The organism is Caulobacter sp. DWP3-1-3b2 (assembly GCF_049896325.1).
GTDB lineage: Bacteria > Pseudomonadota > Alphaproteobacteria > Caulobacterales > Caulobacteraceae > Caulobacter.
Genome location: NZ_JAFCUB010000030.1, coordinates 1 through 50,622 on the forward strand (window position 1 = coordinate 1; position 50,622 = coordinate 50,622).

Sequence of the window (50,622 nt, forward strand, 5' to 3'; positions counted from 1 at the left end):
ACGTCGACCTTCACCACCGCCGCGGCCGCCAAGACCATGATCGCTACGGTCACCAACGCCCTGGGCACCGCGGCCAACAAGCTGGCCTCCTTGGGCACCAGCTCCACCGGCCTCGACACTCACCTGACCTTCGTCGGCAAGCTGCAAGACAGCCTGGACGCCGGCGTCGGCAACTTGGTGGACGCCGACCTGGCCAAGGAAAGCGCCAAGCTGCAGTCGCTGCAAACCAAGCAGCAGTTGGGCGTGCAAGCTCTGTCTATCGCCAACCAGTCGTCCTCGTCGATCCTGAGCCTGTTCCGCTAAGTTCAGCGTACCGCGTAAGCGTAAGGAAAGGGCGGGTCTTCGGACCCGCCCTTTTTCTATGCGCGCCCGATAGGCGTCAGCGTCTTGCCCATCCGCACCAAGGGCACCTCGACCCCGCTGGAGGTTGGCGCGGCGAAGCGCTCGATCTCCTGGTACCCGCAGGCCCGGTATAGCGGCTCGCCGGCCAGGGTCGCCGCCAGTTCGCAGCGCGAGAACCCCTCCCCCGCCGCCGCGCCTTCGCAGGCTTCCAGAATCAATCGGCCGACGCCCTTCCGCACGTGATCGGGGTGGGTGTACATCGCCCTCACCCTGGCCGCGTCCCGGGCCGGATCCAGCAGCGCGGCGTCACGCCCCGCCGAATGATCGCCGCCGAACAGGGTGGCGCGCCGGCTCCAGCCACCGCAGCCGGCGAGCACCCCGTCATCCTCGACTACGAAATAGGTGCCATCGGCCACGAGTTGGCTGTCCAGCCCCATGACCTCGAACGAGGCGGCCACGCCATCTGGGGTCAAAAAAGGGGCCAGCAGTTCACCGATCGCCGCGTTCATCAGATCGCGCAAGGCGGGCAGGTCCTCGGGGACGGCGAGACGCAGGTTCAGACTCAAAGCGGATCGCTCCTTTGGCGCGGGCCAGCTTGGCCGCTCGAACGGTCGCCTCCAAGCTTGAAGCCGCGACAATGGCGCCCTTGGCGAAATTCTTTTATGACAACGTTGTCACAGCCAAAAGAATGCGCTACAGAAGTCCCAGCCCTTCTGGGCGTTTCCTCCTATGCCACTTTGGGCCGTCTTCCGCTCTCCTGCGAAGGCGGCCTTTTCTTTGGGCGCTAGAGCATTTTTCGAGCGAAGTGGTTGCGGTTCGCGTGAAGAAAATTGCGTCAAAACAGAAGATTAGAGCTCACGGCCTGACGCAGTCAGGTCGGGAAATGCTCTAGGCGCGGCGGCCGAGACGCGCCAAGGCGCCCACCGCCCCGGCCGCGAACAGACCGCTGCGCCAGGCGCTCTCGCGATCCGGCGCCAGGCCGCTGGCGGCGACCCCGGCGTCGAAATCCATCACCTGCCAGGTCCAGGCGTCATTGCCCGCATGGATCACCACCGCGTAGTCGCGCACCTGCATCTGGTCGTAGGCCATCTCATCGCTCCTTGATGACGCGTGTCACCAAACTGAAGCGGTCGTGTCGTCCCCCGATGCCGGGGGTTTCCAGGGCGGGCGGAGGGAGCGTGGGGGTTTGGTGCAGAACTTATAAATGTTGCCATCCCGGACAAGCGGGCAGCGCGCGGATCCGGGGCCGACGCGTGAACGCAGGGGCTTCCGGCGGTCCCGGATCAGCGGCCCTGCGGGCTTGTCCGGGATGACAGGCTTGGAAGCTACCCCGTCACGACCCGCCCGTCCTCGACCACCACCGGCCAAGGTGACAGCCGCGCCCCGACGCAGGGTCCGCCGACGCAGGCCCCGGTCTCGACCTCGAACAGCGCCCCGTGCCAGGAGCAGGCGATCAGGCCGCCGTCGTCGGTCAGATAGCGGTCCAGCACCTGGGCCAGGGGCAGGCCGGCGTGCGGGCAGCGGTCGACATAACCAAACGCCGCCCCGCCCCGGCGCACCACGAAGCCGTGGAAGCGCTTGTCGCCGATCTGCAGGACATAGTTCCGCGCGCCCGGGTCGGCGATCTGGTCGAGCGGGCCGAGCTTCACCCCGGCCGGCGTCGTCCACACCCGACCGCCAGCCCTGGCGTCCGGCGCGGTCTCTTGGCTCAAACGCGCTCGACCGTCTGTTCGATGGCGCCGAAGATCGAGTGGCCCTTGGCGTCACGCATCTCGATGCGGACCATGTCCTCGCCCAGAAGGAAGGACGTCTTGGCCGCGCCGCCCAGGATGGTCTCGACCGTGCGCAGCTCGGCCAGGCACGAATAGCCCAGCCCCCCCTCGGCGATCGGCTTGCCGGGGCCACCGTCTGCGCCGCGATTGCTGACCGTGCCCGAGCCGACGATAGTGCCCGCCGCCAGGCCGCGGGTCTTGGCGGCGTGGGTCACCAGGGTCGCGAAATCGAAGGTCATGTCGACGCCGGCGTCAGCCTTGCCGAAGTCCTTGCCGTTTAGGGTGACCAGCAAGGCGCCGTGCAGCTTGCCGTCCTTCCAGGCCTCGCCCAGGGCGTCAACCGAGACGGCGACTGGCGAGAAGGCGCTGGCGGGCTTGGACTGGACGAAGCCAAAGCCCTTGGCCAGTTCGCCAGGGATCAGGTTGCGCAGGGAGACGTCGTTGCAGAGCATGACCAGGGTGATGGCGGCCAGGGCCTCCTCGCGGGTCGCGCCCAGCGGCACGTCGCCGACGATCACCGCCACCTCGCCCTCCAGGTCGCAGCCCCAGGCGGCGTCGGCCAGCGGGATGGTGTCACGCGGACCGAGAAACCCGTCGGAGGCCCCCTGGTACATCAGCGGATCGGTCCAGAAGGTCTCGGGCATTTCGGCGCCCCGCGCCTGCCGCACCAGTTGGACGTGGTTCACATAGGCCGAGCCGTCCACCCACTGATAGGCGCGCGGCAAGGGGCTGGCGGCGTCATGCTCATGGAACCGCTCCAGCGGCACGCCGCCATCCTCGACGCTCAGGGCCAGGGCCTTGAGCATGGGCTCGCAGCGCTCCCAGTCATCGAGCGCGGCTTGCAGGGTCGGCGCGATCGTTCCGGCGTCGGTGAACCAGGCCAGGTCGTTGGAGACCACCACCAGCCGGCCGTCACGGCCGCCCTTCAGGGACGCGAGCTTCATGGGCGCTTCCTCTTCATTTTCTTGTTAGGGCAGGACGGCTTTGGGAAAGCCCATCCAGCAGGCGTCATAGTCGGCCTGAAGCGCGCAAGTCTCCAGCGCGAACTTCGTGGGGCGGATCACCCAGCGGCTTTCGAACATGAAGGCCATGGTCCCGTCGATCCTGTGCGGCTTCAAATCCGCCGCCGTCGCGCCCGCATGGCTGGCCACGTCGGGGCCGTGATCGCTCATCATGTTGTGCAGGGACGCCCCGCCGGGGCTGAAGCCGCCAGCCTTGGCGTCATAGGCGCCGGTGACCAGGCCCATGAACTCGCTCATCACGTTTCGGTGGAACCAGGGCGGGCGGAAGGTGTGCTCGGCCACCATCCAGCGCGGCGGGAAGATCACGAAGTCCACATTGGCCGTGCCGGGGATCTCGCTGGGCGCGGTCAGCACGGTGAAGATCGACGGGTCGGGGTGGTCGAAACTGACCGTGTTGATCGTGTTGAACCGCGCCAGGTCGTACTTGTAGGGCGCCAGATTGCCGTGCCAGGCCACCACGTCCAGCGGGCTGTGGTCCCAGGTTCCTGCCCACAGCCCGCCCTGGAACTTCTGGATCACATGGGTGGGACGATCGACGTCCTCGAAGGCGGCGACAGGCGTAAGGAAGTCGCGGCTGTTGGCCAGGCCATTGGAGCCGATCGCACCCAGCTCCGGCAGGCGGAACATCGGGCCGTAGTTCTCGCAGACATAACCGCGCACGGACCCATCGACCTCGACGCGGAAGCGGACGCCGCGCGGGATGACCACGATCTCGCCCGGCGCGGCGTCGATCAGGCCCAGCTCGGTAACCAGGCGCACCGCGCCCTGCTGGGGCACGATCAACAGCTCGCCGTCGGCGTTCTGGAACACCCGGTCGGTCATCGACGTGTTGGCGAGATACAGGTGCGCGGCCATGCCGGCTTGGGTCGCCACGTCGCCGTTGCCGGCCAGGGTTGTCAGGCCGTCCACGAAGTCCGTCGGCTCGGCGGGAATGTCGAGCGGGTCCCAGCGCAGGCGGTTGGGGGTCGGCTCGGCGACATCGAACGGGCCGCTCTTCAGGCGATCCTGGACGTAGGGCGCATAGGGACCATGGCCGGCGCTGGGCCGCAGGCGATAGAGCCAGCTGCGGCGGTTTTCATGACGCGGCGCGGTAAAGGCCGTGCCCGACAGCTGCTCGGCATAGAGGCCATAGGGCGGCCGTTGCGGCGAGTTCTGACCGATTGGCAGCGTGCCAGGCACGGCCTCGGTGGAGAAGTGGTTGCCGAAGCCGGATTGGTAATGGAGAGCGTCGGTCATGTGGATCGGGATCTCATGCGCATTCTCCCACCTCCGTCTTCCCGGCGAAGGCCGGGACCCAGATTCACCCTGGGCGGCTCGTGGGCTTCACCTGGGTCCCGGCTTTCGCCGGGATGAAGGGAAGAAGATAGAGCCCTTCCGCCCCGCTCGAAAAGCCCTCAAGCCTCGACGGTAATCACCCCACGCCGAATCTGGTCCAGCTCGATGCTCTCGAACAGGGCCTGGAAATTGCCGTTGCCGAAGCCCTGATTGCCCTTGCGCTGGATGATCTCGAAGAAGATCGGCCCAAACAGGTTCTCGGTGAAGATCTGCAGCAGCAGGCCTTCCTCGCCGACATTGCCGTCCAGCAGGATACGGTTCTTGCGCAGGCGTTCCAGATCCTCGCCATGGCCCGGCACGCGCTTGTCGACCAGCTCGTAATAGGTCTCGATGGTGTCCTGCAGCTTGACGCCCCGGGCCCGCAGCTTCTCGACAGTGTCGAAAATGTCGTCCGTGGTCAGGGCCAGGTGCTGGATGCCCTCGCCCTTGTACTGGCGCAGGAATTCCTCGATCTGGCTGTGGTCGTCCTGGCTCTCGTTGAGCGGGATGCGGATGGCCTTGTCGGGCGCGATCATCGCCTGGCTGAACAGGCCGGTGGCCTGGCCCTTGATGTCGAAATACTTCTGCTCCTCGAAGCCGAAGACCTCGCGATAGAAGGTCGACCAGGTGCGCATCTGGCCGCGCTTGACGTTGTGAGTCAGGTGGTCGAGCAGGTCGAGGCCGACATTGTTGGCCGCTTCCGCTTCCGCAGCGCCGGGCACGGCGTCCCAGCTCGCGAACACCGCGCCTGGGCCTTCGACCAGATAGAGCATCGAGCCGCCGATGCCTTCCAGCACCCGCGCGCCCTCGCCCAGCACGGTCGCCGAGGCGTCGGCCGCGACGGCCCCGCGCTTCAGGGCCTCGGCATAGGCGGCTTCCACGTCGGCGACGCCGAACGCCATGCCGTTGGCCGAAGGGCCGTGCGCCGCGCGGAACGCGGCGACCTGGCCGGCCGGCTCGTCATTGACCAGCAGGCTTATCCTGCCTTGCTTGTAGCGGGTCACGGCCTTGGTCGGATGGGTCGAGGCGGGCACGAAACCCAGTTGCTCGAACAGCGCCTTCATGGCGGCCGGCTCGGGGCTGGTGAACTCGACGAAGGCGAAGCCGTCGAGGCCCAATGGGTTTTGGGGCGGGTTTTCAGCGGTCATGGTCATGGCGTTGTCTCCGGAGTCAGAGCGCAAGGGCGGCCGGCAGGGCGGCGATCAGGCGGTCGTTGTCGGCGGGGCGGCCGATGGTCATCCGCACCCAGCCGCCGGGCACGGGCGTGGGCCGCACGATAAGCCCTTCCCGAAGCAAACGCATGGCGGTCGCTTCGGCGCCGGCCGGGCTGCGCAGGAACACGAAATTGGCCGCGCTCCGTGTGCGCTGCACGGCCATGGCGTCCAGCACGGCCTCCACGCGGCCACGCTCGGCGATCGTCAGGGCGACGGTGCGGCACAGGTGCTCCTGGTCGTCCCAGGCGGCCAGGGCGGCGGCCTGGCTGATGGCGGCGACGTTGAACGGCGGGCGGATGCGATCGAGGTATCCGACCAGCGCCACCGACGAGCAGATGCCGTAGCCGACGCGCAGGCCGGCCAGGCCATAGGCCTTGGAGAAGGTGCGGCCCGAGACCCAGGTCCCGCCCCAGGCCTTCAGCAGGGCCAGGGTGTCGAAGGCGGCGTGATACTCGCGATAGGCCTCGTCGACGAACACCACGGTCGAGCGCGGGGTGACGGCCAGGATCTCGGCCATGTCGACGCCGCTCATCGCGTTGCCGGTCGGGTTGTTGGGGGTGCACAGCACCATCAGCTTGGGACCCTTGGCGGCCTCGAGCTTGAAGGCCTCGACGTCGAGGTCGAAGCTTTCGAGGCGCGGCACGTCGATGAAGCTGGCCTCGGCGCAGGCCCCGAAGATTCCATAGGCCGGGAAGGTGGGCGCGCTCAGCAGGATGCTGTCGCCGGGGTGCAGCACGGCGCGGAACAGGTAGTCGATCAGGGCTTCAGAGCCCGGGGTGACGACGATCCGGCCGGCGTCGATCGCCAGGCGCTGGCCGATCGCGGCGCGCAGGGTCTCGCAATAGGGATCCGGATAGATCTCGGGGCTGGCCAGGGCGGCTTGCACGGCGTCGGCGACCTTGGGGCTGCAGCCCAGCAGGTTCTCATTGCTGGCCAGCTTGGACAGGTCGGTGCGGCCGGCGCGGCGGGCCGCTTCGGCCAGGGTCATGCCGGCCTTGTAGGCGACGACGCCTTCCAGGGCGGGACGCACGGGCGAGGAGACGGCGGGGGCCGGGGACTTTTGATCGACAACCAGCATAGCCGTGCTCCTTGATGCATTGGTCAGGATAGCGCGGCGGCGAAAGCAGAAGGTGGCGATTGTGACCCGTTTCCTGGTCTACTTGGTCACGCCATGCCAATTATTCTCTCCATTCCGGCGATCGAGCGGGCAACTTAGACGGGCACGTGGCTCACGCATTTGCCCCCTACGGATCCTTTCGCGATCGTCTTCCCCCATAGGAGGAAGAGCTCAAGAACCGGCGCTGGCGCCGTGGCGCGAGGCTCCGCGCCCTCACCGCGACAGACGGCGAAGCCGTCAGGCGGGGGCAAGTGGGTGTGATATCCCGTTGATCTCCGCACCCCCTCCCCATCCGCCCGCAACGGCGAGGCCGCGCCTTAAAGCGTAAGTCCCGGCAACGGCGCCAATCTGAGCCGTTGCGGCGAAGACGTGGCCCGTGCAATGTTGCAACAAGGGACAGCCTCGAACCGCTCGTCCATCAAACCCATCACAGACTTGGGATTTCCGATGCACGGAAAACTACTCGCTTCGGTGGCTTCGGCAGTAATTTTCGGTGTCGCGGGAATGGCGAATGCCGCCAACGTCACGTCAATCAATCCGCAGAGTATAGTTCTCGCGTTGCAGAATGGTGGCTATAAGGCAATTTCGAGTAAAACGGACGATGGAGACCCCCTCATAACAACATCTTCAGACGGCAATACAATAATGATTGTTATGACTGACTGCGATAATCACAACTCTTGCACAACTACGGAATTTGTAGGTCTTTGGGATTGTTCAGGCTCAGTGGAAGATTGCAAGAAAGTCACGGTTGCTACGAATGCTGAGGAAAGCCCCGTTCACATCATAATGTCGGCTGACGGAAAGACCGCCACTACTTATTCCTATTTGCTTTATGACGAAATTGGCATTTCCGAGTCACTCCTAGTCAAGAATCTCGTGACTTTTAGTCACTATAATACAAAATTTACGCTAGAGGTCGCTAAGAAATAGCCTGTATCCCTGCGGCCTTTCGGTCCCCCTACTCCACATAATCCAGCGGCAAGGCCGTTGCGTCCTTGATCGTCTCCAGCACAAAGCTGGACCGGATGTCCTTGACGGCCGGCATCTTCAGCAGGCGCTTCATGGTGAACTCGGCATAGGCGTCGAGGTTGGGCGCCACCACCCGCAGCAGGTAGTCGTAGCCGCCGGTCATGGCGTGGCAGCCGACCACCATCGGCTCTCGGCGCACGGCCTCGGCGAAGGCCTCGGCGGCGGTTTCGCTGTGGCGATCGACCTGGACCTCGACATAGGCCAGCAGGTCGAGCCGCGCCTTGCGGCGGTCTAGGAGGGCGACGTAGCCGGCAATCAAGCCCGAGGCCTCCAGTTGCTTGACCCGCCGCAGGCAGGGGCTGGGCGACAGGCCGACCCGTTCGGCCAACTCGACATTGGTGACCGAGCTGTCCTGCTGGAGGATCTCCAGGATCTTGCGATCGGCGCGGGTGAGCTTCATCGTGACCGGATCCGTCGGCGGTTTGGCAGATTGTGGCAGGCTAGCGTGCTTTGCCCGCCTTGCGCACCCCTCGCCCGTCGCGCTGGAGCTTAAAGCCAAGCCGTGCGTTTGGATCTGGAGGCCATCGCCTTGACCCCCCAAGCGCCAATCCGAGCCTTGGACACCGCGAGGATGGAAAAACACATCCCGCCGCCACGGAGAACACCCCCATGCGTCTTGCTCTCATCCTCACGACCTCGCTCGCCGCCCTGTCGTTGATGGCCTGCTCGCAGAAGACCGAGGACCACACCGCCGCCGCCGCCGACCAGGCCGGCAAGGCCACCGCCTCGGCCGCCCAGGACACCGCCAACAACGCCAGCACGGCCGCCGCCAACACCGCCGCCGCCACCCACAAGGCCGCCGACAGCACCGCCGCGGCCGCCGACCATGCCGCCGACAACGCTTCCGACGCCGTGGGCGCCGCGGAGCGCAAGACCAACGCCGCCGCCGACGCGGCCGCCAAGACCCACTAGAACGGCGAAGGGGGCCAGGCGCATGCGCCTGTCCCCATCAGCATCCGTGACCCAAAGCAAAACCCCCGGAGCTCGCGCCCCGGGGGTTTCGTTTTACGCTTACTGTTACGCTTACTTTCGTGGGCCTAGTTGGCCAAACGGCGCAGGAACGACGGGATCTCCAGATCCTCGCCCGCTTCCGCTTGCGGCTGGTCGAGAGGCTGCAGGGCGGGCCGGGCCGAGCCGGTCGCGCGCGGCGCCGGGGCGGCCGGGGGTTCGTAACGCTGCTGGCGACCGCCGCCAAACAGGCTCATCCAGCCGCTCGATTTTTGAGCCCGGCGGTCGTCATAGGTTTCGCTGTAGAGCGGCTCGTCGCCGGCCTCGGCGACCATCGGGTCGACGATGCGGGTGACGCGCGGGGCCGGGGCGGCGACGCGGGGCTCTTCCATCACCGGCTCTTCGAAGCGCAGGTCTTTCTGGGCCTCGACGATCGGCGCGGGCTCTTCATAGGCCGGTTCCGGCGCGTAGGACGCGGTCTGGGCGGCGGCCTGACGCTCCATCGGGCGCGGCTCGTAGCGCATGCCTGGGCGGGTGGGCTCGGCGGTCGCGGGGGCCGGAGCGGACTGACGCGCGGTCTCCACCACCAACGGCGGGGCCGTGATGTTGCGCGAGACCGGCTTGGGCTCGATCTGGGCGATGGAGGCGCCGTCCATGCCGGTGGCGACCACCGACACGCGGATCACGCCGTCCAGCGACGGGTCGAAGGCGGCGCCGAAGATGATGTTGGCTTCCGGGTCGACCTGATCCGAGATCGCGTTCGCCGCTTCGTCGACTTCCAGCAGGGTCATGTCCATGCCGCCGGTCACGTTGACCAGAACGGCCTTGGCGCCCTTCAGCGAAACCTCGTCCAGCAGCGGGTTGGCGATGGCGTTCTGGGCGGCCATCAGGGCGCGGTCTTCGCCTGTGCCCTCACCGGTGCCCATCATCGCCTTGCCCATCTCGGTCATCACCGTGCGGACGTCGGCGAAGTCGAGATTGATCAGGCCCGGCAGCACCATCAGGTCGGTGATCGAACGAACGCCCGAATGCAGCACCTGGTCGGCCATGCCGAAGGCTTCGGCGAAGGTGGTGCGCTCGTTGGCGACGCGGAACAGGTTCTGGTTCGGAATGACGATCAGGGTGTCGACATAGCGTTGCAGCTCACCGATGCCGGCGTCGGCCAGACGCATGCGGTGACGGCCTTCGAAGTGGAAGGGCTTGGTGACCACGCCCACCGTGAGGATGCCGCGTTCGCGGGCGCACTTGGCGATGATCGGCGCGGCGCCGGTGCCGGTGCCGCCGCCCATGCCGGCGGTGATGAACACCATGTGGGCGCCATCGAGATGCTCGCCGATTTCCGGGAAGCTCTCCTCGGCGGCGCTCATGCCGACCTCGGGGTGAGCGCCGGCGCCCAGGCCCTGGGTCACTTGCACGCCCAGCTGGATGCGACGGTCAGTCTTGGCGAACTGGAGTTGCTGCGCGTCGGTGTTGGCCACCACGAACTCAACACCCTCGAGGCCCGCCTCGATCATGTTGTTGACAGCATTGCCGCCTGCGCCACCCACGCCGAACACCACGATCCGTGGCTTCAGTTCAGTGGTGCGCGGCGCGGAAAGAGAAATTGCCATGGGAGCCTCGCGTCTTAAACGCCGAATTCGTCAACAGCCGAACAGATCAAACGCTGGGAGTGATCTCGACGATCGGGTTAACAGAACAACCAGCAACCTTAATCGCTGGTTAACTCCATAATGTGAGTCGGCCTTTGGTCGAGCCCAAACACGCGGGAAAAGGCCAGTTATCCCAAGGAATCACAAGGGATTCGCGGGGGCTCGGGGACGCTCCGAATGGCGATGCGACGGAACGACGCTGACCCGAAAAGCTTGCCAAACCCGGTTCCAGAAGGCGTTGAAACTACGCCATTAGGTGTTTCAGACGCCGAAACCGTAAACGCTTATGCTTAAGGTCCGGTAAGACTTGGTGGTTGTTCTTGGACGTTATCCACAAGACGAAATAATTTACGCCGTCACAAAAATTTACAGTCGCCCGCGCCGTGTTCGGGCGAACGGGGCTCGGTGAAGCTTGAAACCGCTCGACTCTCTATCTTTTTATCCCGACAAAAGTCGAGACCCAAGCCGGGCGGGCCATAAAGGTCACGGAAGTCCCGTGCGCATGCGCCGGTCCGGATCAGCCGCTTGGGTCCCGACCTTCGGCGGGATGAAGGGATTTAAGGGTTACAGATTATCCCGCAGCCAGGCGGCCGCCTTGGCGACGGCGCTGGCGTTGGGGTCCATCGGGCGCTTGCGGATCGCCGCGCCGGCCAGGGCCTTGGGCGAGACCACCTCGCGCGGACCGAAGGCCGAGCGGTGCAGCACGCCGGCGGCGGCGCAGAAGGCCGGACCCGACGCGGCGTCGGCCAGGTGCGGCACCCGGCGCGGACGGCCCAGCCGGACGGGACGATCGAACACCCGCACGGCCACTTCGCGCACGCCAGCCAGTTGGCTGGCGCCGCCCGTCAGCACGATGCCGGCGCCCGGCTCGACCGGCGCGCCCGAGGCCTTGAGGCGCTCGCGCAGCAGTTCCAGCGTCTCCTCGACGCGGGGTTGGATAATGCCCTTGAGCAGGGAGCGGGGCGCGATTACCGGACCAGCGCCGGGGTCATCGCCGCGCGGCGGGGCCTCGATCATCTCGCGGTCCTCGTTGGCCGAGGCGATGGCGCTGCCGTGCAGGGTCTTGATGCGCTCGGCGCCTGCGACCGAGGTCTGCAGGCCGCGCGCGATGTCCTGGGTGACGTGTCCGCCGCCGACCGCCAGGCTGTCGACGTGGCACAGGGCGCCCTGGTTGAACACGGCGACTGAGGTCGAGCCGCCGCCCATATCGATGCAGACGGCGCCGAGGTCCATCTCGTCCTCTTCCAGAGCCGCCAGGGCCGAGGCGAAGGGCGCGGCGACCACGCCCTCAAAGGACAGGTGGGCGCGCTCGACGCAGTGGGCCAGGGTGTGGAAGACGTTCTCGTTGATCGAGACGACCAGCAGCTCCAGGCCCAGCGCGCGGCCGAACATGGCGCGGGGATCGCGCACGCCCTTCTGGCCATCGACCGACCAGGCGATCGGCAGCAGGTGGATCGGCTTGCGGCCGGGAATGCGAACCTGCGCCAGGGCCGAAGCAATGGCGCGCGACAGGTCGCCGTCAGCGATTGGCCGGGCCCCCAGCGACACCTGGGTGGTGACGCGGTGGCTGGCCAGCTGGCCGCCGGCCGTGCAGACGCTGACGCCCTGGACATTGACGCCGGCCACGGTCTCGGCCCGCTCGACGGCCTGGGCGATGGCTTGGGCCGCCTCGTCCAGATTGACGATCGCCCCGCCCCGCACGCCGCGCGACTGCACATAGCCAACGCCGGCCGTGGTCAGGGTGCGGTTGTCGCGGTGAATACCGTCCGGCTTCATGATGAAGCAGGTGACCTTGGACGCGCCCAGGTCGACGGCAGCGACCGCCGGCTGGCGCACGAGCGTCGCCTTCAGGCCTTCGCGGGCCTGTTTCCGGTCATCCAGTCGGGACATCGTTAAAGCCACCTCACGCCCATCTTTTACTTTACGCCCCGCCGGCCACGGGCTGCCCAGGCAGCACCGAGTCGCGAGGTCTCACGGCCACCATCTCGGGGTCGCGCAAATCGATGCGCGCGAAGCCTAGATCGAGGATTCGTTGTCTTTGGTCGAGCTGATCCAATTGAATCAGCGCGGACTCTTCGTCAATGGCTGGAAGCTGGATCAGCGACCCATCTTTCAACCGCAGGTCCCAGCGACGGTCATCGACGCGCACCAGCGCCTCAAGACGGTCACGCAGACGCGGCCGGGCGTTGACGGCGGGCAGGATGGCGCCGGCGGCCTGGTCGGCCCCCTGCCCCACCACCAGCGGAAGTTGCGGGAAGCGCGCGGCGTCGGCCTCGCGGATGATCCGGCCCTCGGCGTCGATGACCCGCATGGACCCGGAGTGCTGCCACACGGCCAGGGCCGGGCGCTCCTCGACGGTGATGGTCACGGTGTCGGGCAGCAGGCGCGCGACCTTGGCCGACTTGACCCAGCCCACGGTCTCGACGCGCGCCTTCAGGCCCGCCAGGTCCAAACCCAGGGTCGGCTGGTCGAGATAGAGCGCCGAGGCGGCCAGGATGTCGGCCTTAGCCATCGGCGAAGCGCCTTCGATGTGCACGGTCTTCAGCTTGAAGCCGAGGTCGGCGAACTCGCCGTCGACCCCGCGGCCAAAGGCCTGACCGAGGCGCTCGAGACGGTGGCCCGTGGCCAGGGTGGCGATCAGGGCGATGACTAGGGCTGCGCCGGCCACGCCGAGGGCGAGTTTCGGCGATACCCCCACGCCGCTCCGAGCGGCGTGCAGCTTCCCGACCGGCGGCGCGGGCTTGCGCGCGGCCGGCCTGGCCTTATTCGGACTTGCGGGCGCTTCGGCCCGGGGGCGCGCTGGCTTGCGCGGTCCCCCCCGCACTACAGCGGGCATAAGCGTCCTCCACGATCCAGAACACTAAACAATCAAACGCGACGCCAACCTGGTCCGCCTGCTCAAGAGCGAGCGAAGTGGGTGTCATGCCGGGGTGCGTATTGACCCCTAACAACACCAGAAGGTCGTTAATGTCGTCATAACGGAAGTCACTTCGGGTCACACCTTGGCAACCAAGAGTGGTACGGTCAAGCTTGGTGCGACGGGGCGCGAAACCCGCGCAAAGGGGAATTCGGGTGAAAAACGCGTGATCAGAGGCGCTTTCCAGTCAGATAGCGGCGGGGTCATAAAACCTGTGGACGATCAAATTTCGCCGCCCGTCCGTGCATCACTTGGTCGCGGGAATGACCCACGGGCGAAGAGTCCGACGCGGGCCTTCTTCTCCTCACCCGTGCGCCGCGGGAGGTGGCGCGTCGCTAGCAGCGACGTGACGGAGGGGGCGTCAGCGGCGCCGGAGGACGCCCCCTCCGTCACGATGCCTATTCGCATCGCGCCACCTCCCCCGCTTGACGGGTGAGGAGAACCTTCGGCGGCCTTGGATCAATGGCTTGGCGCCGCCGGCGCCGCTGCGCTGAGCACGCGGAAGTCGATGTCGCTGTCGGCCATCAGGTAGATGAAGCTGGTCCAGGCCGCGACATTCTGAGCCAGTTCGCCCGGACGGACCTTGTTGAGGGTGTCGTCCATGGTGTGGTGGTAGTCGAAGTAGCGGCTGGCGTCCTGTTTGAGGCCGATCACGGGCACGCCGGCCGCCTCCAGGCCCTCGATGTCCGAGCCGGCGTGCGGCGAGGGAAGCCTGTCGAGATAGATGTTCAGCGGGGTCAGCACGCGGACGGCGGTCTTGATCGCCGGGTGGCCGGACGAACCCTTGGGGATCTGCAGGGCGTAGATCCGATCGGCGCCGGTATCGCTCTCGCCGGCCAGGACGATCTTGGGCAACTCGGCCTTGTGAGCGTCGACATAGGCTTCCGCCGAGCCGCCGCTCTCTTCCGAGCCGAACATCACCACGCGGATGGTGCGCTTGGGATGCTTGGGCAGGTCGCCGATCAGCTTGGCGGCGGCCGTGGTGATGGCCACGCCCGTGGCGTCGTCCAGGGCCCCGGTGCCAACGTCCCAGCTGTCCAGGTGGCCGCCGATGACGATCACCTCGTCGGGGGTCTGCGAGCCCCTGATCTCGCCCGAAATGTTCCAGGCCACCGCCTTTGGGTCGACGGTCGAGGCCAGCTTCAGCTTGATGCGCACCGCGCCCTTGGCGGCCAGACGCTCCAGTTGCTCGGCCTCCGGCACGCCCAGGGCGGCCGAGGGGATCGAAACCACGTCGTCGCCAAAGGCGGTGACGCCGGTGTGGGGCACGGTGGAGTCGGAGGTCGAGATCGAGCGGATCAGGAGGGCGATGGCTCCGCGCTTGGCGGCCTCGACCGGGCCGGCCCGGCGCGAGATCCCGGCGACCCCGTAACCGGCGCCGTCCTGGGCGCGGACCATCGGCTGGGTGATCACGACGATCTTGCCCTTCAGCGACCCCTCCGGCGCGGCGATCATCTCATCATAGGTGCGAAACAACGCCACCTCGGCCTCGAGGCCTTCAGGTGGAGTCGCCACCGTGCGGCCCAGGCCGACGATGTTCAGCTTCATCGGATAGGGCGCGACCAGTTGCGCCGACTCCTCGCCGCGCGTCCAGGACGGCTTGGCGAACTCCTCGACCTTGACGTTGGTGAAACCCAGCGCCTTGAACTTGGCCACGCTCCAGTCCTTGGCCCGGGCCATGGCCGGCGAGCCGACGAGGCGCGGACCGATCGTGGTGGTCAGGTCCTCGGTGATATCCCAGGCGGTGCGGTCCAACAGGGCCTTGTCGCGCAGCTTTTCAGCGGTGACGGCGTCTTGGGCGTGAACGGAACCGACCAGCAGGGCGGTCGTGGCGGCGGCGGTCAGCAGCGTGCGGAACAGGCGCATGGAAACTCCCTCGTTGGAGGGTTCATAGCATCGCTCCGCGCCGGCAATAGGCAACAACCGGATGAACTATCGGTAACGTTTGAGGGGGAGTCTAAAAAGTCCTCCCCCTGTGGGGGAGGTGTCGGCGCAGCCGACGGAGGGGGGAGTGTTGGTGAGGTGGGATGACTCCCCCCCACCGGCGCCTTCGCGCCGCCTACCCCACAGGGGGAGGACCTTTAAGTCCCCGGCCGCCCGATTCGCTTGATTTCCCAGTCCAGCTGGATGCCCGTGTTGGCCAGCACGTCGGCGCGGACGGTGTCGCCCAGGCCTTCCAGGTCGGCGGCCGTGGCCTCGCCGGTGTTGATCAGGAAGTTGCTGTGCAGGGGGCTGAACATCGCGCCGCCCCCCTCTTTCCCGCTCGCGGAAAAGCGTTTGCCGCGCCAGCCGGCCTCGTCGACCAGCTTCCATGACGAGTGGCCGGGCGGGTTCTTGAACGTCGAGCCGCCGGTCTTCTCGCGGATCGGCTGGGTGGTCTCGCGGCGCGCGGTAATTTCCGCCATGCGGTCGCGCACGTCGGCCGGATCATCGGGCGTGCCCCGGAACATCGCCTGCACCCAGAACATGCTGTTGGCCGGCACCTGGGTGTGGCGATAGGTGAAGCCGAAATCCGCATTGTCCCAGACCCGAATCTCGCCGGTCCGGTCATAGCCCCAAGCGCTGACCAGGATGTCCTTGGTCTCGCGGCCATAGCAGCCGGCGTTCATGGTCAGGGCGCCGCCCACCGTGCCGGGGATGCCGACGAAGAATTCCAGCCCCGTCAGGCCCGCCTTGGCCGCCGCCCGGGCGACTGAGGCGTCCAAGGCCGCCGGACCGGCGATGATCAGGTTTTCCTCGACGTCGACGGTGACCTCGCCAAAGGCCCGCCCGGCGCAGCGGATCACCACGCCCTCGACGCCGCCGTCGCGGATGATCACGTTGGAGCCGACGCCCAGCGCCTGGACAGGCACCTCTTCCGGCAGGGCTCTGAGAAAGTCGCGCAGATCGTCGGCGTCGGCCGGCAGGAACAACACGTCGGCCGGCCCGCCAACCCGGAACCAGGTGAACGGCCCCAGCGGCTCGTCGAACAGCAGCTTGCCGCGAACGGCGGGGAGTTGGGTTTTCCAGGTCATCGAAGGCCCTTTCCTTCTGCCCTTGCGGGAGAAGGTGTCGGCGAAGCCGACGGATGAGGGGTCGCGCCGGACTGTCCGGCGAGGCTGTACGCGGTGGTGGCGGTCATCGACCCCTCATCCGACCGCTAGGCGGCCACCTTCTCCCGCAAGGGGAGAAGGGAGGGGACCCGCCGCCCTCACGTCGCCAGCGCTTCCAACTGCCCCGGCAGGGCGTAGGACCAACTCGTGATATCCCCCGCCCCGAGCAGCACCACCAAGTCACCCGATTGCGCCTCGGCGGCGATCAGGGCCGGGAGGGCGGCGGGGCTTTCCAGCGGCAGGGCGCGGCGGTGGCCGAACTTCTTGAGGCCTTCGACCAGGTGGTCGCGATCGACGCCCTCGATGGGCGCTTCGCCGGCCGTGTAGACGTCGGCGACGATCACCGTGTCGGCGTCGTTGAAGCACGAGCTGAACTCGGTCATCAGGTCGCGCAGGCGGGTGAAGCGGTGCGGCTGGACCACCGCGATCACCTTGCCCTCGGTGACCGCCCGGGCCGCCTTGAGCACGGCGGCGATCTCGACCGGGTGGTGGCCATAGTCGTCAACCACGCGGATGCCGTTGGCGACGCCCGTGGTGGTGAAGCGACGCTTCACCCCGCCGAAGCTGGCCAGGCCAGCCCGGATGTCCTCGCCGCTGACGCCCAGCTCGCGGGCCACGGCGACGGCGGCGGTGGCGTTGAGCACATTGTGGTGCCCGGCCATCGGCATCTTCAGACCTTCATAGGTTACCGGCTCGCCGACCAGCGGCGACACCAGGATATCGAACTTCGAGCCCTCGGGACCCATCTCGATATTGCTGACCCGGACCTCGGCCTGGGGGTTGACGCCATAGGTCACCAGCCGGCGGTTCTCGATCCGGGCGGTGAGGGCCTGGACCTCAGGGTGGTCGGTGCAGACCGCCGCGAAGCCGTAGAACGGGATGTTCTCGATGAAGTCCTGGAAGCCCTTCTTGACCGCGTCGAAGGTGCCCCAGTGGTCCAGGTGCTCGGCGTCGATATTGGTGACGATGGCCACGGTGGACTTCAGCTTGAGGAAAGACCCGTCGCTCTCGTCGGCCTCGACCACGATCCAGTCGCCCTCGCCGACCTTGGCGTTGGTGCCATAGGCGTTGATGATCCCGCCATTGACCACGGTCGGATCCAGAGCCCCGGCGTCCAGCAGGGCCGCGACCATCGAGGTGGTGGTGGTCTTGCCATGCGTGCCGCCCACGGCGACGGAGAACTGGAGCCGCATCAACTCGGCCAGCATCTCGGCCCGGCGAACCAGCGGCAGGCGCTTGTCGCGGCCAGCGGCCATCTCGACATTGTCGGCCTTGATCGCCGTGGAATAGACGATGGCCGACGCGCCTTCGACATTGGCCGCGTCCTGGCCGATGAAGATCCGCGCGCCCAGCTTTTCCAACCGCTCGGTATTGGCGCTGGCCTTGGCGTCGCTGCCTTGCACGGTGTAGCCGATGCGCAGCATGATCTCGGCGATGCCGGACATGCCGATGCCGCCGATGCCGATGAAGTGCACGGGGCCAAGTTCGAAGGGTACGGGGCGTCGACGCTGGATCATCCGGCTCGATTAGACGATTTGGCGACGGGGTGGAACGGGATGTTTGGTGCAGGCGCCGTGGATTTTCTTCTCCTCCTCCGTTTCGCCGCGTTGCTCGGGGGAGGCGTCATCGCCCTCGCCTCTCCCGCCCTGGCTCAGGCGCCGCAAGAGCTGCGCCTGGCCGACGTCGGCCGCTTCGCCGCCTTCGTGGACATGGGCGGCGTCACCTGGACGGGTCGCACGGCGCGCTTGCGCGTGCTGCAGGTGGCCGAGGACGGCTTCATCGCCGGGACCGAGGCCTTCTGGGGCGGCTGGCGCTACGAGGTGATCGACTGCGACGCCCGCACCATCGCCCATGCCGGGTTCTCCAGCGTCCGGGTCGGCGGCAAGGAGGGGCCGATCAGCGGCGACCAGCGTCCGGCGGCGGCGATCCCGACGGGCGGCGCCGACGACGCGGTGGCCAAGGTCGTCTGCGACGGCTGGCGGCCCTATGCGAGCGTGTCGGTGGCGACCAGCGTCGAAGACGCTGTAACCCTCGGTCGGCCCGTGATCGCAACAGGTGCGGAGCCTTAGCGCTGCAGGAACGCCCGCACTTCGGCGGGGAAATCCTCGCCCCGCAGCCAAGCGGCAGCGGCGTAGGTGTGGGCGATCAGCAGCTTGCCAGCGGAGGTTTCGACACCGTGCCATCGGTCCGTGATCAAGGTCCGTACGTCGTGGCCCGCGAAGTCTCTCAAGTTCTGAGTGACGAGCATGTCGGCGCCGCCGGCCAAGGCGGTCTCCAGCACGTGCCGATCCTCCTCGTCGTCCAGCGGCAAAACGCCGACGCCGCCGAGTGTCAGGGATGGGCCGTCGCGGGCGAGGGTCGCGATAACCTGAATGAGGCGATCGGCCTCCGCGCCGCCAAAATCAAAGCGGATCAAAACCTCGCGAAGCCGGTTCAGCATGCCCCACGAAATGACCAGGGCGACGGGACCGCGCGCACTAGGGCCGGACCGCACCGCCTCGACCAGCGTCAGGGCCGCCGTACCGCGCCGCTCCAACCGTTCGGACAGGATCGCGCCGAGCCAGACGTTGAGGTCCAGGCAGAGCCTAGTCGGCACGCGCCGGCCGCAGGGTCATGCGCGTCGCTTCCGCCATGATCTCCGCCTCGGACGCCTCGGCGGTCAGGGTCGTTTTCAACGACCGCGCGCCCTGCCGGACGAGGTTGGCGTATTCGCGTTCCAGCAGGGCGCGACTCAAGGTCCAGCCGATCTCCTCGACGGCCGGCGCGCCGATCGCCTCGATGCGGCGCATCGCATCGCGCGCGCCCGGCGTCAGATGCAGATACCACCGCACGGCGGCCGCCATGATCTGGGATGGATTGCGATCCTCCAGCTTCGCGGTCTCCGCGACCAGAAGGTCTGTATCTTCGTCGAGATGGGTCGATCGGCTGGGCATGGCGAACCTATAGCTTCTATAGAAGATATAGGTTTTTTGGATGATTGGCAAATGGCGCCTACCGCGCCGTCCGTTCCACCAGGTCCGCCAGCTTTTCCGCTGCGTCCGGCGTGGCCACCGACCGCGCCCCCACGGCCATGCGGCCAAGCCGCGCGGGGTCCTTCAGCAAGGCGTTGAGCGCGCCGGCCATGGCGTCGACGGTCAGTTCGTCTTCCAGGCACACCGCCGCGCCGCCGGCCTCCTCTAGCAGTTGGGCGTTGAAGCGCTGGTGATCGTCGGCGGCGATCTTCAGGGGGACCAGGATGGAAGGGCGGCCGGCGACGGCCAGCTCGCAGCAGGTGGAGGCCCCCGCCCGACCGATCACCAGGTGCGCCTGGCGCAGGCGGCCGGCCATGTCGCGGAAGAACGGCGCGACCTCGCAATCGACCATGGCGTTGGCGTAGATGCGGCGGGCGCTTTCCATCGACTCTGGACGCGACTGCTGCTGCACCTTCAGCCGGCCGCGCATCTCCTCGGGCAGCTTGGCGATGGCCTCGGGGACCAGCTCCGACAGCAGGCGCGCGCCCTGGCTGCCGCCGGTGACCAGCAGCCGCAGTTGCACCTCGGGCGGCAGATAGGGCACGTCGTAGAGGGCGCGGATCTCGGGCCGCACGGGATTGCCCACCACATGGGCGCGAGCCTTGACGCGGGGCTTGGCCTTTTCCAGGGTCGGGAAGGCGCAGGCCACCTCGGTGGCGCGCGAGGCGAGGAAGCGGTTTACCCGGCCCAGCACGGCGTTCTGCTCGTGGATCACCGTGGGCCGGCCCTCGGTCACCGCCGCCAGCAGGGCCGGCAGGGCGGGATAGCCGCCAAAGCCCACGACCACCGCCGGGTTCAGGCGCTTGAACGCCGCCTTGGCCTGCAGCACGCCCTGGGTGACGGCGAAACCGGCCTTGATCATGCCGATCGGGTCGCCCGCCTTGGCGGTGGCGGCCGACAGGGCCAGGCGCTCCTCGGCCGGGAACTTGTCGGCATAGAGCGCGCCGCGCTCGTCGGTGGCCAGCACCACGCGCCAGCCTCGGCCCTTCAGGGTCTCGGCCAGGGCCTGGGCGGGAAACAGGTGTCCACCGGTGCCCCCGGCGGCGACGACGACAAGCTTGCTCATTTCGGGGCGGCTCCAGAACGCGAGCGGATTATGGGCAAGACAGGTCTCCGGAGCGTCAGCCGAAGGCCCCCGCCTGGTCGAACTCTCCCGCTCCGCCATAGGCCCCCGGACGCTTGCGCGTCAACGCCAGGGCCATGCCCAGGGTCAGGCCCATGGCCAGCATCGACGAGCCGCCATAGCTGATGAACGGCAGGGTCATGCCCTTGGTCGGGATCATGTTGAGGTTCACCGCCACATTGATGAAGGCCTGCTGGCCCACCAGCACGAACAGGCCCGCTGCGGCCACCTGTTCGAAGGTGTCGGTCAGCTTCATGGCCTTGTAGAGCCCGCGCACCACGATGAAGGCGAAGATGGCGACCAGGGCCAGGGAGAAGACCAGGCCATATTCCTCGGCCGCCACCGAATAGATGAAGTCGGTGTGCAGGTCGGGCACGTGGCGCTTCATCACGCCCTCGCCCGGACCGCGTCCGAACAGGCCGCCAGCGTGGATGGCCTCGGCGGCGCGGGTGATCTGGTGGGTGTCGGCCTGGTCGGGGCTGAGGAATTTCTGCACCCGGGCATGGACGTGGTCGAACAGGAAATAGGTCGAGCACAACCCGCCGACGGCCACCGCTCCAAGGCCCATGATCCACGAGATCGGCACCCCGGCCATCCAGAAGGCGGCCCCGAAGGCGATGGTGATCAGCACGGTCTGGCCGACGTCGGGCTGGATCAGCAGCAGGCCCACGGCGATGAAATAGAGGAAGAAGGCGATCGACACGCCCGGCACGCCCTCGCCCTTCTGGCCCTCGGAGAACATCCACGAGACCAGCACGATCAGGGCCGGTTTCATGAACTCCGACGGCTGGAAGGTGAAGCCGCCGATCAGCAGCCAGCGGGCCGCGCCCTTGGCGCTGTGGCCGATGAACGGCAGGGCGGCCATCACCCCGATGGCAGCGATGTAGATGAAGAAGGCCGAGCGCCGGATACCCTTTGGCCCCAGCATCGACACCGACAGCACGATCACCGCCGAGGCCGCCCCGAACACGCACTGGCGCACAGCGAAGTGGAACTGGTCGTCGATGCCGATCCGCGCCGCGGCCGCCGGGCTCGAGGCAAAGGACAACAACACGCCCAGGGTGACCAGCAGCGCCGTGGCGCCGAGCAGCCAGCGATCCGTCGTCCACCACCAGACGCCGAGCCGCGAACGGTCAGTGCGGGCAAAGGCGTGGGCGGTCTGGAACGTCATCGTCGGAAGGTCGGAGTTTAGGGTTAAGCGAGTGTTTCGATCGGCCGAGACACCACGCCGCGCGGCGACTATTCCGCCGCCCGGCGCCCTGTGGAGCCGGCCGCCTGCCGGACCGCGCGTTCGAGGTCGTCCTGTCCGAACGGCTTGGCCAGGCGAGGCAGGTTGGCCCCGGCTCCCGGCTGCAATTCAGCATATCCGGTCGTGAGCAACACGGGGATGTGGGCGTTCCGCGCGCGCATCGCTTCAGCCAGCTGGATTCCGGTCATGTGTGGCATAGCGAAGTCGGTGATCACCAGATCGACCGCTTCGCGCTGCAGGGTCGCCAAGGCTTCCGCGCCCGACGAGGCCTTCAGAACCCGATGACCGAGTTCCTCAAGCATGGCCGAGGTGTTCATCAGCACCAGTTCGTCGTCATCGACCGCCAGAACGACCAGGGAGCCGATCTCGTCGCGATGAAGCGCTTCCAGATTGTCGGTGACGACGCGTTGCTGGTCTTCGGGGCTGGCTTGCCGCAACCACAATTCCACGGCCGTGCCTTCACCGAGCTGGCTATGGAGGATCAACCGGCCGCCGGACTCCTCGACCAGGCCATAGACCATCGAAAGCCCCAGGCCCGAGCCCTTGCCTATGCCCTTGGTCGTATAGAAGGGCTCCGTGGCGCGAGAGGCCGTCTTGGCGTCCATGCCCTCGCCCGTGTCGGTCACGGTCAGTCGGACATAGCCACCCGGCGCTAGGCCAGCGAGCACTTGCTGGTCGACCCTTTCATTGGTGGCCTCGATCCTGACCAAGCCGCCTGTCGGCATCGCGTCCCGAGCGTTGACCACAAGGTTCAGCAAAGCGTTTTCGAGCTGGTTGGCGTCGGTGAACGCCCAGGCCAGGTCGTCCGGGAACTGGGTTTGCAGATGGATGGACGGCCCTATGGATCGCTGTAGCAACCCCGTCATGCCTTGCACCAGGGTCGCGATGTCCACCGCGCGCAGCTGCAATTCCTGCTTTCGCGCAAAGGCCAGCATGCGCTGCGTCAGCGCCGCGCCCCGTTCGGCGCCCTGGATCGCGTTGTCGATCAGCGGCGTGATCCGCGGATCGACGGGCAATCGCTTGCGCACCAGTTCCAAACTGCCCAGCACCGCCATCAGCAGGTTGTTGAAGTCGTGCGCCAGGCCGCCGGTCAGTTGGCCGATCGCCTCCAGTTTCTGGGATTGGAACAGGGCTTCGCGCGCATGGTCCAAGGCCCGCTGAGTGTTACGCCGTTCGGTGATGTCGCGGGTGATCTTGGCGAATCCGATCACCCGCCCGCGGTCGTCACGGATCGCGTCGATGACCACATGCGCCCAGAAGCAGCTCCCGTCCTTGCGAAGCCGCCACCCCTCCTTTTCGAACCTACCGTCAGCGACGGCGGTCCGCAGCGCGAGCTCGGGCCCCTCCGCGAGACGGTCTTCCTCGGTGTAGAAACGCGAGAGATGGTGACCGATGATCTCATCGGCGGCGTAGCCCGTGATCCGTGCGGCGCCGGCGTTCCAGCTGGCGACGTGGCCGTCCGGATCCAGCATGTAAAGGGCGTAGTCGGTAACGCCTTCGACCAGCAGCTTGAATTGCGCCTCACTGCTGCGCAGGGCCTCTTCAACCGCTTTGCGTTCCGTCTGGTCGCGGGTGATCTTGGCGAACCCCACCACCTCGCCAGACGGCAGGCGGATCGGGTCGATGACAACGTGGGCCCAGAAGCGGCCACCGTCCTTGCGCAGGCGCCAACCCTCCTGCTCGAACCGCCCCTCGGTGGCCGCCTGGTGCAGCGCGCGGGCGGGGACACCGGCCTCGCGATCCTCGGGGGTGTAGAATTGGGAAAAGTGCTGGCCGATGACCTCGTGCGGCTGGTAGCCCTTGAACCGTTCGGGGCCGGGGTTCCAGCTACTGACGCGGCCGTCCCGATCGAGCATGTAGACGGCATAATCGGTGATTGCATCGACGAGAAGCTTATCGCGCCCGTCGTCGTCTTGCGACGCGATGTTGTGGGACTGTGGGTCCACTATTCGCCCCCCGGCGCGCAAAGGTACATGCGGCAGGCAACGGTAAAGCGGCGTGATTGGTTCCGCCGCCGCCGTCAGGCCCGCTTGGCGGCCGGCTTGCCCAGGCCCATCACCGCGACGCGGAAGGCCTCGCCCCGCTGCTCGAAATCGGCGAACTGGTCGAACGAGGCGCAGGCGGGCGATAGCAACACGATGGCCTCCTCGCCGCTAGCGACCGCGTCGGCATAGGCGGCGGCGACGGCGGTCGCGATGTCGCCGGACTGGCGCACCGGGGCCTTGCCCTCCAAGGCCTTGCCGAAATCCTCCGCCGCCTCGCCGACCAGATAGGCCGTGGCGACGCGCGGGAACAGATCGACCAGAACGTCGATGCCGCCGGCCTTGGCCACGCCGCCGGCGATCCAGTGGAACTTCGGATAGCTCGACATCGCCTGGCGGGCGGCGTCGGCATTGGTGGCCTTGCTGTCGTTGACGAAGCGGACCTTGCCGATCTTGGCGACGGTCTCCATCCGGTGGGCCAGTCCCGGAAAGCTCATCAGGCCGTCGCAGGCCTGCTGGGTGGTCAGGCCGAGGGCGCGGGCGGCGGCGTAGGCGGCGGCGGCGTTCTGCCAGTTGTGGCGGCCCGGCAGGCTGCGGGCGCGCAACAGGTCGACCATCTCGGTCACCCGGTCACCCGTGGCGTCGTACAGCATGCCTTGCAGGGCGTAGACGCCCCGGCCCATGGCCTTGCCGGCGCTGATCGGCCAGATGGTGCGGCGGTTGGCGGCGGTGATCTCGGTGCAGATCTGCTGGCACCACGGATCATCCACCCCGATGATCGCGGTGTCGCCCTTGCCTTGGTTCTGGAAGATCTTGCGCTTGGCGGCGATGTAGCCGTCCATGCCGCCGTGACGGTCCAGATGGTCGGGCGAGATGTTCAGCAGCACCACGGCGTCGGCGTGCAGGCTGGTGGTCAGGTCGAGCTGGTAGGACGAGAGTTCCAACACATAGACGGCGCCGCCGTGCATGTCTTCCAGGCCCAGCACGCCCTCGCCGATATTGCCGCCCACGCGGGTGTCGCGGCCGGCCTGTGTGAAGATGTGGCCGATCAAGGCCGTGGTTGTCGACTTGCCGTTGGTGCCAGTGATGGCGATGATCTTCGGCTTCTTGTGCTCGGGCGCGGCGTTGACCGTCCGGGCGAACAGCTCGATGTCGCCCAGGATCTCGACCCCGGCCGCCTTGGCCTTGCCCACCGTCCAGTGCGGTTTGGGATGGGTCAGCGGCACGCCCGGCGACAGCATCAGGGCGGCGTAGTCGCTCCAGTCGCCGGTCGACAGATCGACGACGTTCAGGCCCTCGGCCACGGCGGCCTGGCGGCTCTCGGGCTTCTCGTCCCAAAGCGCCACCTTGGCCCCGCCGGCGATCAGGGCGCGAGCAGCCGTCAGCCCTGTCCGGCCCAAGCCGAACACAGCGACGGTCTTGCCCTCGAAACCGCGGACCGGGATCATGGCGCGCCCCTTCCTATCTCAGTTTCAGGGTGGCGAGGCCGAGGAAGCCGAGCATCATCGCCACGATCCAGAAACGGATCACGACGGTGGACTCGGCCCAGCCCAGCTTCTCGAAATGGTGATGGATCGGCGCCATCAGGAAGATACGCTTGCCGGTCTTCTTGAAGTAGCCGACCTGGATCATGACGCTCAGCGCCTCGACCACGAACAGGCCGCCGACGATGCCCAGGACCAGCTCGTGCTTGGCGCAAACGGCAATGGCGCCCAGCGCCCCGCCCAAGGCCAGCGATCCGGTGTCGCCCATGAAGATCTTGGCGGGCGGCGCGTTGTACCAGAGGAAGCCCATGCCCCCGCCGATGATCGCGCCGCAGACCACGGCCAACTCACCGACGCCGGGCACGAAATGCAGGTTCAGATAGTCGGCGAACTTGTAGTTGCCCACGAGGTAGGTGATCAGGCCAAAGGTCGAGGCGGCGATCATCACCGGCACGATGGCCAGGCCGTCCAGGCCGTCGGTCAGGTTCACCGCATTGGAGAAGCCGGCGATCGTGACGGCGGCAAAGGCCACGTAGAACCAGCCCATATTGATCACCAGGGCCTTGAAGAACGGGAAAACCATCGAGGTTTCGAGCCCGGGCGTCATCGACTCCTTGGGGGCGAACAGGATGAGCACGACCGCGGCGATGATCGAGACGACGAACTGGGCGATCAACTTCTGAATGCTGGAGAGGCCCGCCGTGGTCTGTTTGGTGACCTTGGCGTAGTCGTCCATGAAGCCCAGCACGCCGAAGCTGCCGGTGATCACCAGCACGACCCAGACATGGACGTTCTTGAGGTCGGCGAACAGCAGCGAGCCGACGAACAGGCCGGCCAGGATCATGAAGCCGCCCATGGTGGGCGTGCCGGCCTTCTCGGTGATGTGGCGGGCGATGCCGTCGGTGCGGATCGGCTGGCCCTTGCCCTGTTTGGCCTTCATCCAGCGGATGAAGCGCGAGCCCATGGCCACGGCCACCACATAGGCCGTCAGCATCGACATGCCGGTGCGGAAGGTCAGGTACTTGAGCAGGTTCAGGACCGGCACATGCTCGTGCCCGCCTCGCGACAGGAACTCGTAGAGGAAATACAGCATCAGCCCCGTCCTTCGAGGTCGAGCGCGTTGAGCGCGTTGAGCGCGGCCGCCACGGCTCCTGCGCGCGACCCGTTCGAACCCTTTACCATCACCACGTCGCCCGCCCTCATCGCCGAGACGACCAGAGGCGCGAGTTCGGCGGCGCTTTCGGCATAGCCGCCGCGTCGAGTCGGCGGTAGCGCTTCCCATAAAGATTTCATTAACGGTCCGGCGCAGAACACCAGATCGATGTCGGCGGCGGCGATCGGCGTGGCCAGCTCACTGTGAAAACGACCGCTCTGCGGGCCCAGTTCCAGCATGTCGGTCAGCACCACGATGCGTCGGCCGGCCACCTGGCGCGCGCCCAGGGTCTTCAGCGCCGCCTGCATCGAGATCGGGTTGGCGTTGTAGCTTTCGTCCACGAGCGTGAAGGTTCCGCCCGGGATCTTGACCACCCGCTCGGCGCCACGCCCCTCGATCGGCTCGAACTCGGCCAGGGCCGCCAGGGCGGTGTCGCGATCGACGTCCAGAGCTTCCAGCATCAGCAGCACGCACAGGCTGTTGAGGCCCCAATGGACGCCGGTCTGCAGGATCGGGAACTGGATCGTCTCGCCACGCAGCACGGCGGTGAGGGTCGCGCCCTGGGCGCTGGCGGCGAACGCGGTCAGTTGCGCGGTGACGCCCTCGCCCGTGCCGAAACTCCAGACCTCGGCCCCGGCCTTCTCGGCCTCGGCCTTGAGCAAGCTGTACCAGGGATTGTCGGCGTTCAGCACCGCCACGCCGTTGGGCTCGAGACCTGCGAAGATCTCGGCCTTGGCGCGGGCGACGCCCTCTTCGCCGTCGGCGAAGTTCTCCAGATGCACCGGGCCGACCGTGGTGATGGCCACCGCGTGCGGACGGATGAAGTTCGACAGCGGGATGATCTCGCCGCTGTGGTTCATGCCGACCTCGAACACCGCGCGCTGGGTGTCGCGCGGCATGCGCGCCAGGGTCAGGGGCACGCCGATATGGTTGTTGTACGACTTGACCGAGGCGTGGGCCTTGCCCGCGCGGCGCAGGCCCGCCTCGACGGCGCGGGTGACGCTGGTCTTGCCGACCGAGCCAGTCACCGCCCCGCGCCGCGCTTGGGGCGCGCGCTCGCGGGCGGCGACGCCCAGGCGCTCCAGGGCCAGGAAGGTGTCCTCGACCAGCACGGCCGGGGTGGCGACGGGCTTGGAGACCAGGGCCCCGGCCGCGCCCTTGTCAGTGATCTGGACGATGAACTCATGACCGTCCCGGGCGCCCGACAGGGCCACGAACAGGTCGCCTGGCGCGATGCTGCGGCTGTCGATCGATACGCCGGTGGCCTCGAAGGCCCCCAGCACCTGGCCGTGGGTCGCGCCGGCGATCTCGTCAGCCGTCCAGAGGGCGTTAGACATGGGCCGCCTCCAAAGCCTTCGCGGTTTCGGTGACGTCGTCGAACGGATGGTTCACGCCGGCCACCAGCTGGCCCTGCTCGTGACCCTTGCCAGCCACCACCAGCACATCGCCGTTAGACAGCAGCGCCGCCCCGGCCCGGATGGCTTCGCGTCGGTCGCCAAACTCCTGGGCGCTCGGCGCGGCGGCCAGGATGGCGGCGCGGATCGAGGCCGCCTCTTCGGAGCGGGGATTGTCGTCGGTGACGATGGCGACGTCGGCGAGGCGCGCGGCGATCTCGCCCATCAGGGGCCTCTTGCCGCGATCGCGGTCGCCGCCGGCCCCGAACACCACGATCAGCTTGCCCTGGGTGTGAGGGCGCAGGGCCGCCAGCACCGTCTCCAGGCCGTCGGGGGTATGGGCGTAGTCGACATAGGCCTCGCCGCCGCGCGCGCCGGTCCCGACCCGCTGCAGCCGGCCGGCCGCGCCTTCGAGATGTTCGAGGGCGGCGATCGTCGCCTCGAGGTCTTCGCCCGTCGCAAGGCAGAGGCCCGCCGCGACCAGCACGTTGGAGGCCTGGAAATCCCCGGCCAGCGGCAGCAGCACGTCGAACTCCCGCCCCTGGGCGGCGATCCTCAGGCGCTGGCCCTCCGGCACGGGGGTGCGCGAGACCAGCTTGAGCCCCTGTCCATCATGGCCGACCGACAGGATCGTCTGGCCGGAGGTGACGGCGGCCGAGGCGAAGGCCGGGAAGGCGTCGCTGTCGGCGTTGAGCACCGCGGTGCGGGCGCGCGGCAGCAGGGTCTCGAACAGCCGCAGCTTGGCCGCGCGATAGGCGCCCATGGTGCCGTGGTAGTCCAGGTGGTCCTGGGTGAAGTTGGTGAAGCCGGCGGCGGCCAGGCGCACGCCGTCCAGCCGCCGCTGGTCGATGCCGTGCGACGAGGCCTCGACCGCCAGGTGGGTCACGCCCATGCCGGCCAGCCTGGCCATCATCTCGGCGACATCGGCGGCGTCTGGCGTGGTCAGGCCGGGCGGGGTCAGTTGCTGGTCCGCGACGCCCGGCGCGCTGACCACGACTCCAAGCGTGCCCATGCTCGCGGCCTTGTGGCCGAGGCGGGCGTAAATCTGACGGGCGAAGCCGGCGACCGAGGTCTTGCCGTTGGTGCCGGTCACCGCGATGCAGGTTTGCGGCTGCTCGCTCCAGAACTGGGCGGCGGCCAGGGCATAGGCGCGGCGCAGGTCGCCGGCGTGGACGGTCGGGACCGCCAGGCTGTCGACATCGTCCGGAGCGAGGATGGCGGCGGCGCCCGAGGCGATGGCTCCGTCGATGAAACTGCGGCCGTCCGCCTTGCTGCCCGGCAGGGCCGCGAACAGGAACCCGTCGGCCACCTTGCGGCTATCGGCGGTGACCCCGGTGATGACGGGATCGACCACGCAGGGCCGGTTGAGGATCTGGGAAAGGGTCTTGCTCAAAGTCCCGCCTCCGGTGCAGCTTTCGGCGACTGGGCCACAGTGAAGATGTCGGCCTGGCGCTTGACGCCCAGGAACGGCGCGATGCGGTCGATGACCCGGCCGGCGGCCGGCGCGGCCACCCAGCCGCCGGTCGAGAAGCCCGAGGTCTTGGCGTTGCCCTTTGGCTCGTCCAGCAGGACCAGCACGAAATAGCGATCGGCCTCGAGCGGGCCCTCGGTGGGGAAAACCGCCGCGAACGACGAGACCTGGCGTTGGTGGTTATAGCCCTTGAGCGCGGGATCGTACTTCTCGCCCGTGCCTGTCTTGCCGCCCACCGTCAGGCCCGGGATGTTGGCCGACTTGCCGCTGCCGCCGGTGACGTTGGCGCGCATGATCCTCAGCATCTGTTGCGAGGTCTCCTCCGAGATCGCGCGCGGCGCCTCGGGGCGCACGCCCGGCGCGCGCTTCAGGATGGTCAGCGGCTGAAGCGTTCCGCCGTTCAGCAGCGCCCCCATCGCCTGGGCCAGGGCCAGAGGCGACACATTGATGCCGTGGCCAAACGAGGTGGAGGCCACCGCGTCGTCGTCCCACTTCTTCGGGGTCAGGGGGCGGGCCGATTCCAGCAGCTCCACCTTGGCCGGCTTGGTCAGGCCCAGGGCGTTGAAATAACGGCTCAGGCGCTCGCCGCCGATCCGCTCGGCCAGCATGGCGGTGCCGATATTGGACGAGTGCTGGAACACCTCGACCAGGGTCAGGATCTTCTTGGCGGCGTGGAAGTCGTGGATCGTCCGGTAGCCCAGCTTGAACGGCTCGCGCGCGTCGAAGGTCGAGGCCGGCGTCGCCGCCCCGGTGTCCAGGCCGATGGCCACGGTAAAGGCCTTGAAGGTCGAACCCATCTCATAGACCGAGGCCGCGGCGTGGTTGGTCATCTGCTCGCTGGACGCCTGGTTCAGCTGGTTGGGGTCGTAATCCGGATAGCTGATCATGCCAAGGATCTCCCCGGTATGGATGTTGGTCACGATGCCGACCGCGTCCTTGGCCTGGAACTCGATCGCGGCCTTGCGGACCTCGTCCTCCAGGGCGGCCTGGACGCGCAGGTCGATCGACAGCGCCGTGGCGCCGTCCGGACCCTTGGCGGCGGCGTCGCGCACGGTCTTGTCCAGCGCCTTCTCGGCCCCGGACAGGCCCAGGCCGCCCTTGTCGACGAAGCCGATGAAGTGGGCGGCGCTGGCGCCCAGCGGATAGACCCGGCGCGCCTGTTCCTCGAACTGCACGCCCGGCAGGCCCAGGTCGAAGATCGCGCCCTTCTCGGCGGGCGTCATGCCGCCCAGCACGAAGCTGCGGCGCGGACCCGAGACGGCTTCGTTGATCCGCTTGACCGGCACCTGCGGCAGGGCCTTGGCGAGCGTGACGCGGGTGGCCTTGGCGTCCCAGACTTCCTTGGGATCGACATAGAGCGCGTAGTGGGTCAGATCCACCGCCAGGAGCTGGCCGTTGCGATCGACCAGGTCGCCGCGCGCGCCCGCGGTCGAGGCCAGATAGCTGTTGCCGCCGACCTTGGAGAACACCGCCGCCCAGGTCGCGCCCAGGGCCAGGACGGTGAAGGCCAGGCCGAAGATCGCCATGACGAAGAAGATGCGGATGCGGGTGTCGTCTTCCGGGCGGGCTGCGGCGCGCGAGCGCTCGAAGGCGTGCTCCAGCCGCCAGACCCGCTCGATCAGCCAGCGCCAGGCGCGGGGTGCGCCGCCGGGGGCGAGATTGGACAGGCTCATCGCGGAGCCTCTGCGGGAGCCGGCTGAGACGAGAGCTGGGGCGGCGGATAGTCGTCGGGCGTCGCCTCGGGCGCCTCGGCGGTGGCCGCCGCCCCGGCCGCGCTGACCGACGGCGCGGCCGGGGCGTGGGCGACGGGCGCATTGCGCGCGAGGTCGATCAGGGCGTCCTCGGTGGTTTCGTGCTCAGGCTTGATTGGCCCGAGGTTTCGGCTCGCGGCGTACTGCTCGATGCGGCCCGGGCGCTCGAGGTAGGCGACCTCGGCTTTCAGCAACCGAACCCGGACCTTCTCATCGACGATCTGCTGCTCGACCGAGGCGATCTCGGCGCGCTCGCGGCCGGCGAAGGTCTTGGCCATGTAGACGCCCAACACCAAGGCGATCAGCAGGCACAGGCAAACCAGCTCCACCACCCGGAAGCCCCGTATGCGCCGATCGAACATGCTCGACAGGCTCATCGGGCGTCACTCCACACCGGAGCCTGCGTCCGCACGGCGGCGCGCAGCTTCGACGAGCGGGCGCGCGGATTGACGGCCAGTTCGGCCTCGCCCGGCGCGATGGCCTTGGACGAGATCAGCTGGAAGCTGGCCGGCGCGCCCACCTCGACCGGCGGGGCGTGGCGCGAGCCACCGGGCGTGCGCCCGGCCCGCTCGGCCAGGAAAGTCTTGACGATGCGGTCTTCCAGCGAATGGAAGGTGACCACGGCCAGCCGGCCGCCCGGCTTCAGCACCCGCTCGGCGGCGACCAGCCCGGCCTCCAGCTCTTCCAGCTCGGCGTTGACGGCGATCCGCAGGCCCTGGAACGAGCGGGTGGCCGGATGGGCCTTGGCGCCCTTGCGTCCGCCCAGGGCGCGCTCGATCACATGGGCCAGGTCCAGGGTGCGGGTGAAGGGCCGCTCGGCCCGGCGCTTGACCAGGAAGCTGGCGATGCGGCGCGAGGCGTGCTCCTCGCCATAGACGTAGAGGATGCGCGCCAGCTCGACCTGGTCCAGGTCGTTGACGAGGTCGGCGGCCGTGGGGCCGTCGGCGCCCATGCGCATGTCCAGCGGACCGTCGCGCATGAAGGAAAAGCCGCGCTCGGCCTCGTCGAGCTGCATGGAAGACACGCCAAGATCCAGGGTTACGCCGTCAACCGACGCATCCTCCAGATACGCCGTGATTTGCGAGAAACGGTCCTCGATCAGCCGAAAGCGACCATCCGTCGCGGAATTGGCCGTCGCGGAATTGGCCGTCGCGGAATTGGCCGTCGCGGTGAATTCGGCGGTGAAGCGCTGGACGCTGGGATCGCGGTCGAAGGCGATGACCGTCGCGCCGGTGGCCAGGATGGCGCGGGTGTAGCCGCCAGCCCCGAAGGTGCCGTCGATGACCACGTCGCCAGGGCCTGCCGCCAGGGCGCCGACCACTTCGCCCAGCAACACCGAGACGTGCGGCGCGGCCTCGGGAGGGGTGTCGGAAAGCTCGGTCATGCGACGCCGCCGATCCGCGCGGTGCGCTGCTGGGCGCGCATGGCGGCCAAGCCGTCGCGGGCCAGTTCGCGCTGCTCGGCGCGGTGGGCCTGGAAGGCCTCGCGCGACCAGATCTGGAACCGCTCGCCCAGGCCGACCACGGCGACCCAGTCGGTCAGGCCGCACATCTCGCACAGGGTGTCGGGAAGCGTGATGCGGCCGGCGGTGTCGAACGACAGCTTGGCCATGCCGCCCAGCACGCTGACCTCGAGGGCCGAACGCAGCGGGTCGCCGAAAGGCAGCTCCTCGATCACGCCCTGGTAACGGTCAAACAAGCTTTTCCCGCCAGCTTCAAGGCAATCGGCTTCGATGGAAGGAAAGCAGAAGATCCCGTCGAACGGGCCCGAGAGCGTGGCGCGGAAATCCTGCGGCACAACGATGCGCCGCTTGCTGTCCAGCTGCTTCTCGAACGTCGAGAGAAACACCCCACTACCCCTATCGAAAAGCCCGCCGCCGGACGCCCTGACACGTTCGCTCCGGCAGAACTGGGTTAACATGGGATTGATTGGGAGACAATGACACCAACAGGCGTTTCGCCGCGAAAACAAAGGTGTCGCGGCGGGTGTTCACAGAGCCCGTGAATCTATCAACAGAACATACACAGAACATGTTAAGACTTCGGCTGGCGCTAGACTCGCTGAACGCCTTGCGAACACGGGAATGAGCGCATCGACCCGGCTCGCGCGGTGGACAAGCGGCGGTAAAACCCACTTTCGCGAAAGGTGGCGGCTGGGGACCAGCGCATGCGCCGGTCCCCATTCTGGCGCGCGAAATGGACCAGATGGTCTGTAAGCCGGGTTCTGTCTGACGTCCGCCCCTCCCGAAAGAAAGACGACCGCGAGACGGCCATTCCTCTGGACCGCCCCTCGCGGGACGGTTCTCGCGACCTACCCGGACCCTCTCAACCAGTGACGGCCTATCCGACGCGAGGCCGGCGCGGGGTCCCTATTCGGTCTTGCTCCAGGCGGGGCTTGCCATGCCGTCCCTGTTGCCAGGTCCGCGGTGGGCTCTTACCCCACCCTTTCACCCTTCCCGCCCCGAGGGGAGGAGGTTTGCTTTCTGTGGCGCTATCCCTGGGATCGCTCCCGGCGGGCGTTACCCGCCGCCTTGTCACCGTGGAGCCCGGACTTTCCTCGACCTTCTTGCGAAGACCGCGGCCGCCCGACCATCTGGTCCGAGGGGGTGTTTGACGGGTCCGTGACGGCGGGTCAATCGGAGATCGAGGCACGATGAGGTAGACTGACTTCACCGCCTAGCTCGGCGGAGAAATTCCATGCCCGCACCCGACCGCCCGGAGGACCATCCCGGTCAGCTACGCCGCCTTGGCTTTCTGGACGGCGAATTGGCCATTCCCGACGAGTTCGACACGATGGATGCGGATGAAATCCGCGCGATGCTTGAAGACGGTCTGCTGTTTCCGACGGAGGTCGGGAAGAGTAAGCCCCCACCGTCCTTTCATCGCTCGCGCTTTCGCACCGAAGCGAAATGCGATCGATCGGCGCAACGCCCCGGAGCCGCCATTGCTCACGTCAGCTTAGGGTGGTTGGCGGACGCGAAACACCCTCTCTCATTGAGAGAGGGAGGGGCCCGCCGCGAAGCGGTGGGAGGGTGAGAGGTTTCATCGCTGGCCGGAAAATCCGAATCCGTCCAGCCGCCTTCGAAGGTCCGGAGGAGCACACAACGGCAACAAATCCTGGATCTGGCAGCCGCCCCAACCTGCTGGATGACCATGCCCTATTCGGTGAGAATGTAACCTCTCACCCTCCCATGGCTTCGCCATGGGCCCCTCCCTCTCTCCAAGAGAGAGGGCTTTTTAAGGCGCAACCCAATGTCCGCCCAGGGTCGGAAGCCAAACGGCCAATCCCGAGATCCGACCCTAGCCCCGCATCAGCCCCGCGATGGGATGATCCCCCAGCGCCGCGACCACCCCAGACCGATCCGCCTCGCCCTTGTTCTGCGACAGCTTGAAGGTCCCTTCCAGCCGGTCAACGAGCAGCCGGGCGCCGATGATGGCGCGGGTCATGGCCTCGAAGCGGCCGGGGCTCATCTTGTGGCGGGTCCAGGGCGGCTTGGGCAGCAAGCGCGCCTCCTCCTGGGCGGAGAGGTCATCGAGCAGGGCCACGAGCTCGACGTCGTTGAGCCCGGCGACCGAGCCTTCGGCCTCGACCGACAGGTAGTTCCAGGTCGGGACCTGGTCTTCGCCCGCGTACCAGTCCGGGCTAACATAGGCGTCGGGACCCGTGGCCAGCGCCACCGCACGAAAGCCCTGGACGATGTACGGCGACAGCACGTTGCCGCGCGACAGGTGGAAGTCGAGGGCCACCTCGCCGTCACCGAGATGGCGGATCACCACCGGCGCCTGGGCTGTGAACGGCCGGCCGCGCACCGCCGCCGCCAGCGTCACGAACGGATGGGCGGCGATGAAGCCCAGCAGGGTCGCGCGATCCTCGACCCGGAACGGCTGGGCCGGATGCATCAGCCGGCGGCCCGCAGCAGGGCCACCAGCCTTGCCCGGGTCTCGCCGTCGGCGACGCCGTCGAAGCGGGTCTGCAGCCAGTGGCGCTGGAAGGCGGCCACGATGGTGGTGGTCCAGGCGTCGTACTTGCCGGACGGCGGGCAGTTGTAGCCCAGGCGGGTCAGGCCGGCCTGAAGGGCGAAGACGCCGGTCCCCTCCTCGCCCTCGCCCAGCGGCGCGCCGGGCGACGGCGGCGGCTCGACCCAAAGACCGTGGCCGGCCTCGGCTAGCCGCTTCCAGGGGAACAGCTCGCCCGGGTCGATCTTGCGGCCGGGGGCGATGTCGGAATGGCCCAGGACGCGGTCATCGTCGATGGTCCACCGCGAACGGATGTCGGCCAGCAGGTTGATCACGGCGGCGACCTGCGCGTCGGGAAAGGCGCGGTAGCCAAACTCGTGTCCCGGATTGACGATCTCGATCCCGATCGAGGCCGAGTTGATGTCCTTGACGCCTTTCCAGAAGGCGGCCCCGGCATGCCAGGCGCGGCGCTCCTCGGGCACCAGGCGAAACACCCGGCCATCTTCCTCGACCAGGTAGTGGGCCGAGACCTTGGCTTCCGGATCGCACAAACGCTCCAGCGCCGCCGGGCCGGTCTCCATGCCGGTGTAGTGAAGGATCACGCAGTCGGGGATGGCCTTGCGGGCATCGAAGTTCGGCGACGGCGCGTCGGCCAACTTCAGAGGGGAGGGCGTCATTGGAAACGGTTCCTCATCAGCAGGATCAGCGGCATGACCTGGTTCTTGCGCAGGGCGATGATCAGCACGCCGACCAGCGCCAGCGCCGTGCCGATTCCCATTCGGATGTCGAAGTGATCGTGGGTGATCAGCACGCCCAAGCCAATGGTCATCAACGGGGTCATCAGGGTCAGCGGCGCGATCAGATTGGCCTCGTGACGCTGGATCAGGCCATAATAGGTCGTGTGTCCCAGCACCGACACCACCAGGGCCGAGAACAGCACCGCGGCCAAGAACGGCCAGCCGGCATGGGCGGCGAGGCCCAGGCCGCCGGGCTCGAACACCCCGCTCAGCGCCGCCAGGGGCGCGACGGCGGTGAAGCCGACCCAGGCCTGGAACTGCAGGGGCTTGACCCCCTCGATCTGCTTCATCATCACCGCGCCCAGCGAGCCGGTGAAGGCCGAGCCGACGATGAACCACAGGCCCGGCGACAGCTGAAGGCCGTGCGGGTTCCACATCACCACCACCGCCCCCGACAGGGTCAGGGCGATGCCCAGCCCGCGCTTCCAGCGCACCTTCTCGCCCAGCAGCAGCACCGACAGGATGGTGGTGAAGGGCACGGCGACCTGAATGACCACCGCCGCCGCCGAGGGCGAGGCCGTTTTGAAGCCCATGAACAGCAGGGCGAAGTTGCCGACGCCCATCAGCAGGCCGACCACCACGATCCGCCAGGTCGGCCGGGGCGCGGGCAGCAGCCACGGCAGGGTCACCGCCGCGACGATCGCGAACCGCACCGCCGCATAGAACAACGGCGGCACGCCCCAGTGGGCGACCACGATCTTGGAGATGATGTTGTTGCAGGCCCAGACCAGGCAGACCAGCACCAGCAGACCGAAATCGCGCAAGTTCATGCCGGATCGAATACGCGGCCAAAGCCGCGGTGCGCAAACGAAAACCCGCCGGAAATCGAAAGGACGGTACGCCACCGGTTGACCGACGGGCAAAATGGTCGCCTCTATATGAACGTCGATAAGATAACCAAGACGTCCGGGCACGCCGGACCACATCGGGGAGCGGAGCGAGCGCATGGCCATCGAGCATTTCGACGTCCTGATCGTAGGAGCGGGCCTGTCGGGCGTCGGCGCGGGCTATCACCTGCAAACCCACTGCCCGGGCAAGACCTATGCGATCCTCGAGGGCCGCGAAGCCATCGGCGGCACCTGGGACCTGTTTCGCTATCCCGGCATCCGCTCCGACAGCGACATGTACACCCTGGGCTATTCGTTCCGGCCCTGGCGCGAAGCCAAGGCCATCGCCGACGGCCCATCGATCCTGAGATATGTCCGCGAGACGGCCAAGGACCACGGCGTCGACCGCAAGATCCGCTTCAATCACAAGGTTCAGCAAGCCAGCTGGTCCTCTGAGACCGCCACCTGGACCGTCGAGGCCGAGCATGACGGCCAGATCGTGCAGCTGACCTGCAACTTCCTGCTGATGTGCAGCGGTTATTACGACTACGCCGCCGGCTACACGCCGCCCTGGGAGGGTGTCGAGACGTTCGGCGGCCGCATCGTCCACCCGCAGCACTGGCCGGCCGACCTCGACTATACCGGCAAGAAGGTCGTGGTGATCGGCAGCGGGGCCACCGCCGTCACCCTGGTGCCGGAGATGGCCAAGACCGCCAGCCACGTCACCATGCTGCAGCGCTCACCCACCTATGTGGTCTCACGTCCGGCGGAGGACGCCCTGGCCAACTGGCTGCGGGCCAAGCTGCCGATCATGCTGGCCTACCGCATCACGCGTTGGAAGAACGTGCTGATGCAGATGCTGTTCTTCAACATCGCCCGCAAGAAGCCGGAAAAGACCAAGGCCCAGCTGATCGGCCTGGTCAGCGAACATCTGGGGCCCGACTACGACGTCGCCACCCACTTCACGCCCCGCTACAACCCCTGGGACCAGCGCCTTTGCCTGGTGCCCGACGCCGACCTGTTCGCCTCGCTGAAGGCCGGGACATCGTCGGTGGTCACCGACCATATCGAGGCCTTCACCCCGACCAGCCTGAAACTGACCTCGGGCGCGACCCTGGACGCCGACGTCGTGGTCACCGCCACGGGCCTGGTGATGCAGCTGGCGGGCGGCATGAAGGTGGTGGTCGACGGCCAGCCGGCCGACCTCTCGCAGAGCCTGTCCTACAAGGGCATGATGTTCAGCGACGTGCCCAACTTCGCCTCGACCTTCGGCTACACCAACGCCAGCTGGACCCTGAAGGCCGACCTGACCGCCGAATATGTCTGCCGGCTGATCAACCACATGGACCGCACCGGCACCGTCCAATGCACCCCGCGCGTCACCGACCCCGACATGCCGGTCGAGCCGTGGCTGGACTTCAGCTCCGGCTACGTCCAGCGCGGCATCGGCAAGTTCCCCAAGCAGGGCGCGCAAAAGCCCTGGAAGGCCTATCAGAACTACGCGCTCGATCTGGTGACCCTGCGGCTGGGCAAGGTGGACGACGGGACGATGGTGTTCAGCAAGGCCAAGGCGAAGGCGAAGGCGAAGGTCCCGGAGGCGGCCTAGAACGCCTCCCCCCGTGGGGGAGGCGATCGCGCAGCGATCGGTGGGGGGAGTTTTGGGGTCTCCGATCCGGAGGTTCGGCCACCTGCTAATCACTCCCCCCTCCGTCGGCGTCGCCGACACCTCCCCCAAAGGGGGAGGACTTCCGATGCGCGAAGGCGCCGACAGGCTGGCGCGCACCGCAGCGGGCGCCAAGCACTGCCGGGTCGCCAACGTGCTTGAAACGTCCAGCCCCTTCCCAAACCGCCCGCATCGGCGAGGCCGCGCCTTAAAACCTTGATGGCGAGCTTGCTCTGGCGTCTGACGATGTCAAGGACCGCCTCTGGCGGCCGCGTCGCGGCGGCGCTTCGCGCCGTCCTTGACATCGTCAGACGCCAGAGCTCCGATCCACCAAGGCTAAAAGGCGTGGCCACATCCGGAGCGGATGCCGGTTTCACCGGAAGCGGACGTTCGGAACGTCAGCGAAGGGTGGTTAGCGGACGTCGCCAAGCCAACGGATCCCTCGCCACATGTCGATGAACGTTGTGTCATGACAAAAGCTTAAGTTGCGATGGTGCGGGTCCCGCTATCAAGGTCACGCTTGGTCGGCGCGATCTGCACTGGCGTTCCTGAGCCCGAGGCATCCCTTGAAATCGTTCGTCGCCGCCATCGCCCTACTGGCGCTCCCCGGGCTTGCCTTTGCACAACAGCCCGTAAGGGAGGTGACGATTTCATCCGGCGACACCACGCTCTCAGCCCGCATTCTGGGTGGCGTCGGTGAAGGGCCGCGTCCGGCCATCGTCCTGTTTAACGGCTTTCCTGCGGGGCCAAATATCCCTCGCATAGCGACCGACCTGCAAGCCGCCGGCTATACCGTGTTGCTACCCCAATATCGGGGCACGGGGTCATCGGGCGGGGCCATCAGCCTGCGACACTCGCGCGAGGACGGGGCCGCCGCCGTAAACTGGCTCAAGCAGGACGCCGCCAGCGGGGTGGATCCGACTGAGATCGGCGTGCTCGGCGTTAGCTATGGCGGCTGGGTCGCGTTGCAGACGGCGGCGGCAGACCACAGCGTACGGTGCGCTGTGGTTCTCGTTCCCGCCGACATGGGCGTGATCGGTGCGCGTTGGGGCTCCGACGCAAGCTATCGGACGGCCTGGAAGACTGATCTGGACGCCGTCGCTGCCGATCCCGCCTCGACCCGCTTCGGACCGGATGGCGTCGACGGCTTTATGAACGCGATTACCCTGGAGTCCGGCACATCAGGCTTGGCCCAGCGCGCCGCTGATCTGGCGGATCGTCCGATCTTCGTCGCAGGCGGTCGTCACGATCCCGCAGCCCCGTTCGCCGACCACTATGTACCGCTGGTGGAGGCTCTTCGCGCAGCCAAGGCGCCGTTTACGGCCCTCGAGTTCGACGGTGGGCATAATCCGTCTGAAGCCTCGGCCGCCGCACAGAGCTTCATTGAACGGAGCTGCTTTGCCGATTGACCCAGCTAGTCGTCGGCTCAAGCGCGAGGACCCCGTTGCGATCAAATGTCCGCTTTGGGGTCGGAAGCGGAAGGTGGACCCGCTCCATCAACCGGACCTTCGATCACCGTTGGACGCCGCCTATCTCTAACCTTGGTATGTGCGCTTCCCACCGAAGGTCCAATGTCCAGTTTCGGGCAACAGGCTGGCTTCCGCTCCCGACCCGAAGCGGAACTTAGTTTAGCTCCAGGGCTCGGACATTCAGCCGAAGGACCCAATGGCGTGGTCGGACTTGTGTCGCCCATTTGGTCCGGACGACCGTCCCGCAATGTGGGTAAGCTTGGATCTGGCCGACACCCCGCGCCGAGCCGGCTCAATCAGCACGTCCGTCGGGCGGCCTATGCATTGAGACCCCAGGCGCTTAAGGAGCCGGCAAGCTTGCAAGTGACGGACGATCATGACTTTCCCGCCAACCCGTGATGAAGCCCTACGCCGCCTCACCGCTTTCGTCCCGCAAGCCGGTCTTGCCTACGCGGCCGGCCGCAATACTGATCCTGGTCCTGGCCAGCCGACCGCGGTGTCGAGGCTCTCACCCTATCTGCGCCATCGCCTGATCACCGAGAAGGAGATCATCGCCGCCGTGCTCGCGCAGCATGACGCCAGAGCGGCCGAGAAATACGTTCAGGAGGTGCTGTGGCGGACCTACTGGAAGGGGTGGCTTGAGACACGCCCCGCAGTCTGGGCGCGCTTCTGCACTGAAAGAGATCACCAGGCCCAAGCGTTTGCCGGCTCCCCTACCCTTCATGCAGCGCAGACCGGCCAGACGGGGATCGAGGGCTTTGATGACTGGGCGAGTGAGTTGGTGGAGACCGGCTACCTCCACAACCACACACGTATGTGGTTTGCCTCCATCTGGATTTTCACCCTGAAGCTGCCTTGGTCGCTGGGCGCAAACTTCTTTTTACGTCATCTGATTGATGCCGATGCGGCGAGCAATACGCTGTCCTGGCGCTGGGTTGCGGGGCTTCAGACGCCCGGCAAGATCTATCTCGCCTCTACCGACAACATCGCCCGCAATACCAACCGGCGCTTTGCACCGAAAGGTCTGGCCACAGAAGCCACCGCGCTCACGGAGCTTCCGCTTCCGGGTCCTCTCGACCTGGTTGAACATCGTGTCGCCTCCATCTCTGACCCGGCCATGCTTCTGGTCACGTCGGAGGACATGCATCCGGAGTCAGCTTTTGGAGCGGCTAGCCCCTTCGTAGCGGCAGTTGTTGCGACGGACAGGCAGCAGCTCTGGAGCGAAGCGGCTCGTCGCTTCCTCGAAGGCGCGGCCCTGGATACGACAACGCGGATCGGCGCATTCTTCGGCTGCCCCACGACCCGGCATGATAGCCTGGATCCCGAGCGCCTGCTGTCTGCCGCCAGAGCAGCCGGTGTCCGGCAAATTGTCACGCCCTATGCTCCGGTTGGCCCGGTCGCTGACGCATTGGCTGATATCTCGTCCAGATTGGCGGTTGAAGGCGTAACGCTGGTGCAGGTCAGGCGTCGTTGGGATGACCGGCTTTGGCCTCACGCGACCAAGGGATTCTTTCCGTTCAAGGCGCGAGCGATGGCCAGCCTCGCGGCCGGAGACCTCACCCAGGCCGCGATCGCTCCGCTAGTTTGGGAGCGGATTGACGGCCATCGCTGTGGTCAACACCCTGCCCGCTCCATCGGCGCGTCTGGAGTGAGGCCAGGTTGAGTCGGGTGCGGGAATTATGGCCGCGCCTGACGCCGGACCTTGGACGCCGTGCCGGAGAACCGGCAGGACGAACATCGGACTAGGCTCGAAAGCCCACCCAGCCGCCCCGCTTAGTGCCCCCTACTCCTCGTCGAACCCCTCGTCCTCATCGGCGACGGCTGGCGCGGCCACCGCCCCGCCCTTGCGCTTGACGAAGCGCAGCGCGGTGTGGGTCTTGGAGAACGCGCAGACCTTGGTGTCCACCAGCCCCTGCCCGCGCGCGGCGGCCAGGATCTCGGTGTCCTTCAGCGGCGCGCCCCGACCCTTTTCGGCGACGATCCAGATCGCGCCCTTGGCCGCCAGGCCGCCGATCAGGTCTTCGAGCTGGTCGAAATCGGCCAGGTCCTCCACGCCCAGGAACAGCAGGTCGATGTCCTCGTCGGCTTCCACCGGCTCCGCCCGGCCCGACAGCTCGTCGAGGAACTCGGCGTCATCCACGCCCAGGACCACCACCGTCTGCCCCACCTTGACGCCCAGCTTGTCCAGGCGGCTGGGCGGGTTCTGGATGGCGTGCAGCCACGTGTCCGCCTCGCCTGGCTCCAGCGTGAACCGGGTGCCGTCGGTCAGGACCAGATCGGCGCCCTCGACCCGCAGGTCGCGCAGGGCGTGGCCCTGGAAGATACCGCGCACCGCGCCGCGGAAGATCAGCTTGGGCGGCTCCCACAGCAGCTTGCCGTCGCTCTCGCCGTCCGCCAGTTGACCCCAGACGCCCTTGGCTTCCTTACCCATGTCAGGAGCCCTTGAAGCTGGGTTGGCGCTTTTCGAGAAGGGCGTCGACGCCTTCCATGTGGTCGTCGGTGTGGTGGGCGATGGCCTGGGCCATGGCGCTCATCTCCATCAGGGTGTCGTAGCTGGCGCTGGCGCCCTGCCGCAGCAGGGTCTTGGCCATGCGCAGGGCGTGGGGCGGCTGCAGGGCGATGCGCTCGGCCAGGGCCATGGCCTCGTCCATCAGGGTCTCAGCCGGCACCGCCTTGCTGATCAGGCCCCAGGCCTCGGCCTTTGCGGCGTCGATCACGTCGCCGGTGAACAGAAGCTCGGCGGCGCGGCTCATGCCGATCGTGCGCGGCATCAGCCAGGCCCCGCCGTCGCCGGGGATGAGGCCCAGCTTCAGGAAGGTCACCCCGAACTTGGCGGTGTCGGCGGCGATGCGGATGTCGGTCATGCAGGCCACGTCGCAGCCCAGGCCGATGGCCGCCCCGTTGACGGCGGCGATGGCCGGGACCTCCAGGCCATAGATGGCCCGCACGATGCGGTGGATGTTCTTGCGATAGCCGTCGCGCACCGCCACGCCATTGCCGCCGAACGCGCCTTCGCGGGCCTTCATCGCCTTGACGTCGCCGCCGGCCGAGAACGCCCGGCCCGCGCCGGTAAGGATCACGCAGCGAATTTGTTGGTCGTCATTGATCGCCTCGCAGGCCGCCGCCACCTGATCGCCATCGCCCGGCGCGCCCAGCGCGTTCATCGCCTCGGGGCGGTTGAGCGTGAGGATCGCGACGTGGCCGCGTTTCTCGGTAAGGATCAGGGACATCATGGCGCGCGCTCCTGCGTATTTTTGCGCTCTGCATAGCGCAATTTCCCTTGGACGACGCAAGACTCCGCAAGCAAACATGACCGAAACACGGCGTTCGCTGAACATTGAGGTAAACACTTGTGATTACAAAGACCAGGCAAGTGTTCGCCGTTCATGACATCGTTGTCACCAGTCAAGAGCGCCTAAGGTGGCGCTTGAGAACAAGTCGCAGGCGCGCCCCTGCGACATTTTAGACAAGCTGAACCGTAAAAATCGTTAGCGCAGAAGAGAATCATAGGCTTCTACTGGGGATAGGGACGATTTAGAGAAGTGGTGGCGTCCAGTGAACATGTCCCATAGGCATGCTTTGATCATCGAGGACGAGATCCTCATCGCAATGGAAGTGGAGGCTTTGCTCACCGAGCAGGGGTTCGATAGTTTCGACATCGCCGAAAGTCCCCAGGAAGCGCTCGATTGCGCCTTGAGGCGGCACCCTGATCTGATCACGGCGGACTACCGCATCATCGGTGGCACCGGCGTCGAAGCAGTGGCGGCGATCCTGGCGCATCTAGGGCCAATCCCGGTGGTGTATGTCACCGGGAACGCCGACCAACTGGGCGCGCGAACCCCCACCGTGGTTGACAAGCCGATCTCGCCCCATCGCCTGGCCGAGGCTTGCGCCGTCGCCCAAAGTGCGGCGGCCTAGGCTTTTCGCGACGGCCAGACCGTCTATGCTGGCGGCTTCGCAGGAGGTCGCCCGTGGACGTCATCGACAGCTTGGAAGCGCTCGAGGCGCTCTACAGACCCGCGCCGGTCGCGGCCTCGACTGTCAAGGTGGCCGACCGCATCACGCCGCATTACCGCGCCCTGATCGAGGCATCGCCGTTCCTGGCCCTCGCCACGGCCGGCCCCGAGGGACTGGACTGCAGTCCGCGCGGCGACCAGCCCGGTTTCGTGCGCATCGCCGATGAGCGGACCCTGATCCTGCCGGACCGGCGGGGAAACAACCGCATCGACAGCCTGCGCAACGTGGTCCGCGATCCGCGCGTGGCGCTGATGTTCCTGATCCCCGGCTCGGGCACGACCTTCCGGGTCAATGGCCGGGCGGTGGTGTCGGCCGATCCAGCCCTGCTGGCCAGTTTCGCCGTCGATGGCAAGGCGCCGCGCACCTGTCTGGTGATCACGGTCGTCGAGGCCTATTTTCAATGCGCCCGGGCCGTCGTCCGCTCGGGACTGTGGAAGGCGGAGACTCAGCTCGATCCCCGGCGCCTGCCCTCGCCCGGCGCCATGCTGGCGGCGATGAGCCACGACACCGTCGGCGGGCCCGAGTACGACAAGGCCTGGCCCGAGCGCGCGGCGGCGAGCCTGTGGTGAAACGAAAACGGCCCCGCCGTGAGGCGGGGCCGTTCGAAACACAATCAGGTCGAGATCATGATGATCTCAATCGTCGCGGTGAACCCGTTCCCGACGTTCGTGGCGTTCCTGGGCTTCCAGGCTGAGCATCGCGGTGGGCCGCGCGTCCAGTCTCGCCAAACCGATCGGTTCGCCGGTCTCTTCGCAGTAGCCGTAGGAACCGTCCTCGACCCGACGCAACGCCTGGTCGATCTTGGAAATAAGCTTCCGTTGACGGTCACGGGTCCGAAGTTCAAGCGCCCGATCAGTTTCCGACGACGCGCGATCGGCGAGGTCGGCATGGTTTTCAGTTTCAGCCTGTAGATGAGTGACCGTCTCGCGAGATTCGCGGAGGATCTCCTCTTTCCATGCGATGAGCTTCTGCTTGAAATATTCAAGTTGACGCTCGTTCATGAAAGGCTCGTCGTCCGTAGGACGATACGAGCCTGACGCCTTAAGAACAGTGGCCGTTTGCATTAACGCCTCACGCCCCGATCAACTCCGCCCAAGTCAGGCGGGGTGCTTATACCAAAACGATAGCCGGGTTCAATGAACCTCGCATGAGCGGCGTGTTCAGCGCCGTGCGGGAAATCCCGGATCTCGTGGACATTCAATGAACCGCGTTCTTTAAGATACGGTTTCATCAACGATCTCAACCCAGCCGGGCCTGCTCAAGCTTGGCAGCTTCGACCGCGGCCCGGGTCTCGATTTCGTTGAGAATTGTTTCCAGCACCGGATCGTCGGTCGATTCGCGGTGCTCTCGGACCGCGCTTTTCAGCCTGGACAGAGTTTGGGTCGAAACCTCGCCGTCGAGAACCGAGATCTTCAGCGCGTCCAGAATGTCCAGCAGGCCGCCCGCGCGCTTCACCGCTCGCCGCTTGCGCTCCAAGGGATCCAGATTGGCCTGCAGGGCCAGCAGGGCGTCCAGCGAGCCGACGCCCGTCACGCCGCCAGTCTGGGCTACGCCCGAAGCCGCGCTCGCGCCGCCCACCGTAGGCAGGGAGAATCCCGATCCGCCGCCGCCAGTCGGCTTGGCCCGCGATGCGCCAACCGCGCCCGCGCCTCCCGTGCTGGAAACCTTCATGACCGACGCTGCTCCGTTCGCGGAAACTACCGAAACGCGGGAGTCACCCCCTCCCGTTAACCACATTTTGGCGGCGCTCGCTTGCGGTATGGTTAATGCCGGGCAGAAACTGCCGGATCGGATTGTCGCAAGCAGAAAAGCCCTGGATTTCAACTGATTTCATTGAACTTTTTCATGGCCCGCTTCTGGCATGGGACGACCCGGGGATACGACCCCGCCGCAGGATCGCCATGTCTCGTTCATTCTTCGCTTCCGTTCTGGGCCTTGCTCTCGCCGCCGTCGCCATGGCCTCCAGCCCCGCTGACGCCAAGTCGCGGATCAAGGACATCGTCTCGTTCGAAGGCGTGCGCGACAACCAGTTGATCGGCTACGGCATCGTCGTCGGCCTGAACGGTTCTGGCGACAGCCTGCGCAACGCGCCGATGACCAAGCAGAGCCTCGAGGCGATGCTGGAACGCCAGGGCGTCAATGTCCGCGACGGCAACCTCAACACCAAGAACACCGCCGCCGTCATAGTCACCGCCAACCTGCCGCCGTTCTCGGCGTCCGGCGCGCGGATGGACGTCACGGTCTCGACCCTGGGCGACGCCAAGAGCCTGCTGGGCGGCACCCTGCTGGTCACCTCGCTGCAAGGCGCGGACGGCCAGACCTATGCGGTGGCGCAGGGCTCGGTGCAAACCGGCTCGGTCTCGGCCGGCGGGGCCTCGGGCTCTTCCGTCACAAAGGGCGTGCCGACCGCAGGTCGGATCGCCGCCGGCGGCATTATCGAAAAGGAAACCGGCTTCCAGATGGTCGAGATGGGCGAGATGCGCATGACCCTGCGCAACCCCGACTTCACCACCTCGCGCCGGATCTCCGACGCCATCAACACCAAGTTTCCCCGCTCGGCCCAGGCCCAGAACCCGACCATCGTCGCGGTGCGCCCGCCGGCCGGCATGGACATGATCAGCTTCGTCACCGCCATCGAGAACCTGGAGGTCGAGCCCGACAGCCCAGCCAAGGTGATCATCGACGAGGTGGCCGGCGTCATCGTGATGGGGGACGACGTTCGCATCAGCCAGGTGGCGATCGCCCAGGGCAACCTGACCATCTCTGTCCAGGAAAACCCGGCCGTCAGCCAACCGGCCCCGTTCAGCCAGGGCCAGACCCAGGTCGTCCCGCAGTCCGCCGTCAGCGTCAACGAGGAGACCGGCAAGAGGCTGCTGACCCTGGGCGGCGGCGCCTCGCTGAAGAGCCTGGTCGGCGGCCTCAACGCCTTGGGCGTCACGCCCCGCGACATGATCTCGATCCTGCAGGCCATCAAGGCCGCGGGCGCCCTGCAAGCCGACATCGAGGTGATGTGATGAGCGCCCTGTTCACGACAAATATGGCCCTCGCGGCGACGCCGATCGACACAGTCGGCCCCACCGCCACCTCCACCGCCGAACTTCTGCGGCGCGGCAAGATCAAGGAAACGGCTCAGAAGTTCGAGGCTTCGTTCCTGTCGATCATGCTGCAGTCGATGACCGCTGGCATGAAAACCCCCGAGATCGGAGGCGGCGGGGCCGGCGAGGACATGTTCAAGTCGCTGCTGACCGAGGAGATGGCCAAGCAGGTCACCAAGGCCGGCGGCATCGGTCTGGCCGCCACGGTCCAGAAGGAAATGCTGAAGATGCAAGGCTTGAAGGAATAGTCATGGCCCTCACCGCCACCGGACCCGACGACCGCGTCGAACAGCTGATCATCCTGACCGAGCGCCTCACCGACCTGATCGCCCGCCAGGCCACCGCCTTCGAGGCCCGCCGGCCGCACGAGGCGGCGCAATATGTCGATGAGGTCGCCAAGCTGGCCAATCTGTATCGCCACGAGTCGACCCGGGTTCGCGCCAGCGTCGCCCTGGTGGCCGGCGCCGAACCGTCCCGCCGCCTGCGGCTGGTCCGCGCCACCGAGGCCTTCGACGCCGTGCTGGCCCGCCAAGGCCGCGCCGTCACCGCCGCCAAGACCGTCACCGAAGGCCTGGTCCGCGCCATCGCCCAGGAAGTCGCCGAGCAACGCCCCACCGCGTCGGGCTATGGGCCAGGCTCGCAAGGCGCGGCCTATCGTCAGAACGGCACGGCGATCACGCTGAACCAGCGGGCCTAGAGCAAGTCGCGCGACATAGGAATCGCACGGCTTGCTCTAGACTTTTGTTTTCGCATCGCTTTTGCGGAAAACCGGTGACCACTTTTCCGCGCGATGCTCTAGCAGACACCGCAAGCATCGGGTGTCGGCGCGCAGCGCCAGCCGCCACACAGGCTCCAGCACAGGAGCTTGCCGTGGCCTTCACCGTTTCCAGCCTGCCGATAGAACCTTTCCAGCCGCTGTTCGCGCTCGACGACGACGCGCTGGCGGCGCGCGGCATGCTGCGGGTCGTCGCCGACACCGCCTTCGCCTTTCCCTGCCGCGTGACGCTGGACGACGCCGAGCCCGGCGAGCGGCTGATCCTGCTTAACTATGAGCATCGGCCCGCCGATAGCCCCTTCCGCTCGGCCCACGCCATCTATGTGCGCGAAGCGGCCGGCGCGGCGGTCAACGCGACCAACGCCCTGCCGCCCGCCCTGGCCCGGCGCCTGCTGTCGCTTCGCGCCTTCGACGCGGCCGGCATGATGTGCGACGCCGACCTGGTCGAGGGCGCGCAGGCCGGCCCCGTCATCGAGCGGCTGCTGGCCGACCCGCAGGTCGCCTATCTGCACGCCCACTACGCCCGGCCCGGCTGCTACGCCGCGCGGATTGATCGCGCGGACGCCTGACCGCGTCTGCGACACTTGGAAGCAGGGTTCGATGACGGCGTTATCTCAATGGCGACTTAACCGCGAACAGCTAAGCTATTCGTAGATCGAGCAGGCGGGGGGACGCACGGTTTTATGAAGCGCGCGGTTGTTAAGTGGGAACCCATCCCGACGAAAGAGATCGTCGGGCCCTACATTCCGATCCTCCGCGGATACTTGCTCGCCGCCGCCGCCTACTACGCCGTGATCAGCATCTCTCACCCCTTTTACGAGAGGGGCTGGGGCCTGCTGCTGCTGGAAGGTCTGGCGATGCTGGCCGCCCTGACCGCTCTGGGCCTGTGGTGGCGCCTGAAGTTCCGTCCGCCAGGACTGGTGGGGCTCGAGACGGCCGCCCTGACGATGAACGCGCTGCTGATGGCCAATGTCGTGGCCTATCAGGTGCTGCATTTCGAACCGGCCAAGCTGGTCTATTTCGTGCTGATGGCCCTGGTGTTCGCGACCTCGGCCCCCACCCGCCGCGTGGCCCTGTTCAGTGTTGGCGTGTCGCTCGTCGGCCTGTTGCTGATGGCCCGCAACGCGCCGGGCGACCTGGTCGCCCAGTACGGCTTCCTGGGCGTGGCGGGAGCCTTCGCCGCCCTGGGCATGTCGACCCTGATGCGGGGGGCGGTGCTGCGCGAGCTGCGCGCCCGCCTGGCGTCTGACACCCTGAACCGCAAGCTGGAGGCCGAGCTGGGCGAGAACCGCCGCTTGCGTGACGAGGCCCAGGCGCTGGCCCTGACCGCCCAGACCGCCAACCGGGTCAAGACCGAGTTCCTCGAGACCATGAGCCACGAGATCCGCACGCCCCTGAACGGCGTGCTGGGCATGGCCCAGGCCATGGAGCGGGCCGAGCTTTCCGAAGATCAGCGTGGCCGGTTGGCGGTCGTGCAAGACTCCGGTCGGGCGCTACTGGGGGTGATCAACGCCATTCTCGACATCTCGCGGATCGAGGCCGGCAAGATGGAGATCCTGCGCGCGCCCTTCAGTCTGGACGCCCTGGCCGAGACCTTAAGTCGGCTCTATGCGGGCCTGGCCCACGACAAGGGCCTGGCCTTCGCGCTGGAAGTCGAACCCCAGGCGCGTGGCTGGCGTGACGGCGACGAGGCGCGGCTACGCCAGGTGCTCAGCAATCTGATCTCCAACGCCGTCAAGTTCACCCAAGCCGGCGCGGTCACCGTGCGCATCGGCGGCGACGCCCTGGGCCTGACCTGCGAGGTGATCGACACCGGGGTGGGCATTCCCGAAGACCGCCATGCCCAGGTGTTCGAGAAGTTTGTGCAGCTCGACAGCTCGACCACCCGGCGCACCGGGGGCAGCGGGTTGGGCCTGGCCATCTGCCGCGAGTTGGTGACCTTGATGGGCGGCCAGATCGATTTCGACAGCCCGCAGGGCGGCGGCGCGCGCTTCGCGTTCGACGTGCCTTGCCCCACTGTGGACGGCCTGATCGAGCCCGTACCGGCGGCTCCGGTCGAGAGGCCGACCGCGAATGGCGGCCTGCGGATGCTGGTGGTCGATGACAACCAGACCAACCGCACCGTGCTTCAAGCCATGCTGGCCCATATGGGCGTGGCCTGCGGCGCGGCGCGTGACGGCCAGGAAGCCGTCGCCATGTGGCGCGCCGAGCCCTGGGACGCCATCCTGATGGACATCCACATGCCGGGCATGGACGGGTTGGAAGCGGGCCGCGCGATCCGGGCGCTGGAGGCCGCCGGCGATCGGCCGCGCACGCCGATCCTGGCCGTCACCGCCAGCGTGCTGACGCACGAGACCGACCGCTATCTCGACGCCGGCATGGATGGCTTCGTGGCCAAGCCGATCGCCGCCGCGCGCCTGGTGGCGGCGCTAGAAACGGCGTTGGCGGGCGCGGTGTCGGCGGACGTGTCACTGCTCTAGGCCGTAGTGACGATTTAGCTATTTGAGCCATAGCATGATGGCGGCGAGGGTTACGAAGCCCATGAAGGTGGTTGCAAGCTTGTCGTACCGGGTTGCGATGCGGCGGAACTGCTTGATGCGGCTGAAGAAACGCTCGACGTGGTTTCGCTCCTTGTAGAGGGCTGTGTCGTAGGCGTGCTGGCGTTTGCGATGCCGGCGGGGCGGCACGCAGGGATCGCCGCCCTGGGCGATGATCTTTTCGTAGAGACGATTGGCGTCATAGGCCTTGTCGGCCAGGAGGTATTGGAAGCGCAGCCCGTCGATCAGGTCGAAGGCGGGGGCCATGTCGTTCTGCTGGCCCGGGCCCAGGATGATGCGGACAGGCAGACCAAGGGCGTCTACGCAGACGTGGATCTTGGTTCCGAACCCGCCACGAGACCGGCCAAGCGCCTGGGCGTTAGGGCCCCCTTTTTTCGCCGCGCGCCGGCGGCCTGGGCGTGGGCCCGAATGACGGTGGCGTCCAACAT

50 protein-coding genes, 1 other RNA gene and 2 pseudogenes are annotated in these 50,622 nt (G+C 67.1%); 16 read left to right on the plus strand and 37 right to left on the minus strand.

Annotated elements, in window-relative coordinates:
• Window positions 1–303 (plus strand): flagellin (locus ACP7AG_RS16335; protein ID WP_426032088.1); only part of this gene is annotated, 303 nt, incomplete at its 5' end.
• Window positions 304–359: 56 nt separating this feature from the next.
• Here the strand turns inward: ACP7AG_RS16335 and ACP7AG_RS16340 are convergent.
• The 7 genes from ACP7AG_RS16340 to ACP7AG_RS16370 all read right to left on the minus strand — a co-directional run bounded on the left by ACP7AG_RS16340 (window position 360) and on the right by ACP7AG_RS16370 (window position 6,742).
• Window positions 360–908: a GNAT family N-acetyltransferase gene (locus tag ACP7AG_RS16340; protein ID WP_426012928.1), complete on the minus strand. Its 549-nt coding sequence runs from the start codon at window positions 906–908 to the stop codon at window positions 360–362.
• A 322-nt stretch (window positions 909–1,230) separates the two neighbouring features.
• Window positions 1,231–1,431 carry a hypothetical protein gene (locus ACP7AG_RS16345; RefSeq protein ID WP_426032090.1) on the minus strand — a complete coding sequence of 67 codons (201 nt, stop codon included), beginning with the start codon at window positions 1,429–1,431 and terminating at the stop codon, window positions 1,231–1,233.
• A 236-nt stretch (window positions 1,432–1,667) separates the two neighbouring features.
• On the minus strand, window positions 1,668–2,054 hold the full coding sequence (locus ACP7AG_RS16350; protein ID WP_426032092.1) for a Rieske (2Fe-2S) protein: 387 nt from the start codon (window positions 2,052–2,054) through the stop codon (window positions 1,668–1,670).
• Window positions 2,051–3,058, minus strand: coding sequence for a fumarylacetoacetate hydrolase family protein (locus tag ACP7AG_RS16355; protein ID WP_426032094.1), 1,008 nt, complete (start codon window positions 3,056–3,058; stop codon window positions 2,051–2,053). Before ACP7AG_RS16355 ends, ACP7AG_RS16350 begins: the two co-directional genes overlap by 4 nt.
• A gap of 24 nt (window positions 3,059–3,082) precedes the next feature.
• Window positions 3,083–4,372: a homogentisate 1,2-dioxygenase gene (gene hmgA, locus ACP7AG_RS16360; protein WP_426032096.1), complete on the minus strand. Its 1,290-nt coding sequence runs from the start codon at window positions 4,370–4,372 to the stop codon at window positions 3,083–3,085.
• Between the two features lie 158 nt (window positions 4,373–4,530).
• On the minus strand, window positions 4,531–5,598 hold the full coding sequence (gene hppD / locus ACP7AG_RS16365; protein WP_426013262.1) for a 4-hydroxyphenylpyruvate dioxygenase: 1,068 nt from the start codon (window positions 5,596–5,598) through the stop codon (window positions 4,531–4,533).
• A 22-nt stretch (window positions 5,599–5,620) separates the two neighbouring features.
• Window positions 5,621–6,742 (minus strand): pyridoxal phosphate-dependent aminotransferase, encoded by a 1,122-nt coding sequence (locus ACP7AG_RS16370; protein ID WP_426032098.1) that lies wholly within the window; start codon window positions 6,740–6,742, stop codon window positions 5,621–5,623.
• Window positions 6,743–7,150: 408 nt separating this feature from the next.
• Here ACP7AG_RS16370 and ACP7AG_RS16375 point away from each other — a divergent pair, with 408 nt between their 5' ends.
• Complete coding sequence (locus ACP7AG_RS16375) at window positions 7,151–7,714, plus strand: hypothetical protein (RefSeq protein WP_426032100.1); 564 nt, start codon at window positions 7,151–7,153, stop codon at window positions 7,712–7,714.
• A gap of 28 nt (window positions 7,715–7,742) precedes the next feature.
• Here the strand turns inward: ACP7AG_RS16375 and ACP7AG_RS16380 are convergent, their stop codons facing one another.
• Complete coding sequence (locus tag ACP7AG_RS16380) at window positions 7,743–8,213, minus strand: Lrp/AsnC family transcriptional regulator (protein WP_426014161.1); 471 nt, start codon at window positions 8,211–8,213, stop codon at window positions 7,743–7,745.
• A gap of 209 nt (window positions 8,214–8,422) precedes the next feature.
• On the opposite strand from ACP7AG_RS16380, the gene ACP7AG_RS16385 reads away from it, so the two are divergent.
• A complete protein-coding gene (locus ACP7AG_RS16385) occupies window positions 8,423–8,725 on the plus strand; it encodes a hypothetical protein (protein ID WP_426014163.1) in 303 nt (100 codons plus the stop codon).
• Between the two features lie 125 nt (window positions 8,726–8,850).
• Here ACP7AG_RS16385 and ftsZ read toward each other — a convergent pair whose 3' ends face one another.
• From ftsZ to murC, 7 genes and pseudogenes are all read right to left on the minus strand, one after another.
• Entirely contained in the window at window positions 8,851–10,371 is a 1,521-nt protein-coding gene (gene ftsZ / locus ACP7AG_RS16390; protein ID WP_426032102.1) for a cell division protein FtsZ, read from the minus strand.
• 603 nt (window positions 10,372–10,974) lie between these two features.
• Window positions 10,975–12,300: a cell division protein FtsA gene (ftsA, locus tag ACP7AG_RS16395; protein WP_426014167.1), complete on the minus strand. Its 1,326-nt coding sequence runs from the start codon at window positions 12,298–12,300 to the stop codon at window positions 10,975–10,977.
• Between the two features lie 31 nt (window positions 12,301–12,331).
• On the minus strand, window positions 12,332–13,246 hold the full coding sequence (locus ACP7AG_RS16400) for a cell division protein FtsQ/DivIB (protein WP_426032104.1): 915 nt from the start codon (window positions 13,244–13,246) through the stop codon (window positions 12,332–12,334).
• A pseudogene (locus ACP7AG_RS16405) lies at window positions 13,173–13,433 on the minus strand (D-alanine--D-alanine ligase); the annotation flags it as partial. The gene ACP7AG_RS16400 and the pseudogene ACP7AG_RS16405, both read right to left, overlap by 74 nt.
• Window positions 13,434–13,786: 353 nt before the next feature.
• Window positions 13,787–15,193: a M20/M25/M40 family metallo-hydrolase gene (locus tag ACP7AG_RS16410; RefSeq protein WP_426032106.1), complete on the minus strand. Its 1,407-nt coding sequence runs from the start codon at window positions 15,191–15,193 to the stop codon at window positions 13,787–13,789.
• A gap of 215 nt (window positions 15,194–15,408) precedes the next feature.
• On the minus strand, window positions 15,409–16,341 hold the full coding sequence (murB, locus tag ACP7AG_RS16415) for a UDP-N-acetylmuramate dehydrogenase (protein WP_426032108.1): 933 nt from the start codon (window positions 16,339–16,341) through the stop codon (window positions 15,409–15,411).
• A gap of 176 nt (window positions 16,342–16,517) precedes the next feature.
• The gene (gene murC / locus ACP7AG_RS16420; RefSeq protein WP_426032110.1) at window positions 16,518–17,936 is read right to left on the minus strand and encodes a UDP-N-acetylmuramate--L-alanine ligase; all 1,419 of its coding nucleotides are present in this window, start codon (window positions 17,934–17,936) and stop codon (window positions 16,518–16,520) included.
• Window positions 17,937–17,993: 57 nt separating this feature from the next.
• Between murC and ACP7AG_RS16425 the strand changes: the two genes are divergently transcribed.
• The gene (locus tag ACP7AG_RS16425; protein ID WP_426032112.1) at window positions 17,994–18,488 is read left to right on the plus strand and encodes a hypothetical protein; all 495 of its coding nucleotides are present in this window, start codon (window positions 17,994–17,996) and stop codon (window positions 18,486–18,488) included.
• Here the strand turns inward: ACP7AG_RS16425 and ACP7AG_RS16430 are convergent.
• From ACP7AG_RS16430 to rnpB, 14 genes are all read right to left on the minus strand, one after another.
• Window positions 18,485–19,015: a PIN domain-containing protein gene (locus ACP7AG_RS16430; RefSeq protein WP_426014176.1), complete on the minus strand. Its 531-nt coding sequence runs from the start codon at window positions 19,013–19,015 to the stop codon at window positions 18,485–18,487. The genes ACP7AG_RS16425 and ACP7AG_RS16430 overlap by 4 nt on opposite strands.
• Window positions 19,005–19,352: a hypothetical protein gene (locus ACP7AG_RS16435; RefSeq protein ID WP_426032114.1), complete on the minus strand. Its 348-nt coding sequence runs from the start codon at window positions 19,350–19,352 to the stop codon at window positions 19,005–19,007. The genes ACP7AG_RS16430 and ACP7AG_RS16435 overlap by 11 nt, the downstream gene beginning before the upstream one ends.
• 58 nt (window positions 19,353–19,410) lie before the next feature.
• The gene (gene murG, locus ACP7AG_RS16440; RefSeq protein ID WP_426014178.1) at window positions 19,411–20,496 is read right to left on the minus strand and encodes an undecaprenyldiphospho-muramoylpentapeptide beta-N-acetylglucosaminyltransferase; all 1,086 of its coding nucleotides are present in this window, start codon (window positions 20,494–20,496) and stop codon (window positions 19,411–19,413) included.
• A gap of 55 nt (window positions 20,497–20,551) precedes the next feature.
• Window positions 20,552–21,724 (minus strand): putative lipid II flippase FtsW, encoded by a 1,173-nt coding sequence (gene ftsW / locus ACP7AG_RS16445; protein WP_426014181.1) that lies wholly within the window; start codon window positions 21,722–21,724, stop codon window positions 20,552–20,554.
• 68 nt (window positions 21,725–21,792) lie between these two features.
• Window positions 21,793–23,748 carry a PAS domain S-box protein gene (locus tag ACP7AG_RS16450; protein WP_426032116.1) on the minus strand — a complete coding sequence of 652 codons (1,956 nt, stop codon included), beginning with the start codon at window positions 23,746–23,748 and terminating at the stop codon, window positions 21,793–21,795.
• Window positions 23,749–23,822: 74 nt separating this feature from the next.
• Window positions 23,823–25,232, minus strand: coding sequence for a UDP-N-acetylmuramoyl-L-alanine--D-glutamate ligase (murD, locus tag ACP7AG_RS16455; RefSeq protein ID WP_426032118.1), 1,410 nt, complete (start codon window positions 25,230–25,232; stop codon window positions 23,823–23,825).
• Between the two features lie 13 nt (window positions 25,233–25,245).
• On the minus strand, window positions 25,246–26,361 hold the full coding sequence (gene mraY / locus ACP7AG_RS16460; protein WP_426014186.1) for a phospho-N-acetylmuramoyl-pentapeptide-transferase: 1,116 nt from the start codon (window positions 26,359–26,361) through the stop codon (window positions 25,246–25,248).
• Window positions 26,361–27,758, minus strand: a complete 1,398-nt coding sequence (locus ACP7AG_RS16465; protein ID WP_426032120.1) for a UDP-N-acetylmuramoyl-tripeptide--D-alanyl-D-alanine ligase — start codon at window positions 27,756–27,758, stop codon at window positions 26,361–26,363. Before ACP7AG_RS16465 ends, mraY begins: the two co-directional genes overlap by 1 nt.
• Window positions 27,751–29,208 (minus strand): UDP-N-acetylmuramoyl-L-alanyl-D-glutamate--2,6-diaminopimelate ligase, encoded by a 1,458-nt coding sequence (locus ACP7AG_RS16470; RefSeq protein WP_426032122.1) that lies wholly within the window; start codon window positions 29,206–29,208, stop codon window positions 27,751–27,753. The genes ACP7AG_RS16465 and ACP7AG_RS16470 overlap by 8 nt, the downstream gene beginning before the upstream one ends.
• Window positions 29,205–30,959: a peptidoglycan D,D-transpeptidase FtsI family protein gene (locus ACP7AG_RS16475; protein WP_426014192.1), complete on the minus strand. Its 1,755-nt coding sequence runs from the start codon at window positions 30,957–30,959 to the stop codon at window positions 29,205–29,207. Before ACP7AG_RS16475 ends, ACP7AG_RS16470 begins: the two co-directional genes overlap by 4 nt.
• Complete coding sequence (gene ftsL / locus ACP7AG_RS16480) at window positions 30,956–31,414, minus strand: cell division protein FtsL (protein WP_426014193.1); 459 nt, start codon at window positions 31,412–31,414, stop codon at window positions 30,956–30,958. The genes ACP7AG_RS16475 and ftsL overlap by 4 nt, the downstream gene beginning before the upstream one ends.
• Complete coding sequence (gene rsmH / locus ACP7AG_RS16485) at window positions 31,411–32,421, minus strand: 16S rRNA (cytosine(1402)-N(4))-methyltransferase RsmH (protein ID WP_426032124.1); 1,011 nt, start codon at window positions 32,419–32,421, stop codon at window positions 31,411–31,413. Before rsmH ends, ftsL begins: the two co-directional genes overlap by 4 nt.
• Entirely contained in the window at window positions 32,418–32,885 is a 468-nt protein-coding gene (locus ACP7AG_RS16490; RefSeq protein ID WP_426032126.1) for a division/cell wall cluster transcriptional repressor MraZ, read from the minus strand. Before ACP7AG_RS16490 ends, rsmH begins: the two co-directional genes overlap by 4 nt.
• Window positions 32,886–33,233: 348 nt before the next feature.
• Window positions 33,234–33,633, minus strand: an RNA gene (rnpB, locus tag ACP7AG_RS16495) — RNase P RNA component class A.
• 100 nt (window positions 33,634–33,733) lie between these two features.
• Here rnpB and ACP7AG_RS16500 point away from each other — a divergent pair.
• Window positions 33,734–34,072, plus strand: coding sequence for a hypothetical protein (locus tag ACP7AG_RS16500; RefSeq protein WP_426032128.1), 339 nt, complete (start codon window positions 33,734–33,736; stop codon window positions 34,070–34,072).
• A gap of 264 nt (window positions 34,073–34,336) precedes the next feature.
• On the opposite strand, the gene ACP7AG_RS16505 is transcribed toward ACP7AG_RS16500, so the two are convergent.
• From ACP7AG_RS16505 to ACP7AG_RS16515, 3 genes are read right to left on the minus strand one after another with little or no spacing between them, the layout of a single operon-like run.
• Window positions 34,337–34,936: an FMN-binding negative transcriptional regulator gene (locus ACP7AG_RS16505; RefSeq protein WP_426032130.1), complete on the minus strand. Its 600-nt coding sequence runs from the start codon at window positions 34,934–34,936 to the stop codon at window positions 34,337–34,339.
• Complete coding sequence (locus ACP7AG_RS16510) at window positions 34,936–35,670, minus strand: N-acetylmuramoyl-L-alanine amidase (RefSeq protein WP_426032132.1); 735 nt, start codon at window positions 35,668–35,670, stop codon at window positions 34,936–34,938. The genes ACP7AG_RS16505 and ACP7AG_RS16510 overlap by 1 nt, the downstream gene beginning before the upstream one ends.
• A complete protein-coding gene (locus ACP7AG_RS16515) occupies window positions 35,667–36,560 on the minus strand; it encodes a DMT family transporter (protein WP_426032134.1) in 894 nt (297 codons plus the stop codon). The genes ACP7AG_RS16510 and ACP7AG_RS16515 overlap by 4 nt, the downstream gene beginning before the upstream one ends.
• A 175-nt stretch (window positions 36,561–36,735) precedes the next feature.
• Here ACP7AG_RS16515 and ACP7AG_RS16520 point away from each other — a divergent pair, with 175 nt between their 5' ends.
• The 3 genes from ACP7AG_RS16520 (at window position 36,736) to ACP7AG_RS16530 (ending at window position 41,412) form a co-directional block, all read left to right on the plus strand.
• The gene (locus ACP7AG_RS16520; protein ID WP_426032136.1) at window positions 36,736–38,223 is read left to right on the plus strand and encodes a flavin-containing monooxygenase; all 1,488 of its coding nucleotides are present in this window, start codon (window positions 36,736–36,738) and stop codon (window positions 38,221–38,223) included.
• Between the two features lie 623 nt (window positions 38,224–38,846).
• On the plus strand, window positions 38,847–39,689 hold the full coding sequence (locus ACP7AG_RS16525) for an alpha/beta hydrolase family protein (protein ID WP_426009343.1): 843 nt from the start codon (window positions 38,847–38,849) through the stop codon (window positions 39,687–39,689).
• Window positions 39,690–40,125: 436 nt separating this feature from the next.
• On the plus strand, window positions 40,126–41,412 hold the full coding sequence (locus ACP7AG_RS16530; RefSeq protein WP_426032138.1) for an FAD-binding domain-containing protein: 1,287 nt from the start codon (window positions 40,126–40,128) through the stop codon (window positions 41,410–41,412).
• 120 nt (window positions 41,413–41,532) lie between these two features.
• Here ACP7AG_RS16530 and ACP7AG_RS16535 read toward each other — a convergent pair whose 3' ends face one another.
• Complete coding sequence (locus ACP7AG_RS16535; RefSeq protein WP_426032140.1) at window positions 41,533–42,180, minus strand: DUF3052 domain-containing protein; 648 nt, start codon at window positions 42,178–42,180, stop codon at window positions 41,533–41,535.
• A 1-nt stretch (window position 42,181) separates the two neighbouring features.
• Window positions 42,182–42,979, minus strand: a complete 798-nt coding sequence (locus tag ACP7AG_RS16540; protein ID WP_426032156.1) for a crotonase/enoyl-CoA hydratase family protein — start codon at window positions 42,977–42,979, stop codon at window positions 42,182–42,184.
• Between the two features lie 331 nt (window positions 42,980–43,310).
• On the opposite strand from ACP7AG_RS16540, the gene ACP7AG_RS16545 reads away from it, so the two are divergent.
• Both ACP7AG_RS16545 and ACP7AG_RS16550 read left to right on the plus strand, forming a co-directional pair.
• A complete protein-coding gene (locus ACP7AG_RS16545) occupies window positions 43,311–43,667 on the plus strand; it encodes a response regulator (RefSeq protein ID WP_426032142.1) in 357 nt (118 codons plus the stop codon).
• A gap of 53 nt (window positions 43,668–43,720) precedes the next feature.
• Window positions 43,721–44,335: a pyridoxamine 5'-phosphate oxidase family protein gene (locus tag ACP7AG_RS16550; protein WP_426032144.1), complete on the plus strand. Its 615-nt coding sequence runs from the start codon at window positions 43,721–43,723 to the stop codon at window positions 44,333–44,335.
• 66 nt (window positions 44,336–44,401) lie between these two features.
• Here the strand turns inward: ACP7AG_RS16550 and dksA are convergent, their stop codons facing one another.
• Together dksA and ACP7AG_RS16560 are read right to left on the minus strand one after the other, a co-directional pair.
• The gene (dksA, locus tag ACP7AG_RS16555) at window positions 44,402–44,830 is read right to left on the minus strand and encodes an RNA polymerase-binding protein DksA (RefSeq protein ID WP_426014212.1); all 429 of its coding nucleotides are present in this window, start codon (window positions 44,828–44,830) and stop codon (window positions 44,402–44,404) included.
• Between the two features lie 175 nt (window positions 44,831–45,005).
• Window positions 45,006–45,437 carry a flagellar assembly protein FliX gene (locus ACP7AG_RS16560; protein ID WP_426032146.1) on the minus strand — a complete coding sequence of 144 codons (432 nt, stop codon included), beginning with the start codon at window positions 45,435–45,437 and terminating at the stop codon, window positions 45,006–45,008.
• On the opposite strand from ACP7AG_RS16560, the gene ACP7AG_RS16565 reads away from it, so the two are divergent.
• From ACP7AG_RS16565 to ACP7AG_RS16590, 6 genes are all read left to right on the plus strand, one after another.
• Window positions 45,436–45,594 carry a hypothetical protein gene (locus ACP7AG_RS16565; RefSeq protein ID WP_426032148.1) on the plus strand — a complete coding sequence of 53 codons (159 nt, stop codon included), beginning with the start codon at window positions 45,436–45,438 and terminating at the stop codon, window positions 45,592–45,594. The genes ACP7AG_RS16560 and ACP7AG_RS16565 overlap by 2 nt on opposite strands.
• Window positions 45,595–45,667: 73 nt before the next feature.
• The gene (locus ACP7AG_RS16570; RefSeq protein ID WP_426032150.1) at window positions 45,668–46,780 is read left to right on the plus strand and encodes a flagellar basal body P-ring protein FlgI; all 1,113 of its coding nucleotides are present in this window, start codon (window positions 45,668–45,670) and stop codon (window positions 46,778–46,780) included.
• On the plus strand, window positions 46,780–47,109 hold the full coding sequence (locus ACP7AG_RS16575) for a rod-binding protein (RefSeq protein ID WP_426014217.1): 330 nt from the start codon (window positions 46,780–46,782) through the stop codon (window positions 47,107–47,109). Before ACP7AG_RS16570 ends, ACP7AG_RS16575 begins: the two co-directional genes overlap by 1 nt.
• Window positions 47,110–47,111: 2 nt before the next feature.
• Window positions 47,112–47,558, plus strand: coding sequence for a flagellar basal body protein (locus ACP7AG_RS16580; protein ID WP_426014218.1), 447 nt, complete (start codon window positions 47,112–47,114; stop codon window positions 47,556–47,558).
• Between the two features lie 173 nt (window positions 47,559–47,731).
• Window positions 47,732–48,205, plus strand: coding sequence for a DUF1203 domain-containing protein (locus ACP7AG_RS16585; RefSeq protein ID WP_426032152.1), 474 nt, complete (start codon window positions 47,732–47,734; stop codon window positions 48,203–48,205).
• A 195-nt stretch (window positions 48,206–48,400) separates the two neighbouring features.
• Window positions 48,401–50,116, plus strand: coding sequence for an ATP-binding protein (locus ACP7AG_RS16590; protein ID WP_426032154.1), 1,716 nt, complete (start codon window positions 48,401–48,403; stop codon window positions 50,114–50,116).
• 18 nt (window positions 50,117–50,134) lie between these two features.
• Here ACP7AG_RS16590 and ACP7AG_RS16595 read toward each other — a convergent pair.
• A pseudogene (locus tag ACP7AG_RS16595) lies at window positions 50,135–50,622 on the minus strand (IS5 family transposase); the annotation flags it as partial.

What these genes read in the sequence shown, in the direction of transcription:
- ACP7AG_RS16345 (WP_426032090.1), bottom strand. Translation starts at nt 1,431, where the DNA reads ATGGCCTACGACCAGATGCAGGTGCGCGACTACGCGGTGGTGATCCAT.
- ACP7AG_RS16355 (WP_426032094.1), bottom strand. Translation starts at nt 3,058, where the DNA reads ATGAAGCTCGCGTCCCTGAAGGGCGGCCGTGACGGCCGGCTGGTGGTG.
- hmgA (WP_426032096.1), bottom strand. Translation starts at nt 4,372, where the DNA reads ATGACCGACGCTCTCCATTACCAATCCGGCTTCGGCAACCACTTCTCC.
- hppD (WP_426013262.1), bottom strand. Translation starts at nt 5,598, where the DNA reads ATGACCGCTGAAAACCCGCCCCAAAACCCATTGGGCCTCGACGGCTTC.
- ACP7AG_RS16370 (WP_426032098.1), bottom strand. Translation starts at nt 6,742, where the DNA reads ATGCTGGTTGTCGATCAAAAGTCCCCGGCCCCCGCCGTCTCCTCGCCC.
- ACP7AG_RS16380 (WP_426014161.1), bottom strand. Translation starts at nt 8,213, where the DNA reads ATGAAGCTCACCCGCGCCGATCGCAAGATCCTGGAGATCCTCCAGCAG.
- ACP7AG_RS16385 (WP_426014163.1), top strand. Translation starts at nt 8,423, where the DNA reads ATGCGTCTTGCTCTCATCCTCACGACCTCGCTCGCCGCCCTGTCGTTG.
- ftsZ (WP_426032102.1), bottom strand. Translation starts at nt 10,371, where the DNA reads ATGGCAATTTCTCTTTCCGCGCCGCGCACCACTGAACTGAAGCCACGG.
- ftsA (WP_426014167.1), bottom strand. Translation starts at nt 12,300, where the DNA reads ATGTCCCGACTGGATGACCGGAAACAGGCCCGCGAAGGCCTGAAGGCG.
- ACP7AG_RS16400 (WP_426032104.1), bottom strand. Translation starts at nt 13,246, where the DNA reads ATGCCCGCTGTAGTGCGGGGGGGACCGCGCAAGCCAGCGCGCCCCCGG.
- ACP7AG_RS16410 (WP_426032106.1), bottom strand. Translation starts at nt 15,193, where the DNA reads ATGCGCCTGTTCCGCACGCTGCTGACCGCCGCCGCCACGACCGCCCTG.
- murB (WP_426032108.1), bottom strand. Translation starts at nt 16,341, where the DNA reads ATGACCTGGAAAACCCAACTCCCCGCCGTTCGCGGCAAGCTGCTGTTC.
- murC (WP_426032110.1), bottom strand. Translation starts at nt 17,936, where the DNA reads ATGATCCAGCGTCGACGCCCCGTACCCTTCGAACTTGGCCCCGTGCAC.
- ACP7AG_RS16435 (WP_426032114.1), bottom strand. Translation starts at nt 19,352, where the DNA reads ATGCCCAGCCGATCGACCCATCTCGACGAAGATACAGACCTTCTGGTC.
- murG (WP_426014178.1), bottom strand. Translation starts at nt 20,496, where the DNA reads ATGAGCAAGCTTGTCGTCGTCGCCGCCGGGGGCACCGGTGGACACCTG.
- ftsW (WP_426014181.1), bottom strand. Translation starts at nt 21,724, where the DNA reads ATGACGTTCCAGACCGCCCACGCCTTTGCCCGCACTGACCGTTCGCGG.
- murD (WP_426032118.1), bottom strand. Translation starts at nt 25,232, where the DNA reads ATGATCCCGGTCCGCGGTTTCGAGGGCAAGACCGTCGCTGTGTTCGGC.
- mraY (WP_426014186.1), bottom strand. Translation starts at nt 26,361, where the DNA reads ATGCTGTATTTCCTCTACGAGTTCCTGTCGCGAGGCGGGCACGAGCAT.
- ACP7AG_RS16465 (WP_426032120.1), bottom strand. Translation starts at nt 27,758, where the DNA reads ATGTCTAACGCCCTCTGGACGGCTGACGAGATCGCCGGCGCGACCCAC.
- ACP7AG_RS16475 (WP_426014192.1), bottom strand. Translation starts at nt 30,959, where the DNA reads ATGAGCCTGTCCAATCTCGCCCCCGGCGGCGCACCCCGCGCCTGGCGC.
- ftsL (WP_426014193.1), bottom strand. Translation starts at nt 31,414, where the DNA reads ATGAGCCTGTCGAGCATGTTCGATCGGCGCATACGGGGCTTCCGGGTG.
- rsmH (WP_426032124.1), bottom strand. Translation starts at nt 32,421, where the DNA reads ATGACCGAGCTTTCCGACACCCCTCCCGAGGCCGCGCCGCACGTCTCG.
- ACP7AG_RS16500 (WP_426032128.1), top strand. Translation starts at nt 33,734, where the DNA reads ATGCCCGCACCCGACCGCCCGGAGGACCATCCCGGTCAGCTACGCCGC.
- ACP7AG_RS16505 (WP_426032130.1), bottom strand. Translation starts at nt 34,936, where the DNA reads ATGCATCCGGCCCAGCCGTTCCGGGTCGAGGATCGCGCGACCCTGCTG.
- ACP7AG_RS16510 (WP_426032132.1), bottom strand. Translation starts at nt 35,670, where the DNA reads ATGACGCCCTCCCCTCTGAAGTTGGCCGACGCGCCGTCGCCGAACTTC.
- ACP7AG_RS16515 (WP_426032134.1), bottom strand. Translation starts at nt 36,560, where the DNA reads ATGAACTTGCGCGATTTCGGTCTGCTGGTGCTGGTCTGCCTGGTCTGG.
- ACP7AG_RS16520 (WP_426032136.1), top strand. Translation starts at nt 36,736, where the DNA reads ATGGCCATCGAGCATTTCGACGTCCTGATCGTAGGAGCGGGCCTGTCG.
- ACP7AG_RS16530 (WP_426032138.1), top strand. Translation starts at nt 40,126, where the DNA reads ATGACTTTCCCGCCAACCCGTGATGAAGCCCTACGCCGCCTCACCGCT.
- ACP7AG_RS16535 (WP_426032140.1), bottom strand. Translation starts at nt 42,180, where the DNA reads ATGGGTAAGGAAGCCAAGGGCGTCTGGGGTCAACTGGCGGACGGCGAG.
- ACP7AG_RS16540 (WP_426032156.1), bottom strand. Translation starts at nt 42,979, where the DNA reads ATGTCCCTGATCCTTACCGAGAAACGCGGCCACGTCGCGATCCTCACG.
- ACP7AG_RS16545 (WP_426032142.1), top strand. Translation starts at nt 43,311, where the DNA reads ATGTCCCATAGGCATGCTTTGATCATCGAGGACGAGATCCTCATCGCA.
- dksA (WP_426014212.1), bottom strand. Translation starts at nt 44,830, where the DNA reads ATGCAAACGGCCACTGTTCTTAAGGCGTCAGGCTCGTATCGTCCTACG.
- ACP7AG_RS16565 (WP_426032148.1), top strand. Translation starts at nt 45,436, where the DNA reads ATGACCGACGCTGCTCCGTTCGCGGAAACTACCGAAACGCGGGAGTCA.
- ACP7AG_RS16560 (WP_426032146.1), bottom strand. Translation starts at nt 45,437, where the DNA reads ATGAAGGTTTCCAGCACGGGAGGCGCGGGCGCGGTTGGCGCATCGCGG.
- ACP7AG_RS16570 (WP_426032150.1), top strand. Translation starts at nt 45,668, where the DNA reads ATGTCTCGTTCATTCTTCGCTTCCGTTCTGGGCCTTGCTCTCGCCGCC.
- ACP7AG_RS16575 (WP_426014217.1), top strand. Translation starts at nt 46,780, where the DNA reads ATGAGCGCCCTGTTCACGACAAATATGGCCCTCGCGGCGACGCCGATC.
- ACP7AG_RS16580 (WP_426014218.1), top strand. Translation starts at nt 47,112, where the DNA reads ATGGCCCTCACCGCCACCGGACCCGACGACCGCGTCGAACAGCTGATC.